At 37.9% G+C, this 57,671-nt stretch carries 51 protein-coding genes, 1 other RNA gene and 1 pseudogene (2 of these 53 running past the window's edge); 33 read left to right on the forward strand and 20 right to left on the reverse strand.

Annotation, left to right across the window (positions count from 1 at the left end; translation table 11 throughout):
- The 11 genes in view from CRT24_RS19355 to CRT24_RS19405 are tightly spaced (at most 49 nt apart) and all read left to right on the forward strand, a layout consistent with a single transcriptional unit that may run on beyond the window.
- Positions 1-1,141: the 3' portion of a quinol:cytochrome C oxidoreductase gene (locus CRT24_RS19355; protein ID WP_099372741.1), read on the forward strand. The gene continues 95 nt to the left of window position 1, outside the view; only the last 1,141 of its 1,236 coding nucleotides appear in the window; its start codon lies beyond the left edge, outside the window; it ends in the stop codon at positions 1,139-1,141.
- Positions 1,142-1,182: 41 nt separating this feature from the next.
- Positions 1,183-2,529: a cytochrome c oxidase subunit II gene (locus tag CRT24_RS19360; RefSeq protein ID WP_099372742.1), complete on the forward strand. Its 1,347-nt coding sequence runs from the start codon at positions 1,183-1,185 to the stop codon at positions 2,527-2,529.
- A gap of 26 nt (positions 2,530-2,555) precedes the next feature.
- A complete protein-coding gene (locus CRT24_RS19365) occupies positions 2,556-4,430 on the forward strand; it encodes a cbb3-type cytochrome c oxidase subunit I (protein ID WP_373604708.1) in 1,875 nt (624 codons plus the stop codon).
- 49 nt (positions 4,431-4,479) lie between these two features.
- On the forward strand, positions 4,480-5,541 hold the full coding sequence (locus CRT24_RS19370; RefSeq protein WP_099372743.1) for a heme A synthase: 1,062 nt from the start codon (positions 4,480-4,482) through the stop codon (positions 5,539-5,541).
- A gap of 15 nt (positions 5,542-5,556) precedes the next feature.
- Complete coding sequence (cyoE, locus tag CRT24_RS19375) at positions 5,557-6,465, forward strand: heme o synthase (RefSeq protein ID WP_099372744.1); 909 nt, start codon at positions 5,557-5,559, stop codon at positions 6,463-6,465.
- A gap of 3 nt (positions 6,466-6,468) precedes the next feature.
- On the forward strand, positions 6,469-7,071 hold the full coding sequence (locus CRT24_RS19380) for a cytochrome c oxidase subunit 3 (protein ID WP_257214101.1): 603 nt from the start codon (positions 6,469-6,471) through the stop codon (positions 7,069-7,071).
- A gap of 9 nt (positions 7,072-7,080) precedes the next feature.
- On the forward strand, positions 7,081-7,818 hold the full coding sequence (locus tag CRT24_RS19385; protein ID WP_099372745.1) for a cytochrome c oxidase subunit 3: 738 nt from the start codon (positions 7,081-7,083) through the stop codon (positions 7,816-7,818).
- Between the two features lie 28 nt (positions 7,819-7,846).
- Positions 7,847-8,224 carry a cytochrome C oxidase subunit IV family protein gene (locus CRT24_RS19390; RefSeq protein ID WP_099372746.1) on the forward strand — a complete coding sequence of 126 codons (378 nt, stop codon included), beginning with the start codon at positions 7,847-7,849 and terminating at the stop codon, positions 8,222-8,224.
- Positions 8,225-8,235: 11 nt separating this feature from the next.
- Entirely contained in the window at positions 8,236-8,958 is a 723-nt protein-coding gene (locus tag CRT24_RS19395; protein WP_099372747.1) for an SCO family protein, read from the forward strand.
- Positions 8,959-8,965: 7 nt separating this feature from the next.
- Positions 8,966-9,502 (forward strand): DUF420 domain-containing protein, encoded by a 537-nt coding sequence (locus CRT24_RS19400; RefSeq protein WP_257214102.1) that lies wholly within the window; start codon positions 8,966-8,968, stop codon positions 9,500-9,502.
- 11 nt (positions 9,503-9,513) lie between these two features.
- Entirely contained in the window at positions 9,514-9,972 is a 459-nt protein-coding gene (locus tag CRT24_RS19405; RefSeq protein WP_099372749.1) for an ABC transporter ATPase, read from the forward strand.
- Positions 9,973-10,039: 67 nt separating this feature from the next.
- On the opposite strand, the gene CRT24_RS19410 is transcribed toward CRT24_RS19405, so the two are convergent.
- On the reverse strand, positions 10,040-10,435 hold the full coding sequence (locus CRT24_RS19410; protein WP_099372750.1) for a DoxX family protein: 396 nt from the start codon (positions 10,433-10,435) through the stop codon (positions 10,040-10,042).
- Between the two features lie 203 nt (positions 10,436-10,638).
- Between CRT24_RS19410 and metG the strand changes: the two genes are divergently transcribed.
- Positions 10,639-12,717 (forward strand): methionine--tRNA ligase, encoded by a 2,079-nt coding sequence (gene metG / locus CRT24_RS19415; RefSeq protein ID WP_144034619.1) that lies wholly within the window; start codon positions 10,639-10,641, stop codon positions 12,715-12,717.
- 308 nt (positions 12,718-13,025) lie between these two features.
- On the opposite strand, the gene brnQ is transcribed toward metG, so the two are convergent.
- The 5 genes from brnQ to CRT24_RS19440 all read right to left on the reverse strand — a co-directional run bounded on the left by brnQ (position 13,026) and on the right by CRT24_RS19440 (position 17,130).
- Positions 13,026-14,315, reverse strand: coding sequence for a branched-chain amino acid transport system II carrier protein (gene brnQ / locus CRT24_RS19420; protein ID WP_099372752.1), 1,290 nt, complete (start codon positions 14,313-14,315; stop codon positions 13,026-13,028).
- 7 nt (positions 14,316-14,322) lie between these two features.
- On the reverse strand, positions 14,323-15,162 hold the full coding sequence (gene folP, locus CRT24_RS19425; RefSeq protein WP_099372753.1) for a dihydropteroate synthase: 840 nt from the start codon (positions 15,160-15,162) through the stop codon (positions 14,323-14,325).
- 70 nt (positions 15,163-15,232) lie between these two features.
- Positions 15,233-15,712: a DUF4920 domain-containing protein gene (locus tag CRT24_RS19430; RefSeq protein WP_099372754.1), complete on the reverse strand. Its 480-nt coding sequence runs from the start codon at positions 15,710-15,712 to the stop codon at positions 15,233-15,235.
- A gap of 2 nt (positions 15,713-15,714) precedes the next feature.
- On the reverse strand, positions 15,715-16,296 hold the full coding sequence (locus tag CRT24_RS19435) for an L-threonylcarbamoyladenylate synthase (RefSeq protein ID WP_099372755.1): 582 nt from the start codon (positions 16,294-16,296) through the stop codon (positions 15,715-15,717).
- A gap of 9 nt (positions 16,297-16,305) precedes the next feature.
- Positions 16,306-17,130: a 2,3,4,5-tetrahydropyridine-2,6-dicarboxylate N-succinyltransferase gene (locus tag CRT24_RS19440; RefSeq protein WP_171017523.1), complete on the reverse strand. Its 825-nt coding sequence runs from the start codon at positions 17,128-17,130 to the stop codon at positions 16,306-16,308.
- 107 nt (positions 17,131-17,237) lie between these two features.
- Here CRT24_RS19440 and CRT24_RS19445 point away from each other — a divergent pair, with 107 nt between their 5' ends.
- The 7 genes from CRT24_RS19445 (at position 17,238) to CRT24_RS19475 (ending at position 27,985) form a co-directional block, all read left to right on the forward strand.
- Complete coding sequence (locus tag CRT24_RS19445; RefSeq protein ID WP_099372756.1) at positions 17,238-17,651, forward strand: RNA-binding S4 domain-containing protein; 414 nt, start codon at positions 17,238-17,240, stop codon at positions 17,649-17,651.
- Positions 17,641-19,296 (forward strand): DUF6377 domain-containing protein, encoded by a 1,656-nt coding sequence (locus CRT24_RS19450; RefSeq protein WP_144034620.1) that lies wholly within the window; start codon positions 17,641-17,643, stop codon positions 19,294-19,296. Before CRT24_RS19445 ends, CRT24_RS19450 begins: the two co-directional genes overlap by 11 nt.
- A gap of 196 nt (positions 19,297-19,492) precedes the next feature.
- The gene (locus tag CRT24_RS19455) at positions 19,493-22,462 is read left to right on the forward strand and encodes a TonB-dependent receptor (protein ID WP_099372758.1); all 2,970 of its coding nucleotides are present in this window, start codon (positions 19,493-19,495) and stop codon (positions 22,460-22,462) included.
- Positions 22,463-22,482: 20 nt separating this feature from the next.
- Positions 22,483-24,006 carry a RagB/SusD family nutrient uptake outer membrane protein gene (locus tag CRT24_RS19460; RefSeq protein WP_099372810.1) on the forward strand — a complete coding sequence of 508 codons (1,524 nt, stop codon included), beginning with the start codon at positions 22,483-22,485 and terminating at the stop codon, positions 24,004-24,006.
- Between the two features lie 11 nt (positions 24,007-24,017).
- Positions 24,018-25,511: a glycoside hydrolase family 30 beta sandwich domain-containing protein gene (locus CRT24_RS19465; protein WP_099372759.1), complete on the forward strand. Its 1,494-nt coding sequence runs from the start codon at positions 24,018-24,020 to the stop codon at positions 25,509-25,511.
- The gene (locus CRT24_RS19470) at positions 25,508-26,842 is read left to right on the forward strand and encodes a DUF5125 domain-containing protein (protein WP_099372760.1); all 1,335 of its coding nucleotides are present in this window, start codon (positions 25,508-25,510) and stop codon (positions 26,840-26,842) included. Before CRT24_RS19465 ends, CRT24_RS19470 begins: the two co-directional genes overlap by 4 nt.
- Positions 26,843-26,950: 108 nt before the next feature.
- A complete protein-coding gene (locus CRT24_RS19475; protein WP_218962668.1) occupies positions 26,951-27,985 on the forward strand; it encodes an isoaspartyl peptidase/L-asparaginase family protein in 1,035 nt (344 codons plus the stop codon).
- A gap of 4 nt (positions 27,986-27,989) precedes the next feature.
- On the opposite strand, the gene mtgA is transcribed toward CRT24_RS19475, so the two are convergent.
- A complete protein-coding gene (mtgA, locus tag CRT24_RS19480) occupies positions 27,990-28,733 on the reverse strand; it encodes a monofunctional biosynthetic peptidoglycan transglycosylase (protein ID WP_099372761.1) in 744 nt (247 codons plus the stop codon).
- Between the two features lie 139 nt (positions 28,734-28,872).
- Between mtgA and mutS the strand changes: the two genes are divergently transcribed.
- On the forward strand, positions 28,873-31,479 hold the full coding sequence (mutS, locus tag CRT24_RS19485) for a DNA mismatch repair protein MutS (protein WP_099372762.1): 2,607 nt from the start codon (positions 28,873-28,875) through the stop codon (positions 31,477-31,479).
- A 15-nt stretch (positions 31,480-31,494) separates the two neighbouring features.
- On the opposite strand, the gene CRT24_RS19490 is transcribed toward mutS, so the two are convergent.
- On the reverse strand, positions 31,495-31,890 hold the full coding sequence (locus CRT24_RS19490; RefSeq protein ID WP_099372763.1) for a hypothetical protein: 396 nt from the start codon (positions 31,888-31,890) through the stop codon (positions 31,495-31,497).
- Positions 31,891-32,017: 127 nt separating this feature from the next.
- Here CRT24_RS19490 and CRT24_RS19495 point away from each other — a divergent pair, with 127 nt between their 5' ends.
- Positions 32,018-32,722: a tRNA1(Val) (adenine(37)-N6)-methyltransferase gene (locus tag CRT24_RS19495; RefSeq protein WP_180269174.1), complete on the forward strand. Its 705-nt coding sequence runs from the start codon at positions 32,018-32,020 to the stop codon at positions 32,720-32,722.
- Position 32,723: 1 nt separating this feature from the next.
- Positions 32,724-33,221: a metallophosphoesterase gene (locus tag CRT24_RS19500; protein ID WP_099372765.1), complete on the forward strand. Its 498-nt coding sequence runs from the start codon at positions 32,724-32,726 to the stop codon at positions 33,219-33,221.
- Here the strand turns inward: CRT24_RS19500 and CRT24_RS19505 are convergent.
- Entirely contained in the window at positions 33,216-33,551 is a 336-nt protein-coding gene (locus tag CRT24_RS19505; RefSeq protein ID WP_093100690.1) for a MerR family transcriptional regulator, read from the reverse strand. The two genes, CRT24_RS19500 and CRT24_RS19505, sit on opposite strands and share 6 nt — an antisense overlap.
- A 105-nt stretch (positions 33,552-33,656) precedes the next feature.
- Between CRT24_RS19505 and CRT24_RS19510 the strand changes: the two genes are divergently transcribed.
- A complete protein-coding gene (locus CRT24_RS19510; RefSeq protein ID WP_099372766.1) occupies positions 33,657-34,013 on the forward strand; it encodes a hypothetical protein in 357 nt (118 codons plus the stop codon).
- Between the two features lie 458 nt (positions 34,014-34,471).
- Here CRT24_RS19510 and CRT24_RS19515 read toward each other — a convergent pair whose 3' ends face one another.
- From CRT24_RS19515 to dprA, 7 genes and pseudogenes are all read right to left on the reverse strand, one after another.
- Positions 34,472-35,872 (reverse strand): sialate O-acetylesterase, encoded by a 1,401-nt coding sequence (locus CRT24_RS19515; protein WP_257214103.1) that lies wholly within the window; start codon positions 35,870-35,872, stop codon positions 34,472-34,474.
- A gap of 128 nt (positions 35,873-36,000) precedes the next feature.
- Positions 36,001-36,843, reverse strand: a complete 843-nt coding sequence (accD, locus tag CRT24_RS19520; RefSeq protein ID WP_099372767.1) for an acetyl-CoA carboxylase, carboxyltransferase subunit beta — start codon at positions 36,841-36,843, stop codon at positions 36,001-36,003.
- Positions 36,844-36,946: 103 nt separating this feature from the next.
- Positions 36,947-37,044, reverse strand: an RNA gene (ffs, locus tag CRT24_RS19525) — signal recognition particle sRNA small type.
- A gap of 81 nt (positions 37,045-37,125) precedes the next feature.
- The gene (locus tag CRT24_RS19530; RefSeq protein ID WP_099372768.1) at positions 37,126-37,353 is read right to left on the reverse strand and encodes a DUF6814 family protein; all 228 of its coding nucleotides are present in this window, start codon (positions 37,351-37,353) and stop codon (positions 37,126-37,128) included.
- A gap of 1 nt (position 37,354) precedes the next feature.
- Positions 37,355-38,887, reverse strand: a complete 1,533-nt coding sequence (locus CRT24_RS19535) for an MFS transporter (protein ID WP_099372769.1) — start codon at positions 38,885-38,887, stop codon at positions 37,355-37,357.
- Between the two features lie 15 nt (positions 38,888-38,902).
- A complete protein-coding gene (locus CRT24_RS21460; RefSeq protein WP_373604709.1) occupies positions 38,903-39,151 on the reverse strand; it encodes a hypothetical protein in 249 nt (82 codons plus the stop codon).
- Positions 39,152-39,235: 84 nt separating this feature from the next.
- A pseudogene (gene dprA, locus CRT24_RS21345) lies at positions 39,236-40,002 on the reverse strand (DNA-processing protein DprA); the annotation flags it as partial.
- Positions 40,003-40,095: 93 nt separating this feature from the next.
- Here dprA and CRT24_RS19545 point away from each other — a divergent pair.
- Entirely contained in the window at positions 40,096-40,329 is a 234-nt protein-coding gene (locus tag CRT24_RS19545; RefSeq protein ID WP_099372770.1) for a hypothetical protein, read from the forward strand.
- A gap of 109 nt (positions 40,330-40,438) precedes the next feature.
- Here CRT24_RS19545 and rsmG read toward each other — a convergent pair whose 3' ends face one another.
- Positions 40,439-41,074 (reverse strand): 16S rRNA (guanine(527)-N(7))-methyltransferase RsmG, encoded by a 636-nt coding sequence (gene rsmG / locus CRT24_RS19550; protein WP_099372771.1) that lies wholly within the window; start codon positions 41,072-41,074, stop codon positions 40,439-40,441.
- Positions 41,075-41,097: 23 nt separating this feature from the next.
- On the reverse strand, positions 41,098-42,240 hold the full coding sequence (locus CRT24_RS19555) for a glycosyltransferase (RefSeq protein WP_257214104.1): 1,143 nt from the start codon (positions 42,238-42,240) through the stop codon (positions 41,098-41,100).
- Between the two features lie 128 nt (positions 42,241-42,368).
- Here CRT24_RS19555 and tgt point away from each other — a divergent pair, with 128 nt between their 5' ends.
- The 8 genes from tgt to CRT24_RS19595 all read left to right on the forward strand — a co-directional run bounded on the left by tgt (position 42,369) and on the right by CRT24_RS19595 (position 54,628).
- Positions 42,369-43,499 carry a tRNA guanosine(34) transglycosylase Tgt gene (tgt, locus tag CRT24_RS19560; RefSeq protein WP_099372772.1) on the forward strand — a complete coding sequence of 377 codons (1,131 nt, stop codon included), beginning with the start codon at positions 42,369-42,371 and terminating at the stop codon, positions 43,497-43,499.
- 18 nt (positions 43,500-43,517) lie between these two features.
- Positions 43,518-44,600, forward strand: coding sequence for an LptF/LptG family permease (locus CRT24_RS19565; protein WP_099372814.1), 1,083 nt, complete (start codon positions 43,518-43,520; stop codon positions 44,598-44,600).
- Between the two features lie 12 nt (positions 44,601-44,612).
- Positions 44,613-45,491: a DMT family transporter gene (locus CRT24_RS19570; RefSeq protein WP_099372773.1), complete on the forward strand. Its 879-nt coding sequence runs from the start codon at positions 44,613-44,615 to the stop codon at positions 45,489-45,491.
- 186 nt (positions 45,492-45,677) lie between these two features.
- Positions 45,678-48,713 (forward strand): SusC/RagA family TonB-linked outer membrane protein, encoded by a 3,036-nt coding sequence (locus CRT24_RS19575; RefSeq protein WP_099372774.1) that lies wholly within the window; start codon positions 45,678-45,680, stop codon positions 48,711-48,713.
- A 12-nt stretch (positions 48,714-48,725) separates the two neighbouring features.
- Entirely contained in the window at positions 48,726-50,357 is a 1,632-nt protein-coding gene (locus CRT24_RS19580; RefSeq protein ID WP_099372775.1) for a RagB/SusD family nutrient uptake outer membrane protein, read from the forward strand.
- Positions 50,358-50,958: 601 nt separating this feature from the next.
- Complete coding sequence (gene der / locus CRT24_RS19585) at positions 50,959-52,260, forward strand: ribosome biogenesis GTPase Der (RefSeq protein ID WP_099372776.1); 1,302 nt, start codon at positions 50,959-50,961, stop codon at positions 52,258-52,260.
- Between the two features lie 17 nt (positions 52,261-52,277).
- Positions 52,278-53,744, forward strand: a complete 1,467-nt coding sequence (gene cysS, locus CRT24_RS19590; protein WP_099372777.1) for a cysteine--tRNA ligase — start codon at positions 52,278-52,280, stop codon at positions 53,742-53,744.
- Between the two features lie 23 nt (positions 53,745-53,767).
- Positions 53,768-54,628, forward strand: a complete 861-nt coding sequence (locus CRT24_RS19595) for a DUF4440 domain-containing protein (protein ID WP_099372778.1) — start codon at positions 53,768-53,770, stop codon at positions 54,626-54,628.
- Between the two features lie 75 nt (positions 54,629-54,703).
- On the opposite strand, the gene CRT24_RS19600 is transcribed toward CRT24_RS19595, so the two are convergent.
- The gene (locus CRT24_RS19600) at positions 54,704-56,092 is read right to left on the reverse strand and encodes a peptidylprolyl isomerase (protein WP_099372779.1); all 1,389 of its coding nucleotides are present in this window, start codon (positions 56,090-56,092) and stop codon (positions 54,704-54,706) included.
- A 172-nt stretch (positions 56,093-56,264) separates the two neighbouring features.
- Here CRT24_RS19600 and CRT24_RS19605 point away from each other — a divergent pair, with 172 nt between their 5' ends.
- Entirely contained in the window at positions 56,265-57,365 is a 1,101-nt protein-coding gene (locus CRT24_RS19605) for a lactonase family protein (RefSeq protein ID WP_099372780.1), read from the forward strand.
- A 1-nt stretch (position 57,366) separates the two neighbouring features.
- On the opposite strand, the gene mnhG is transcribed toward CRT24_RS19605, so the two are convergent.
- Positions 57,367-57,671, reverse strand: partial view of a monovalent cation/H(+) antiporter subunit G gene (gene mnhG, locus CRT24_RS19610; protein WP_099372781.1) — the 3' portion only. Its footprint extends 112 nt past the window's final position; only the last 305 of its 417 coding nucleotides appear in the window; its start codon lies off the right edge, out of view; its stop codon occupies positions 57,367-57,369.

The raw sequence follows: 57,671 nt of genomic DNA on the forward strand, positions 1-57,671 counted from the left end.
AGGAATAGCCGCAATAGCTTTTGGCTTATTATCAGGTGACCATATAATGGTTGAGCGTACATATGCCAATTTATTATTGATGGGATATTATTTTACTTGTGTATGTGCAGCTGGAGCATTCTTCGTTGCCCTACAATTAGTAACTCAATCAGCTTGGTCTGCAGGATTAATCCGTATCCCGCAAGCAATGGCTAGCATACTTCCAATTGCATCAATCATCTTATTAGTAATTGTTGCTCTAGGTTTAACAACTCACAATTTATACCACCACTGGCATGCTGAAGGATTGACAGATCCTAACAGCCCTAACTATGATAAATTAGTTGCTGGTAAAGCTGCTTTCTTAAATGTTCCGGGATTCTTGATCCGTCAAATCCTATTCATGGGAAGCTATAGCATCTTTGCTTACATCTTAGCTAAATTGTCATACAATGAAGACCTAGCAGGTGGCTTAAATTCTTACAAGAAAAGCTTTAAATTATCAGCAATATTCCTAGTAATCTTCGGATTCACTACTCCAATTTGGTCATTTGATACCATCATGTCTCTAGAGGCACACTGGTTCTCAACTATGTTTGGATGGTACAACTTCGCAGCAATGTGGGTTAGTGGTCTTGCAGTTATTACTGTAATCCTGATCTTACTTAAGAAAGCTGGTTATATGTCATGGGTGAATGAAAACCACCTACATGACTTAGGAAAATTAATGTTCGGTTTCTCAATTTTCTGGACTTATGTATGGTTTGCTCAATTTATGTTGATCTATTATTCAAACATTCCTGAGGAAACAGTTTACTTCTACAAACGTTGGGAACCAGAATATAAACCTTGGTTTTGGTTAAGCATTATTATTAATTTTGTAGCGCCATTATTATTATTGGTTGACCGCGATATGAAACGTAGAGAAAACCACATGTTAATCGTTGCGATCATATTATTGTTAGGTCACTGGTTAGACTATTATATCATGATTATGCCAGGTACTGTTGATACTCACAGAGGATTTGGCATTATCGAAATTGGTACTGCAATAGGATTTGCTGGATTATTCACTTTCTTGGTACTTTCGAAATTGAGCAAGCACGCTCTGGTTCCGAAAAACCACCCATTCTTGGATGAAAGTTTACACCACCAGATTTAATAGAGATTAAGTTGAAAAAACGTTCAAACGTGTTATAAGAGATGAAGTTTAAATTACATAACAGATTTAAGTCCTTATTTGGAGGCTTATTAGCTATTAACCTATTGTTTGCTACTCCTGCGATGGCGAGCATCCAGGAACAAGCGGCTGATACGGCTCAGGTTGAGCAAGCAGCACCAGCTGCAACTGCAGATTCAACTGCAGCTGCTCCTGCTGATTCTGCAGCAACAACTACAGCTGCTACAGATTCTGCGACTGTATCCGCATCAGGAAATACAGGAAGTACTGTAACTCCTGCTGCTACAACAACTAAAGAAGAAAAGAAAATTGATCCTCAAGTCTATAAAAACTTGACTTATTATATCCTTCTTTTCCTAGTATTGTGTACTGTTGTTGCAGTAATCGGAAAAGTACAATCAATCTATGTATTAACTAAGAAAGTAAATGGTAAATACAATCCATTGGCAAACAATACGCTTCAAGCGATTCTATTGTTCGTATTCTTAGTTGGTTTCTTAGGATTTGTATGGTACGGGTATGCTGTATGGGGAAGTTGGTCTTGGAGACCGGCTGCAACTGAGCATGGTAAAGATATTGATAGAATGTTTATCATCACTACGGTGATTATTACAGTAGTATTGGTATTGGTGCATATCGCATTGCTTACCTTTACATACATCTATAGAATGCGTGCTAAACGTAAAGCATATTTCTACCCGCACAATGATGCAATCGAAAGATTATGGACTATCGTTCCAGCGGTTGTATTAACGATTTTAGTATTATTCGGTTTCTTTACTTGGCGTTCTATTACGAACATCCCTGAAGAATTGAAAAAATCAGCTCTACAAGTTGAAGTTTTGGGTGAGCAGTTTATGTGGACTGTTCGTTACCCTGGAACTGACGGTGAGTTCGGAAAACGTAATTACAAATTAACAACTCCTTTAAACTCATACGGTATTGATTACAATGATAAAAATGCTTGGGATGATGTGAAAGGTGATGAAATTGTAATTCCAGTTAATAAACCAGTTCGTTTCCACATCTTGTCAAAAGATATTATTCACTCTTTTTATATTCCTGATTTCCGCGTTCAAATCAATGCTGTACCAGGTATGACAAACTACTTTCAGTTTACTCCTACTATCACTACAGATGAGATGCGTGATAAAATGAATGACCCACAATACAACTTCGTAATGTTATGTGCGAAGATCTGTGGCGAATCTCACTATAACATGCAGAAAAATGTAAGAGTAGTTACTGAAGCTGAATACAAAGAGTGGTTAAGTAAACAAGCTAAATTCTTCACTGAAGACCTTCAAAAAGAGTTCGCTCAAAACGAAGGTACGGAGAAGAATGATCGTATTGCGGCTTCAATCAATTAAATATAACAGAGAATTTTAAATAGAATATGTCAACTACAGTTATATCGCACGACGCAGCTCATCACGGTTCTCATGATCACCATCATGAAACCTTCTTGACGAAGTATATCTTCAGCCAAGATCACAAGATGATTGCTAAGCAATTCTTGATCACTGGTATCATTATGGCAGTTTTCGCCATGATCCTTTCGATCTTATTCCGTATTCAATTAGCATGGCCTGACCACGAGTTTCCAATTCTTGAGGTTTTCCTAGGAAAATGGGCTGAAGGTGGTCGTATCAGACCAGACTTCTTCCTATCATTGGTTACTATTCACGGTACGATGATGGTTTTCTTCGTACTAACAGCAGGTCTTTCTGGTACATTTAGTAACTTATTGATCCCTTATCAATTAGGTGCACGTGATATGGCATCGCCATTGATGAACATGTTATCTTACTGGTTCTTCTTTGTTGCCTGTGTTATCATGATCGCATCTTTCTTCATTGAAAGTGGCCCTGCATCTGCTGGTTGGACCATCTATCCTCCACTATCCGCAGTGCCTAAAGCTATAGCAGGATCTGGATTGGGGATGACGCTATGGTTAATTTCCATGACTTTATTTATCGCTTCACAGGTATTGGGTGGTGTAAACTACATCTCTACCGTATTGAACATGCGTACTAAAGGTATGGACTTATGGAAAATGCCTTTGACTATCTGGGCGTTCTTCTTAACTGCAATCGTAGGTTTATTATCCTTCCCAGTATTAGTTTCTGCAGTAGTATTATTATTCTTTGACCGTTCAGTAGGAACTTCATTCTATTTGTCAGACCTAGTTGTTCAAGGTACGATCCTTCCTAACGAAGGTGGTTCTCCAATCTTGTTCCAACACTTGTTCTGGTTCTTAGGACACCCTGAGGTATATATCGTAGTTATGCCTGCATTAGGTTTAACTTCAGAAGTAATCTCTACAAACTCACGAAAACCAATCTTTGGTTACCACGCGATGGTTTACTCATTGGTAGGTATTACTGTATTATCTTTCATCGTTTGGGGTCACCACATGTTCGTAACAGGTATGAGTCCATTCTTGGGAGGTGTGTTTATGATCACCACGTTGATTATTGCGGTTCCATCTGCAGTAAAAGCCTTCAACTATATTGCAACATTATGGAGAGGTAACATCCGTTTCACTCCAGCGATGATGTTTGCAATCGGTATGGTTTCGTTCTTCGTATCAGGTGGTTTGACAGGATTATATTTAGGTAATGCTGCGTTAGACATCAACTTACACGATACTTATTTCGTTGTTGCCCACTTCCACTTGGTAATGGGTTCTGCATCGATCTTCGGTATGTTGTGTGGTGTTTACCATTGGTATCCTAAAATGTTCGGACGTATGATGGATGAGCGTTTAGGTTACTTCCACTTCTGGTTGACATTTATCGGTGCTTACTTGGTATTCTTCCCAATGCACTTCATGGGTATTGACGGTGTTCCTCGTCGTTACTATGCATTCACTGAGTTCCCTTTCATGGAGAAATGGGTGTCAGTTAACTTATTGATTACTTGGGCTGCAATTGTTTCGGCAATCGGTCAGGTAGCATTCTTGTGGAACTTCTTCTCATCAATTTGGTGCGGAAAGCGTGCTCCACAAAACCCTTGGAATTCAAATACTTTGGAGTGGACTACTCCAGTAGAACATATTCACGGAAACTGGCCAGGAGAAATCCCTACAGTATACCGTTGGCCTTATGATTACAGTAAGCCAGGAAATGATGCTGACTTTATTCCTCAAAGTACACCACTTTCACAAACAATGAGCTCAAACTTATTGCATGATTGGGATGGAAATGAAGCGGGTATTGAAGCTCAAAAGGCTTACAATCGTGAGCATAACAGAGAAGAAGAAGGGTAGGTTCATACCTACCTCTCTTTATACTTTATAAATGTAAAAGGAGAGATCTATGTATCCAGCAGCTGAAAAGCGTTTTTTACGGATAAACAAGATCACGATTATCGTTCTTTTCTTAGTAATAACGGCAGGAGGTATTGTCCGGAGTACAGGTTCAGGAATGGGCTGCCCGGATTGGCCGAAATGTTTCAACAGAATTATACCACCAACAGATGTTTCGCAATTGCCGCAAGGCTATGAGCAACATTATGTGGAAGGTAGAATCAAGAAGAATGAGCGTTTTGCAAAATTGATTGAAGCCTTTGGCTATTCACATCTAGCAGACCAAATTCGTCACGATGAAACCATCGTTGAACATGAGGAATTCAATGCCGCAAAGACTTGGACTGAATATATCAATCGTCTAACTGGAGTTTTAGCCGGTTTCTGTATGCTGTTTACAGCAATATATTCTTTTACTTATTGGAAAAAGAAAAAAGCCATAGCAATATGGAGCGTTCTTAATCTTATTGTCGTTGTGATACAAGCCTGGTTAGGGTCAATCGTAGTCTCTACGAATCTTACCCCTTGGGTTATCACCATTCACATGCTATTAGCACTGGTAATTGTTTGTATAGCTATTCAAACATATTATTGGGCAATTAAACTGAGAAACAATCAGTTCCTGAAAAATTCAGATAGAAGTTTCACGTGGATAACGTTGATTTCTCTCGTTATATTAGTTGTTCAGGTTGTGTTTGGTACAGATGTTCGCGAAATTATCGACCATCTAAATCAACAAGGTGCTCAACGTAGTGAATGGATTGATTCCATTGGATTACCATATCATACTCACCGAATCCTTGCATACGTTACTTTAGCTCTAGTCGTATTCTTATACTTCAAGCTGAGGTCTTCTGTTCTGGTTAATACTGTTCAGTTTAAGTATGCTAAGATTTCATTGATATTGGTTTGTATTCAAATGTTATCAGGGATTATTTTGGCAAGGTTTCATGTTCCCGCTGTAGCACAAACGGTTCACTTGGTTGTAGCAAGCTTATTGGTAGGAGCGCAATATTATTTATTGTTGATCCTAAATAAACCAGAAAGCGGATTAACTCCAAAAGCTGTTTAGGGAAATATTTTGATTATGAAGGAATTTATTTCAGATTTTAACAAACTTGTCAAGCTGAGGCTTACGCTTACAGTTGTGTTCTCCGCATCGATATCATTTTTGATAGGTGCAACACAGCAAGGTGATATCATCTGGTTTAATTGGGCGTTATTGACCATCGGAGGGTTTTTGGTAACCGGAGCAGCAAATGGATTTAATGAGATCATCGAACGTGATCTTGATAAATTGATGAAGCGTACCGAAGACAGACCACTTCCAGCAGGAAGAATGACCACAGGACAAGCTTTAATATTAAGCGTGTTCATGGGTATTGCAGGAACGTTGATTCTCGTAGAATTGAATTTTATAGCAGGATTACTTTCTGTATTTTCAATCTTCCTATATGCGTTTGTCTATACTCCATTAAAACAGAAATCTCCAATTGCAGTTTGGGTTGGAGCAATCCCAGGAGCATTGCCGCCACTGATCGGATATTATGCCGCTTTCCAATCCGCAGGATTTGGATTAGCATATGCCGAAGTCAGTGAAGCAGCAGTTGTTATAACTCCGCTAGTATTATTCACCATCCAATTCTTTTGGCAGTTCCCACATTTTTGGGCAATTGCTTGGGTAACGGATGAAGATTACAAAAGAGCAGGATTTAGGTTGTTGCCAACGACGAAAACGGATAAATTATCAGCATGGTTTATTTTTATCTCATGCGTATTGATGATCCCGGTTGGTTTTCTACCGATGTACTTTGGTATAGGAGGATGGGTCTTCACGCTATTATCGTTAGCTGGAGGATTGTTGTTCACCTGGTACGGATTTCAACACTTACAGAAAATGGAAGTAAGTACAGCAAAGAAGATAATGTTTACTTCATTTGCATATTTGCCCCTTACACAATTGGTGTTGTTGTTTGATTTTATACCTTTTAAATAAAAAATGGATTTACAGATTGCAATGGATAAGCAAGAGTTGTATAATGAAGAACTACTAAAATCAAGAAAAGCAAAGAAATTTAATCTTTGGCTTGGGATGATTGGTATGTTCATGATGTTTGCAGCTTTGACGAGTGGATTTATAGTGTATACTGCAAGTGGTGTAGATAAAGGGATAAAAACTATTTTACCTCAAGTATTCATCTACAGTACAGCAGTGATAGTTTTGAGCAGCATTACCATGCATTTAGCTTATAAAGCGGTAAAATCTGCCCAATTATCAAAACAGAAAACATTTTTACTGATTACTATTGTATTAGGTATTGTGTTTTTCTTTTTACAAGTAGAAGCGTGGTCAGTATTGTTCAACAGAGGGATTACTTTTGTCAACAGCAATGCATCACAATCGTTCATTTACGTATTTACAGGCTTACACTTGGCCCACATCATAGCCGGAGTATTGGTGTTGGTTAGATGTTATATCGGAGCGTTGAAAAACATTCCCTTGGATAACAACATTTTCCGGATGGAACTTGCCTCTATATTCTGGCATTTTCTAGATCTATTATGGATATATATTTATGTTTTCTTACTTTTGAATCAATAACAGTAAACAATGAGTACAACAGTATCGCAATTGGATAAGGTAAAAGAAGGACCTTGGAGCGGAGGTAAATCACCTTGGAACCTAGAGTATGGTAAAATCATGATGTGGTTTTTCCTAGTATCAGATGCATTTACATTCTCTGCATTCTTGATTTATTATGGTGCTCAGAAATATGCACAGCCTACTTGGATTGATGCGGATAAAATCTTCCAATCTATCCCTGGTATCGCTGAATCTGGTCAACCACTAGTTTTCGTAGGTATCATGACCTTTATTTTGATTATGTCTTCCGTTACGATGGTACTTGCCGTTGAAGCAGGACATCGAAATTCTAAACATGAAGTCGTAAAATGGATGTTATGGACAATCTTAGGTGGTTTGATGTTCGTTGGATGTCAAGCAATCGAGTGGAGCCACTTACATCATCAAGGATTTTGGTTTGGTCGTAACCCTGCAACTGGTCTGACAGATCCAAACGCAATCGTAGAGGCACTTCAACCTTACTTTACTAAAGATATTTCTTATACAGCAGCGCTTCAATTCTCCAATTTGTTCTTTACCATTACGGGTTTCCACGGATTCCACGTATCAATTGGTATCCTATTGAACATTATTGTATTGTGCATGACTTTAAATAATACCTTCGAACACAGAGGATCTTATTTAATGATTGAAAAAGTTGGTTTGTATTGGCACTTTGTGGATTTAGTGTGGGTATTCGTATTTACATTCTTCTACTTAATCTAATTATTAAGAAATTTTAAAACTATCGAACATGAGTAATCACGATCATATAGAAGGCCACGATGCGCAAGCGCATGGCGAAGGAATGGATAAAAAACGTATCTGGACCGTATTTTTTATTCTATTAGCTTTAACAGCATTAGAGTTCTTAATCGCTTTAGGTTTTGTTCATCACTGGGGAATCATCCAAAAAGGAACAGTATTGAACATCATTTATATTATCCTAACGTTAATTAAAGCATATTATATTGTGGCATTCTTTATGCACTTAAAATTTGAAAAATCAGGTTTTATTTTGACCGTAGGGATTGTCTTTATCTTCATTATCTATTTCATCGTATTGATGATGATAGAAGGTGGACACCTAAACGATTCTTTTACACATCAACCGATTTTTCCTCATAAATAAACATATATGAAATGAGTAAAAATACTCGTTCAAAGAATATATCAAAATTAATAATCCTGGCACTCGTTCTATTTGTGCCAGGTTTTTTATATATACTGGTCAATAAAATGGGCTCCAATGAGTACCTTAAACTGCCAGTATTCGGCGAAAAAAAGCTGTCTGGTGAAATGAGGCGCGTGATGGGGAGAGAAATCCCCGATACGATATTTCATCAATTAAAGCCAGTAGAATTCATCAACTACGACAATAAGCCAGTAACACTGTTGGGAAATGATAGCTCGGTATCGGTAGTACATCTTTTCTATACCAGAGATCAAGGATTGTCAAAGCAATTGGTTCATGATATGAGCGCAATCGCGACGCGATTTAAAGAAAACCCCAAAGTACAGCTGTTCTCAGTGTCTGTAGACCCTCATGATACAGCTGAAGATCTCAAAAAATTCATTGAACCTTACAAAAAAGGAATGAGCTCACATTGGTATGTCGTAAACAAACCCAGTGTCGACATCTTTGAATTTGCCCGATCTTCCATGTTGATCGAAGCCATGCCTGTTGAAGGGGATAGCACCAAATTTATCATCAGCAATCAATTTGTATTGTTAGACTCTGAAAAGAGGATTAGAGGCTTTTATGATATCAGCCTGCGTTCAGAGTTGGATAGATTGGAAGATGAAATTAAAGTACAATTAGTTGAAGAGGTTAGAAATAACCCATTAAAAGTAGAGAGGAAGTAACATGGCAATGACCGAAGAAGAAAAAAAATATAAAGGGATTATCTGGACATTATCGATAATTATCCCACTAGCCGTAGCAGCATTATTTGGAATTAATTTGCCAAAAATGGGATATGATGTAGAACCATTAAGTTTTTTACCTCCCATTTATGCCACTATCAATGGTTTGACAGCAGTTTGTTTAGTGATTGCAGTCTCAGCTATTAAAAGAGGAAATGTGAAACTGCACGAAAACCTGATTAAATTGTGCATGGTCTTCTCTTCTCTATTTCTGATTATGTATGTGGGATATCACATGACTTCAGAATCAACAAAGTTTGGAGGAGAAGGAGCCATTCGATATGTGTATTATTTCATTCTTGTGACGCATATCATTTTATCCATCATTATTATTCCATTCGTATTATTTACTTTTGTTAGAGGGATAGCAGGAGCGTATGAACGCCACAAAAAGTTAGCAAGAATAACTTATCCGATGTGGTTATATGTTGCTGTAACTGGAGTGATCGTTTATTTAATGATTTCTCCGTATTACGCTCATTAATAAATGGAGATATGAAAAAAGTATGGATTTATCAGGCTGATCGTTTTTTCACACAACCTGAAGTACAAGAAGCACAAGCAAAATTAGATGCCTTTGTCGAGGAATGGACTGCCCATGGAAGTCAATTGGCAGGAAAAGCTGAGATTAAATACAATCTGTTTGTGGTATTGACAGTTGATGAAGAGGTTGCTCAAGTCACAGGATGTTCAATAGATAAATCCGTTCGCATTCTTAAAGAATTGGAAGAACAGCTGAACATAGGTTTGTTCAATCGCACATTAATCTCTTATCGAGATAATGAAAATAACATCCAATTGGTTTCAAGAGATGTTTTCGAAGCGCTTTGTGAAGAAGGTGAAGTGAATTCGGATACCATTGTATTCAACAACCTAGCCCAAACGGAAGCCGATTATCAAAGCAAATGGGAAATTCCTTTGAAAGATAGTTGGCATGCAACTGTCTTCAAATAGAGACTGACAAAAATATAAAAGCTAATGCCATTCTGTAACAGGATGGCATTAGCTTTTATATATACGATTATTTTTTATCGATACTTAATTTACCAGGACCCATAACAGCGAAAGCAATATAAACCACCATAAATTCGATTGCATGGGATGCTCCGGAAAGACCATCTCCTTTCGCTAAGTGGTTTGCAGTTGCAACAAACATCGTAATGGCCAGTATTATAGCTGCCGGCCGAGTCCATAATCCTAACATCAATAACAATGATCCTACGGTTTCTGCTAATCCAGCTGAAAAACCAAACACTGTAGGCATAAAGTCTATACCAAGATTCTGCATAGATTTTCCAATTGCAGTCCATTTTTCCTGACCTCCCATTAATTTTGGCAAACCGTGAAATGCAATCATCGTCAAGCCGAATCCAATCCGGATGATCAAAAGTCCTAAGTCAATTTTTGAATTTTTCATATCGTTTTATTAATAAGTTTAGATCAGCGAAAATAGATAATTCTTAAAAAGTAAAAATTACCATACATCAAGATGTGAAAAAAAATGTATTTTTTTTAATTTTTTAAAAGGTTAATTCATGAAAATGTTCTAAGAAATAGCAGAATACTTCAATTTGCGTTATCTTTGTTCTCTAAGCTGAAAAAGCTCAATATTTTACATTAATTCTAGATCAATTGGATATATTCAGTAAACAACGTTATACGATTACATCGGCACTTCCGTATGCCAATGGTCCATTACATATAGGTCACCTTGCTGGTGCTTATATCCCAGGCGATATCTTCGTGCGATTTTTAAGACTAAACAATAAAGATGTTGTTTATGTATGTGGCTCAGATGAGCATGGAGCAGCTATCACTATAAAAGCAAAAAAAGAAGGAGTTACTCCCAAAGAAATTATTGATAAATACAATCAACAAATTAAAGATAGTTTTGAGCAATTCGGTATATCATTCAATATATATCACCGTACGTCAGAACCTATACATCACCACCTTTCGCAAGAATTCTTCTTAAATCTTTATGAAAAAGGAGAATTTATCGAACGTTACTCCGAGCAATACTATGATGAAGAGTACCATCAATTCCTTGCTGATCGCTATATCGTAGGAACATGCCCTCATTGCGGAAATGAAGGCGCATATGGGGATCAATGTGAAAAATGTGGTACCTCATTAAACCCTACAGACCTAATCAATCCAAAATCAACACTGAGTGGCAAAGCTCCTATTTTGAAAGAAACCAAACACTGGTACTTGCCTTTGGACAAATATCAACCTTGGTTGGAAAAATGGTTGATCGAAGGAAAAAAAGATGAATTGAAATCCAATGTATTTGGTCAATGCCAATCTTGGTTGAAGTCAGGATTGCAACCACGCTCTATGACTAGAGATTTAGATTGGGGAGTAGATGTGCCGTTGGAAGAAGCTGAAGGTAAAAAACTGTATGTATGGCTTGATGCCCCAATTGGTTATATCTCCGCAACAAAACAATGGGCAATTGATGAAGGCAAGGATTGGGAACATTATTGGAAACAACAAGCTAATCCTGAAGATAACTCAACATTGATCCATTTTATTGGCAAGGATAACATCGTATTCCACTGTATTATTTTCCCAGCAATCCTACATGCACACGGAGACTATATTTTGCCAGAAAATGTCCCAGCGAATGAATTCCTGAACTTAGAAGGTGATAAATTATCAACCTCCAGAAATCACGCTGTTTGGTTGCACGAATATTTGGAAGAATTCCCTGGCAAACAAGATGAATTAAGATACATGTTGACTTCAATTCTCCCTGAAACCTCGGACAGTGAGTTCACATGGAAGGATTTCCAAGCTAGAGTAAACAATGAATTGGTTGCTATCTTAGGGAACTTTATCAATAGAGTAATGGTACTTTCTCATAAATACTTCGATGGCAAAGTATTATTGGGTTCTCCATTGACTGAGTCAGACCAGGAAGTACTGAAAGAATTAGCAACATTTCCGGGTTTGATCCAACAATCATTATCACAGTATAGATTCCGTGAAGCATTAGCACAATTTATGAATGCTGCACGTTTAGGAAATAAATACCTAGCTGATGAAGAGCCATGGAAGGTGATCAAGAACGATGAAGAACGAGTAAAAACAGTATTGTTCGTTGCTAGTCAAATCGTAGCCAACTTAGCCCTAATAGGTCAACCATTTTTGCCGTTCAGTAGCACTAAGATTTTCGAAATGTTGAATCTATCAGCAAAAAACTGGGATGAAGCAGGAAAATCAGATTTATTAGAATCTGGTCATCAGTTGGGCGAAACACAATTGCTATTCGAAAAAGTAACTGATGAACAAGTAGAATTTCAGTTGGCAAAACTGGCAAATGCTAAAGCAAGCAACGCTTTGGCAGCACCAAAAGCAGCTCAAAAAGCAAATGTCAATTTCGATGAGTTCATGAAAATGGATATCCGTGTTGGCCGTATCTTAACAGCGGAGAAAGTTGCCAAAACTAAGAAGTTATTAAAGGTGACCATCGACACCGGAATCGATAAAAGAACCGTAGTCTCAGGTATCGCAGAATATTTTACCCCAGAAGAAATCGTAGGTAAGCAAGTTTTAATCCTTGTTAATCTTGAACCACGAGAAATTAAAGGCATACAGTCTCAAGGAATGATTCTAATGGCCGAAGATGCAGATGGAAGACTCGATTTTGTAAGACCATCAACAGATATTTCAGCAGGTAGCATCGTAAGATAGATTACCTAATCAACAAAAAAAGATTCCCTCCGCAAAAACGGAGGGAGTCTTTTTTATAATAGATCTATAATAGTTACATCCCTACAGGGTAATGTCATTAAGTTAAGGGAATTTAACAAACATGCCACACCTACGGCGTTGGTGTTTGTCGCGATTTTCATTTCTATAGATATGGCATGCCTACGGCATTTTACCCCGATGGGGTTAGTTCGCCATGGTTGGTGTCCCCACCTTCCACTGAAAACATTGCAGGTCTCACCACTTGCCTTGGACGATTGGGCAACTGTCTACTATCTTATGTCTTATGTCTACTGTCTACTGTCTTTTCCCCAAATCAGCAAACCTACCAAAAACAAAATTGCCGAAGGCACTACCCATCCCAGCTCATATTGAAAAAATGGAATATGATTCAGCGTAGCAATTGTATCTGCGCTCAGAAGGTTCAATTGTTTGAATAGAGATAGCGTTGCAATAATGGTCGATCCGATCAATGCCAAAACATAAGGTTCTTTGCTTTTTACAAAAGGTCCAAAGAATACCGTGTACAACACCAACGTAATAACAATAGGATATACAAAAGTTAAAATGGGATAAGCAAAGGCTATAATGTTATCTACACCGGTGATCGATAATACACATGAAATAATACAACATACAGTTACCAATAATTTATAGCCAAGTTTTCCATGGGTTAGTTCAGAGAAGAATGATCCAACGGCAGATGTCAGGGCTATTGCTGTCGTTAAGCAAGCCAAAGCAATGCTAATAGCAATGGCAATGGTGCCAAAGGGACCCATAATAGCTCTGGAGATATGGATCAATAATTCAGATCGCTTTATTGACAAATCTTCAACCCCAGATGTTGCTCCTAAATAAATTAATCCACCGTATATAATAAACAAACAAGACGCAGCTAGGATACCCGCTGAAATAACAACTTGATTTTTGGATTTTACAGTAGTATATCCTTTGGAAATAGATGCAGTAATTATAATTCCCGCAAATATAACTGACGCTAAAACATCTAAAGTTTGATAACCATCAACGAACCCTAGCGTAAAGGATTCAGCAGTATTGAGGGAGCTGTCACTATAATCTGCCATGGGTGAAAAAATACCCAAGGCTATAAGAGAAATCAATAAAACCAACAATAAAGGGGTCAGAAAATTCCCAATGATATCCACCACTTTGGAAGGTGAAATGGTTAACAGCCAGGTTACGGCAAAGAAAACAATCGAAGTCCAGATGGGAGCCGAATTTGGGAATGAAGGCAATATGCCAACCTCAAAAGTTGTAGCAGCTGTTCTTGGAATGGCGATCAATGGACCGATACACAACATAATAACAGACCCCAAAACCGGGGACAGAAATTTGTTGATCCTAGAACCCAAGTCTTGAAATGATTCCCCTGAATTAACAACAGAAAGAATTCCAAAGAATGGAAGTAATATTCCAGTAAGTCCGAATGCAAGGATGGTTATCCAGACGTGGTCTCCAATTTGAATTCCAATATATGGGGGTAGTAATAGGTTTCCAGCTCCAAAGAACATGGCAAATAAGGCGAATCCGATCGTAACGATATCTCTAGTTTTCTTCAAAATAATATTAGTAAAATATGTCAATTAATTGTTTGGCTTCCTTTACGTCGTGCACCCTGAGGATTTGAACCCCTCTTTCTAGTAGTAGCGTATTGAGTGCTATTGTTCCTGGCAGGACTTCAACAGGTTTTAAACCTATTTTTTTATAAAGCATAGATTTCCTTGAAATTCCTCCAAGGATTGGTAATCCAAAATAATGCAGTTCGTTGACCCGCATTAGCAACTCGTAATTCTGGTCGATGGTTTTGGCAAAGCCATAACCAGGATCCAAGATGATGTCCCTTACACCTAGATCTCTAAGCTTTGAAACTTGATGGCCTAAACTCTCAGCAACATCATTTACAACGTCTTCATAGTCTGTCAGTTGCTGCATGGTGGCAGGTGTACCTCGCATATGCATCAGGATATATGGAACTTGTAATCTTGCTACAGTGTCAAACATGTTCTCATCTAAAGTTCCACCAGAAATATCATTGATGATATGTACTCCCGCTTGAACGCATGATTCAGCAACATCAGCCCGAAAGGTATCAATGGATAAAACAACATTAGGGTTAGATTGATGGATGGCTTCGATAAAAGGTATAGCACGGTCCATTTCTTCTTGTGCTGAGATTTCCTGAGCACCCGGACGGCTAGAATATGCACCTATATCAATCATGTCTGCACCTTCAGCTATTAGTTTTTCAGCATGTAACATGGCTGATTCTAGAGAACTGTGCTTTCCGCCGTCAAAAAATGAATCGGGCGTAAGATTCAGAATGCCCATGACTTTTGGCGTCTCAAAGGTCATAAGTTTGGAGCCTATTTTGATGCTTTGGCAAGAAACAGGTTGAAAAACCGACATGTATATTAGATTAATAAAAAAAATAAGGCTGCAAATTTTATTTGCAGCCTCCAAAATAAGTTTTTTGTGTCTACTTTACAACTAGAACACCATCAGCGACCAAAGAAATATCTTTTCGGGGTTTGTTGATTTTAGCAATTTCCTCTTTGCTCTTGCCCATATCTTCAGCATAATGCTTTTGCCATTCAACTGTTGTTTCCTTTACTTTTGCTTTTCCTTCCAAAACAACAGTTTTACCGATCAGGTCTTGAGGAACAAAGTATCCATAGTCCGTAAATCTTACCATGATAGGCTCTTTGTCAGCTTCTCTCTTTAAGGTCAAGAAACAACCTTTTTTGGTACAAACCTGAACAACCTCACCTTCAACTTTTCCGTTGAAAGTATCTTTTCCTTCAAGAGCTTTTTCTAATTGTTTTACAGAGATAGCTCCTTTTTTGTCAACTTTTTTACCGTAAGTCACACCAGCTTTTGCCGGTTGGATAGATGACTGCGCATTGCTAATGGCTACAAAAGCAAAAACACAGATTAACATGGAGATAAACTTTTTCATATTTATTTTCTTATAAATTCGAATTTACCACTTGGGTCTAATTTCATGATGGTAGATGCAGTGCCATTGGCAAGCTCTTGCTGCTCGAATTTCACAACATAATCAACACCATTTATTATTTCTTCTGAAATTTCAGAGAAATTCCTTGCCGAAGGATCTCCGCTGATGTTTGCCGATGTAGAAACAATTGGCTTGCGAAATCTTTGTAATAGCTGCTCACAAAATGGATGATTTACAATCCGAATACCAATAGATCCATCGTCAGCAACCACGTTCTCAGCTAAGTTCTTTGCATTTGAATAAATAATAGTGAGCGGTTTATCAGTGGCCTCGATCAATTCATAGGCTACTTCAGGAACCTCTCGCACATAACTGCTCAATTGGTTGTCATTGCCCAATAAAATAATCATGCTCTTCCCTTTATCACGACCTTTTAAAGCAAAGATTTTCTCTACAGCATCGGGATTGGTTGCATCGCAGCCTATACCCCAAATCGTATCCGTAGGATATAAAATCAATCCCCCTGACCGCAGTGTCTCCAAAGAACTGTTGATGTCTTCCTTATCAATAAATGGCCTGTGCATGATCTATTACTAAACAGCAACATTGTGGTCACGAAGCGCATCATTCAATGATGTCTTCTTATCTGTCGATTCCTTGCGTTGGCCAATAATCAATGCACATGGTACTTGATATTCTCCTGCAGGGAATTTTTTGGTGTATGACCCTGGGATAACAACTGATCTAGAAGGAACAAAACCCTTGTATTCAATAGGCTCAAAACCTGATACATCAATAATTTTTGTAGATGCTGTCAATACAACATTAGCACCCAAAACCGCTTCTTCCTCAACACGAACTCCTTCAACAACAATAGCTCGGGAACCAACAAATACGTTGTCTTCGATAATAACTGGAGCAGCTTGAACTGGTTCCAAAACTCCGCCAAGACCAACGCCACCACTTAAATGTACGTTTTTACCTACCTGAGCACATGAACCAACAGTAGCCCAAGTATCTACCATAGTGCCTTCACCAACATATGCACCAATATTTACGTAAGATGGCATCATAATAACGCCTTTTGCCAAATATGATCCATAACGAGCTGATGCACCTGGAACAACACGAACGCCTAATTCTTTGTAATTAGTCTTAAGCTTCATCTTGTCATGGTAAACAAAAGGGTCGTTCTTGATCACTTCCATGTTCCGAATTGGGAAGTATAGGATTACAGCTTTCTTGATCCAATCATTAACATACCAAGATTCACCTACTGGCTCTGCCACACGAAGCTCTCCTTTGTCCAAATGTTGGATTACAAACTCAATAGCTTCGTAATACTCTTTATATTCTAATAATTGTCTGTTCTCCCAAGCTTCTTCAACTAATTTCTTAAGGATTGTGGAATCTATCATGATATTCTTTAAACTAAATTTTAATTCATGACAAATATGAAGAATTTTAATGATAAGTAAGTTACCACAAGGGTAATATATTAAGAAGATATGACTATTTTTGTAGGATGGCAGAGGCAGCAGAGAAATTACGCATCGATAAATACCTATGGTCAATCCGCATCTTTAAGACTCGAAGTCTGGCAACTGAAGCTTGTAAAGCAGGACGTGTGAAATTGAATGGTCAAAATGTAAAACCTTCCGCAATAGTTAAGGTAGGGGATACTTATGCGATTCAGAAAGGAATAGAAAGAAAAGTTGTCAAGGTCATTGGCTTGCTGGAGCGAAGGGTTGATGCCAAAACTGCCGCCCAATTTTATGAGGACCAAACACCGGTTGAAGATACCTATGCATATAAATCTTCGTTCCATGCTCCAGTATTAAAAAGAGACCGTGGAACAGGTAGACCAACTAAAAAAGATCGTAGAGAAATAGATGAATTGAAAAGCGATTGGTGGGACGATGAAGAACATGATAACTAGATTTGAATTTAAGAAATTAGTATTTACATCCTTATTTTTAATAGCATTGATTCTTCACGGATCAACGGCTTGGGCTACCAATGCAGTTAGTCCAAAGGATTCTATAGAACGTGAACTAAATAAAGTTTTAGGGCGAAAGATCGAATTCGAAAAAGAAAAACTGATGAAGATCTTTGATATCAAGGAAAGGTTGAGACTGATGCAAGCTCCAACCGACAAATATCAACTGTTGGAAAAACTGTATTTAGAATTTCGTACTTATCAAATCGACTCCGCCATATTTTATGTCAATGAAAATAAAAAAATAGCCAAACAATTAAATGATCCGATCTTACAGAATGAAGTGGACATTCAATTGGCTGGTTTATATTCTTCTGCAGGAAGATTTATTGAATCTAACCAAATATTAAAGGGAATTCCAAGGCAAAGCCTTTCCAGCGAGCAAGAAGCAGATTACTACCGTGCATTTTCAGATTTCTATTCTCACTATGGACAAAGCACCAACCATTATCAATATTTCACCCAAAGTGAAGTGTATAGGGATTCATTGCTGAATGTCCTGCCAAAATCTTCAGAAGAATACAGGATCAATTCCGCAACCAGAGCATTGTTCGGAAATAACTTCGATAAAGCAGAATCTGAATTGCTTCAACTGTTAAATGAATATAAAGACCCTCAACACGAACGTGCGGTTATCGCTTATCTTTTGGGGTTACTATACAAGAATAAAGGAGATCAAGATAAAGAAATCTATTATTTGGGCTTGTCCGCAATAACGGATATTAAGAATACCGTAAAAGATAATGCTTCCTTACAAAGCTTGGCACTGGTCTATTTTGAGCGAAATGAAATCGATAAAGCCTATTTATTTATACAGCAGGCTATGGAAGATGCCTTATTCTGTAATGTGAGGTTCAGAACGATTGAAAACTCTTCTTTTTATCCTATCATTAACTCTGCATTTCAGGAGAAAGAACAGGCCAATAAAAATCAGTTAAAGAATTTCTTGTATACCATTTCTTTGATGTCAATATTGTTGCTCGTTGCATTTATTATTCTTTATATGCAGATGAAGCGACTGAAAAAAACAAGACAGGATTTAAAAACTCTGAACACCGAACTGCAAGGATTGAACGGACAATTGTTGAAAGTAAACCAAGACCTTCAAGAATCCAATCATATCAAAGAAGAATATATGGCTCAGTTCTTTGAACTATGTTCTGCCTATATAGATAAATTAGACAATACACGAAAAGGAATTCTAAAGAAAGTTTCCAATAATCAAATTGATGATCTGACCAAAGAGTTGAAATCTCAGGATTTCATCAAAACTGAGCTCGATGATCTATATCACAACTTTGACGTAATCTTCTTGAACCTTTATCCAACCTTTATCCAAGAATTCAATTCGCTCCTCAAACCCGAAGAACGGTTGACCTTGAAACAAGATGAACTCTTGAATTCTGAACTTAGGATTTTTGCGCTCATAAGATTGGGAATTTCAGATTCTACCAAAATCGCAAGGTTCTTACGCTACTCCTTACGCACAGTTTATAACTACCGTGTTAAGGTTCGAAACAAAGTTTTAGGTACCAAAGAAGACTTTGATGAGCAAATAAAAGAGATAGGTAACCTAAAGTACTAGAAAAAGCCTTTACTTTTTTTCAATTTAAAAGCGCTTAAACACTTGTTATTCAGTGTTTATTGGTTTACTATGGTTACTTTTTTGATTTTGCACTTTACAAATGCTTAATAAACCTATAACACCTCCTTAACTTTGAATTGGGAAGTTCAGAATAACCTGAATTATTTTATTAATCTAATAACTGATTATAAGTCGTATGAAACTTTTTACTAAAGTTAGTATCGGTCTTTGCCTCTATTTGGTTTCCATTTTTTACAGTCTGGCATTTGCGCAGGGTGGGATTAGAGTTACCGGAAAGGTTATGGACGAAGCCAGCAATGAACCTATTATTGGCGCTACAATTACTGTTATCGGAGGGACACTTTCAACATCAACGGATAACAATGGTGCATTTGTGTTAGACAATGTGCCTTCAAATTCAAAACTTCGTGTTTCTTATCTGGGCTATAACAGCCAAGAAGTAATCGCTCAGCCTACGGAGATGACGATTTCGTTAATTACATCCACCAATACATTGGAAGATGTGGTTGTCATTGGTTATGGTTCCGTGAAAAGGAAAGATGTGACAACGGCAATTTCATCTGTATCATTGGATGACATTAACGAGCGTCCGATTGTCAACGCCAATCAAGCTATCCAAGGTAAAGCAGCAGGGGTAACCGTGTCGCAACCATCTGGTGCTCCAGGTGGCGGAACATCAATCCGAATCCGAGGTACAACATCATTTAATGGTAGTAATGACCCATTGTATGTAGTAGATGGAGTGACTGTCGATAACATCAACTTTTTGTCTCCAGGTGATATCGCAGATATGCAAGTATTGAAAGATGCTTCTTCTGCAGCTATCTATGGGTCAAGAGCTGCAAATGGGGTGATTTTAATTACGACCAAACAAGGTCGTGTTGGTAACCCAAAAATTACTTTAAATGTATTGGCAACTCAAAACAGAGTGACTAATTCCATTGAACCTTTAAATACTGCACAGTATAAGGAATTGATGGATGAAATTGGTGCTGTCAATCTACCAGGTAATTTAACTGACCAAACAAATTGGTTTGATGAAACTTTCGCAACCGGTAACACTCAAGATTATCAATTCTCTGTTTCTGATGGATCCGAAAGAATTAAATATTTCCTTTCTGGTGGTTATATCAATGATAAAGGTATTATCAAATCTACTTTTTACAAACGCTATAATTTCAGAGGAAATATCGAGAATAAAGTTAGAGATTGGTTAACGATCAATGCTAATATCTCTTACGCAGATTATAATGGAAATGGAATGGTTGAAGGCCTTGGATCGAATAGAGGTGGTGTTGTTCTTTCAGCAATCAATACACCTACTTATGCTCCAATATGGGATCCTTTCAATCCAAAGCAGTACTACAATAATTTTTACGGTTTAAATATTAACAGTCCTTTAGAGAATTTAGCGACTACAGGAAACAATAGAAACCGTGAAAATAGATTGATAGGGTCAGGATCAGCAACCATCCATATTCTTCCAGAATTGAATTTCAAAACGTTGTTCGCTATTGACAGAAGAAATGCCTTTTCTTCCACTTTTTTAGATCCATTGTCGACCTCTTGGGGTAGAAACCAATACGGTGAAGCTACAGACAATAGAAATATGAATACCGTATTGACATTTGATAATGTATTGAATTACAGTAAATCATTAGATAAACATACGTTTGAAGCTATGGCTGGTTCTTCATGGTTAAGCTCCAACTATACCAACAGCTATATCATGGGATCCCACTTTAGAAATGACCTTATTGAAACATTAAATGTAGCCAATCAGATTTCTTGGACAGGTACAGGGTCATCAGCTTCAGATTGGGCCATGATGTCCTATTTCGGTCGTCTTTCATACAATTATGATGGCAAATACCTGATTACTGCTAACATAAGAACAGATGGTTCTTCAAAATTGCATCCAGATTCTAGATGGTCAACTTTCCCATCTGTATCAGCTGCATGGAGAATTTCTTCCGAAGAATTTATGAAAGATGTGACATGGATCAATGACCTTAAAATTCGCGGTGGTTGGGGACAAACTGGTAATCAGTCAGGTATTGGAGATTATGCTTATTTGCAGAGGTACAATATTATTCGTTCTCCATGGTTCGAAGAAGGAAAAGAACATGATGTTCCAGCTATATTCCCTGTCAATCTTAGAACAAAAGATTTAGGATGGGAAAGGACTAAACAAACTGGTGTAGGCTTGGACTTCACAGGTCTTAACAATCGCTTGACAGTTAATCTTGATTATTATTATAAAAACACTACCGACATGCTCATGTATGTTTCATTACCTGGTTCTGGGAATATTTCAGAAATACAAAGAAATGAAGGCGAAATGACGAACCGAGGTTTTGAAACAAATATTAATGCAGATATATTAAAAGGTGAAGTAGAATGGACATCGACGTTCAATATTTCCTTCAATAGGAATAAATTCACCAAACTTGCTTTGAAACCTGTTTATTACGACGCAAAAACTACTGACTATGTAAATGATTATGTAGTAAAAAATATGCCTGGACGACCAGTAGGAGGGTTTTATGGTTATGTTAGCCAAGGAGTAGATCCTGAAACAGGAAACATGATTTATGCTGATTTAAATAATGATGGTAAATTATCTCCAACAGATAGGACTTACATCGGTGATCCAAATCCAAACTTTACATTCGGCTTTACCAACAACATATATTACAAAGGGTTTAATCTGAATGTATTTATCCAAGGAACCCAGGGTAACGATATCTATAATGTATCGAGAATGGAAATGGAAGGAATGTACGATGGTAAAAACCAATCTACTAGAGTCCTTCAACGTTGGAGAGTGCCAGGACAAGTTACCGAAGTACCTAGAGCAGGATATGATATGAAAAATTCATCTTACTTCGTTGAGGATGGAAGTTATATCCGCTTGAAAAATATTTCATTATCCTACAATATCAAAGCTCCAGTATTGAATAGGCTTGGAATCAATAAATTAGCACCATTTATATCTGCAAGCAATCTAATTACGCTAACAAAATACACAGGTATGGATCCTGAGGTAAACCAATGGGGTAATTCAGGTAGAGTTCAAGGTTTGGATTGGGGTACATATCCTCAAACTAGAGCTTTTGTCTTTGGATTAAATATGGAGTTCTAAGTTTTAAAATAATGAAAACAATGAAAACTAAATATATAATGAATATGATAGCCCTACTAACGGTTGCTGTCATATCAAGTTGCTCTCTTAATAAAGATCCATTAGCTGATTATTCAGATGTTACGGAAGGGGTTATAAATGAAGAGGGACAAAGGGTGGTGTTTAAAGATAAGGCTGCTGTAGATACTTACATGCAGGGTTTATATAATATTTTGCGCGACAGACAAGAGCACTGGTATCTAGATCAACTCCTTATTTCAGAGTCGCATTCTGACAATGCTTATGCAGGAACAACAGGTGCGGAGGTATTGCCTTATGAAAATAACAGTATTGAAGGATCAAACTCAGTAGTAGAACGCGACTGGATTCGTTACCTGGAAGATGTGGCCCGTGCCAATATTTTGATTGTCAATGTAGATTCTGTAAATGACAATTCCTTAACGACTGCACTTCGTAAACAGTATAAAGCAGAAGCGAAAATCTTAAGATCGCTGATCTTTTTTGATATGGTGAGATTATGGGGTGATATTCCTGTCGTAACAAATGTCGGTAGAGATATTACTTCAGAGAACATCGAAGAAGTATATGATGATTATTTCCCTGACCAAAAAACAGAGAAAGAAGCTTATGAGCAAATTGAAAAAGATTTGTTGGAAGCTATAGTAGATGCACCATCAAATAATTCAGCTAATAAAACAAGATTTTCAAAATCTGTGGCTAAAGCTCTTCTAGCAAAAGTATATGCTGAGAAACCTTTGAGAAACTATGCTAAAGTTGTTCAATATGTAGATGAATTGGCGGCGGATGGTTTCGATCTAGAAGAAGATTATAAAACACTTTTTGGAGTCAATGAAGGAAACGCAGATGCACTTAAAAGAAACAGCAAGGAATCCATTCTGGAGACTCAATTTTTCTCAGGATCTGGTAACTGGGTAACTTGGATGTTCGGTCGCGACCTTTCCAACTACAACAGCAACTTTACTTGGGCAAAATGGATAACACCTTCAAGAGATTTGATCAATGCCTTTACTAGAGAAAATGATCAAATCCGCTATACTGAGTCTATTGTATATTATCAGGCAACTTGGAGCAATTATTACCCTGCTAGCAACTATCCATTTATGTACAAAACTCGTTCAGCTTACAGCAATATCATAAAACTGCGTTATGCCGATCTTCTGTTATTGAAAGCTGAAGCGTTGATCAATGGAGATTCTCAAAATCTGACTGCCGCAGCAGAAATTATCGACAGAATCCGTCAACGTGTGAAACTTCCTAGATTAAGCAATGCAACGAAAGCGAACAAAGAATCCATGTTGACTGCATTATTAAATGAAAGAAGATTAGAGTTGGCATTTGAGGGACAAAGATGGTATGACTTGGTAAGATTGAATAAAGTTGAATCGGTAATGAATGCCGTTTTTGCGAAAGATTCTGGGAGAAAGGCGCTAGTTTATCCTTTCAATGAAAATTCCTATCGTCTTCCGGTACCTCAAAGTATTATTGATGAGAATCCTAAAATTGTACAAAACCCTGGTTATTAATCTTATAAACTATGAATAATTTAAAAAAATACATATTTGTTGCAAGCTTGTTCTCTTCGATCTTGACGGCATGTGGCAATGATAATATCAGTGGTGGTGATCCTATTGACCCAGTTGAACCAACTTCAGGTGATGTGATGATCTATACCACTACTGGTTCTTTAAGTCATGATTTCAAAAAATCTTTCCTAGATTTTTCGAAAACAACCAATATGGGAACCAAAACCATTAAAATTGACGAGAGTAAAACTTATCAAACAATGGATGGATTTGGGGCAGCAATTACCGGATCAACAGCATATAACTTGCTTAAAATGGAAGCTGCTGACCGTACAAAATTCTTGAAAGAAACCTTCTCAACGACTGAAGGGATGGGACAAAGCTATATCCGTATCGCCATCGGATGTTCAGACTTCTCATTATCAGAATATACACTGGCAGATAAACCAGGTATCGAGAATTTTGCCCTGCAATCTGAAGAATTAGATTATGTAATTCCTGTTATAAAGGAAATCTTGGCTATCAACCCCGACGTAAAAATCATGGGTTCACCTTGGACTCCTCCAAGATGGATGAAGGTTAATAACTTAACCGATTTAAAGGCTTATGATTCTTGGACAGGTGGTCATTTAAACCCGAAATACTACCAAGATTATGCAACTTATTTCGTGAAGTGGATTCAAGCAATGAAAGGTCATGGAATCGATATCTATTCCATCACTACTCAAAATGAACCATTGAATGATAAGAATTCAGCTTCTTTGGTGATGTTCTGGAATGAGCAACAAGCATTTGTAAAAAATGCATTGGGTCCAAAAATGAAAGCTGCCGGATTAAAAACAAAAATCTATGCGTTCGATCATAACTACAACTATGACGATATGCAGGAACAACAGGATTATCCAATCAAGATTTTTGAAGATCCTGCTGCGGCGGCATATTTCGCTGGTTCAGCTTACCATAATTACGGTGGCGACAAAGCTGAGTTGCTAGATATTCATGCCAAAGCTCCAAACAAAGAAATTGTGTTCACTGAAACTTCTATTGGAACTTGGAATGATGGCCATGCACTAGGAAAAAGATTGTTGGAAGATATGCGTGAGGTAGCGCTAGGAACTGTCAACAATTGGAGTAAAGCGGTAATTGTTTGGAATCTGATGTTGGATTCTGAAAGAGGGCCTAACCGTGAAGGTGGTTGCCAAACTTGTTATGGTGCAGTAGATATCAGCAAGTCTGATTATAAAACAATCCGTAAAAATTCGCACTATTATATCATTGGCCATATGTCAGCAGTTGTAAAACCTGGTGCTGTACGTATTGGTTCTGAAGGATATACAGATGCTGGATTAGCATACGCTGCATTTAAAAATACCGATGGTACTTATGCATTTGTAATCGCAAATTCAAATGGAAGTAATTCTAGAATAGTTATTGAGGATGGGAAAAATCATTTCAGTTATGATGTCCCTGCAGGTTCTGTTGTTTCTTATTCTTGGAAAAAATGAAAAAATTAGTCAATTATTTAACCTTATCAGTTCTTTTTACACTTTTATTTTCTTGTAAAGAGGATGAATTAATAGTGCCTTATGGCGCTGGCGAACCTACAATTGAAATTGTAAAATTGCCGACCGCATCACTGTTTGGGGATAGCTTGCAATACACAGTGAATGTAGCAGACAAAAGTGTAGATCTATCTACTCTAAAAGTTCAGCTATTGTTTAGTGAAGAAGTCGTTTCTGAAAAAACTATTCGCACTAAAGATGCCGGTGAATACTCAGGAAAATTGTTTGTACCATTCATGAAAAATATTCCGAATGGAACAGCCGTTTTGAAATTTACCTTGCAGAATGTGCAAATGGTCAATAAAGTCGAAGAAAAAGTATTAACACTTTCTATACCTGACTTCCCGTATTTGAACTTTATATCGGAAGGGAAAACCTATAGAATGAATAAAGTTGCTCCAAATAAATATGAAGTAACTGATGAGTTTCTAATGAAGGCACCAGGTTATATAGAATCGCCAGTAGTTGGGGAATTTGGAAATAAAATTCAATTCGGTTGGGAAAATAAAGCAGTTACACAAGGTATAAATGCCGTAATTCCTTTCTCAAATTCTTTTGATGGACAATACACCATTTCTTTCAACACCTTGACCTATGCTGCCTCGCCATTTATTCGTTATGCAATCAACGATACAGATATGGAAATGGTTGCCGATGATCTTTACGCTGTTGATTTAACAGTTGCTAAAGATGAAGAACTCGTGTTTGAAGGTATTCCTAACTTAAATGAGTGGTTCATTGATGAAGATTATTTCCGCAAAGATGGTGACAAGTATTTATCGAATGTAATTTCTGGTAAGTACCGTTATATTGCCAATTTTGCTAAGAAATCGATCAAAGTTGAGGCTATGAATGGAGATGCTCTACCTCGATTAAATGCTGATGGAACCGGTGCAATCTGGATTATCGGTGAAGGAATTGGACAACCTACAGTTGCTGACAACCAAGTTGGTTGGAACCCTGACAATGCATTGTGTATGGCACCAATGGGAGGTAAGAAATACCAAGTTACCGTAGTAGCAGGACAGTCTATCAATACCGATAACATCAACTTTAAGTTCTTCCATGAAAAAGGATGGAACGGTGAGTTCAGAAATACAGACCTTACTACTACAAGCGATGTTGTCCTTGTTGGTAATGGTACAAATGGTAGAGATCCAGGAAACTTAGGTCTGGTAGCTGGCAAAAAACTAGATGCTGGCGCAACTTATGTATTTGTTGTAGACCTTTCTGAAGGAAACAATAAAGCAAAACTTACAGTTACGAAAAAGTAAAAACAAACTAATAGATTGGGTAATTAGGGGTGGATAAAGGCGTTTCCACCCCTTTTTTGTTTTTTATGATTTTATCGCGTTCTTTGTTTTACTAAACAGAATCTAAATATGGGTAAAAGTGCTTTCTTCTTGATTATTCTAATTTGTATGATGATGAAACCAATTATTTCAAATGGTCAGCCATCTCCAAAACCAAAATTTGTTTTAGCAATTCATGGTGGTGCTGGCACGATCCTTAAAAAGAACATGACCGATTCCTTAGAAAGGGCCTATATAGAAAAATTAACAGAATCATTACAGGCAGGTTACGATCAGATAAAACAGGGCAAGTCTAGTCTGGATGCTATTGAGGCTGCGATTCATGTCATGGAAGATTCTCCACTTTTCAACGCTGGTAAAGGAGCAGTATTCACAAATCAAGGTAAAAATGAACTAGATGCAGCTATTATGGATGGATCTAACCTGAAAGCAGGGGCAGTGGCTGGAGTGACAAGTATAAAAAACCCTATTTCTGCAGCCAGAGCTGTCATGGACAAATCAGAACATGTTATGATGGTGGGCAAAGGCGCCGAAGAGTTTGCGGCAAAGAATGGCATTGAGATCGTAGACACGCAATACTTCTGGACGGAACAACGTTGGGATGGACTTCAACGAGCTTTGAAAAGAGATTCGGAAAGGGCAGAATTAGACCATGACGATAAACAAGCTTTCTTGCCGCCTTATAAAGACGAAAAATTTGGAACTGTAGGTTGCGTTGCGCTCGATCAACATGGCAATCTAGCGGCAGGAACATCAACAGGAGGAATGACCAACAAGAAATTTGGAAGAGTAGGTGATGCCCCAATAATCGGAGCTGGTACATATGCTAATAATGAAACAGTTGCTATCTCATGTACAGGATGGGGCGAATTTTTTATCCGTTCTGTTGCCGCATACAACGTGTCTGCAAAGATGAAATATGCCAAACTGGACATAAAGGACGCTTCACAACAGGTAATTGATGAAATCGGAAAATTAGGCGGTGATGGCGGAATGATCGCTATTGATAAAAACGGTGAAGTCGCTATGCCATTCAATACCGAAGGAATGTACCGCGGAACGGTGACAGCAGATGGAAAAATAACCGTAGAGATTTATAAATAAACTGCTATTCAGGGATTTTATAATAGTTCAAATATCGAGCAATGCTGTTTGCTCTTCGATTAACGTAATTTGATGGTCTTCTGGCATCCCATTTCTGCGGACTTGGCAAAATGGCAATGATCAATGCGGCTTCCTTTTTAGTCAAGCTTTTAGCTGATTTATGGAAATAATACTGAGCAGCAGCTTCTGCACCATAAACTCCCTGACCAGTTTCAATGACATTCAAATAGACCTCAAGAATCCTTCTCTTACTCCAAAATACTTCTATCAATACCGTAAAATAAGTTTCCAATCCTTTCCTTAACCAAGATCTCCCTGGCCATAAGAATACATTTTTGGCAGTTTGTTGACTGATGGTGCTTCCCCCACGTAATCTCTTGCCTTCTTTATTTTTCTCAAATGCTTCTCGGATAGCCTTTGTGTCAAAACCATTATGCGTCATAAAGTGAGCATCCTCACCTGCTAAAGCCGCTTTCTTAAGGTTATTGGACATATCCTCATAATCCAACCATTGCCGTTCCAGTTTCCAATCTTTTCCATCGGCTTTTCTTTCAAAGCCTCGTTTTAGCATCAAATAAGTTATTGGAGGGTTGGTGAATCGCAAGGCTATTACCCAAAGGATGGTCAATACAAAAAAAGCAATCAATCCACGGATTACCCAAGGAAGTACTTTTGTTTTTAAAATACTGCCGAAGGATGATTTGGTTTGTTTCTTCTTGTTCTTTGTGGGAGAACGCTTGATTGCCATTACAATGAAATTTGATGCAAAAATAAGATGTATTTTTTAATTTTCATGTCATTTCGCACCTGGTTTTTGGATATAGCGATAGTTTTGCAAATCGACACAATTCTGCTATTTTTACATCTTATTCAAAAACACGAGAACCTTGGCAAAAGCAAAGAAACAAACTCCTTTAATGCAGCAATATAACACCATTAAGGCCAAATACCCTGGCGCCTTATTGTTGTTTAGAGTGGGTGATTTTTATGAGACGTTTGGTGAAGATGCGGTTAAAGCCGCCAAGATATTAGGAATTGTGTTGACTAAAAGGGGAAATGGTTCCGAATCTGAAACTGCATTGGCGGGATTCCCACACCATTCCCTCGAAACTTATTTGCCGAAATTAGTTCGTGCAGGGCAAAGAGTCGCCATCTGTGACCAGCTGGAAGACCCTAAACAAACCAAGACCATCGTAAAAAGGGGAGTCACTGAACTGGTAACACCCGGAGTATCATACAATGAAAACATTGTCCAACAAAAATCAAATAATTATTTAGCCTCCATATTTTTTGAAAAACAGACCTTAGGAATTTCTTTTCTGGATATTTCAACGGGCGAATTCTTGGTCGCTCAAGGATCGGTAGGCTATATTGATAAGTTGCTTCAGGGTTTCAAACCAACCGAAATCATCATGCCCAAAAAACAATACAAAGAGTTTTTGGAGCAATTCGGAAGTGGCTATTATACCTATACCCTGGATGAATGGCCATACACTGGCGATTATGCCACCGAAAATCTACTGAAACATTTCGAGGTTAATTCCATGAAAGGTTTTGGTATCGATAGACTACCTATAGGTATTATCTCTGCTGGTGTAGCTTTACATTACTTGAATGAAACCGAACACCGCAATTTGCAGCATATCTCCAATATCTCGCGAATTGAAGAGGATCGATATATGTGGCTGGATAGGTTTACGATCCGAAATCTAGAATTGATCGGTTCAACCAATGAGAATGCTACTACATTGTCTGATGTTCTGGATGAAACATCATCACCAATGGGCGCTAGATTGCTGAAACGCTGGATAGTAATGCCCCTGAAAGATGAAAAATCCATCAATGAAAGATTGCAGGTAGTAGCGGATTTTTACAGCAATAGAGAATTAAGGGATCAATTGGTTCAGGAAATCAAACAGGTAGGAGACCTTGAGAGATTGATCTCAAAAATAGGCTTGCAAAAAGCGAATCCTAGAGAAATCATTCAATTGAAAAGAGCTTTATATGCTGTTGAAAAACTGAAGGAACTATGTGAACAGCAAGAATCTGAATCCCTCAAAATAATTGCTGAACAGTTGAACCCATGTTTATTGATCAGGGAAAAGATTGAAAAAACGATGCAGGCGGAACCTCCTGGTGCAATCAACAAAGGAAATGTCATTGCTGATGGAGTAGATGCTGACCTCGACAAACTCAGGAAGGTCGCTTTCGGTGGAAAGGATTATCTATTGGAAATCCAAAGAAGAGAATCTGAAGCAACTGGAATTCCTTCGCTAAAAATAGCTTTCAATAATGTTTTTGGATACTATCTTGAGGTTACCAATACCCACAAGGATAAGGTCCCTACAGAATGGATCAGAAAGCAGACTTTGGTAAATGCTGAACGATATATTACGGAAGAGCTCAAAGAATACGAAGAACAGATCTTAGGTGCGGAGGAAAAAATCCAAGCCATTGAAAGCCGGATCTATAATGAATTGCTAATTGCGATTTCGGAATATATCAAGCCAATCCAGTTGAATGCCCAATTATTGGCAAAGCTTGATGTTCTTTTAAACTTTGCGATTATTGCTGAGAAGAATTTCTACGTCAAACCAGAAGTCAACTCCAGCAGAACCATTGATATCAAAGGTGGAAGACACCCTGTAATTGAAAAGAATCTGCCAATCGGTCAAGATTATATCACCAACGACACCTATTTGGATCCAGAGGGTCAACAGATCATCATTATTACGGGACCGAACATGGCCGGTAAGTCAGCATTGCTGAGACAGACAGGCTTGATCGTATTGATGGCGCAGATAGGCTCTTTCGTTCCAGCAAAGGAAGCGTCTATTGGTATAGTGGACAAGATTTTCACCCGTGTTGGAGCATCTGATAACTTAAGTTCTGGTGAATCAACCTTTATGGTGGAGATGAATGAAACTGCCAGCATCATGAACAATCTTTCTGACCGAAGCCTAATTTTATTGGATGAAATCGGAAGGGGGACAAGCACTTATGATGGTATCTCCATAGCTTGGGCAATTGCAGAATATTTGCACTCGCATCCCTCTTTTAGAGCAAAAACACTATTTGCTACCCATTACCACGAGTTGAATGAACTGTGTAACTCCATGCCGAGGGTGAAGAATTATAATGTGAGTGTTAAGGAAGTCAACAATAAAGTTATATTCTTGCGCAAACTCGTTCCCGGAGGATCTGAGCATAGCTTCGGTATCCATGTTGCAAAACTTGCGGGTATGCCTCCGAAATTAATCAACCGTGCCGGTGAAATATTGAAGAGATTAGAACAGGAAAGAACAGGTGGCGAAAAGATCAAAGACAGCATGCGCAAAATGCAAAAGCAAGCTTATCAGTTACAGATGTTTGCTATTGATGATCCTGTATTGGAGAAAATACGTGATATGCTGAATAATTTGGATGTAAATACGCTTACACCAGTTGAGGCCTTGATGAAATTGGATGAGATTCAGCGCTTATTGAAGAACTAAAAAAAATGCTGATGGTTAGTATCCATCAGCATCATACACATCATAAGTTATATTGTTGAGGTTGTATCCTGCCCTAGGATCGACTCTAATGATCGTACTGGCGCGCAGATATTCTCCTGAATACAAAGTCCCAATTCTTGTTTCTCCATAAAACTCATCACCATAACTGCTCCTGATCCCAAATTCTACAAAATAATTGCCATCAGGACCTTGGATATAGTCCAGGCTTGATATATTAGTTACTTCAAAGTCTACCTTGATGGCATCTGGACTGATGCTGTAAACATTAACCACATCAACAGCGAAATCATCCGGATAGAAAAAAGAATCATTATAATATTCTTTTGAACAGGCAGAAAATAGTCCGATGACCATTACCAAAGCGAAGATTTTAAGTATTCTATTTTTCATATTCGTTTCTGTTTTTATACTTGAATAGACTTGTTATAATTCAATAAGATTAATCTTGATGTCTAATTTTTTTTACGAAATCCGAATTTTCGGGATAAAAAATTAGTTAATGGGTTACCTTTGTATTATGGGAAACATCTTCGAGTTCAAGCAATTTTCTGTAAATCAGGAGGGTTGTGCTATGCGAATCAATACAGACGGCGTCTTGTTGGGAGCAATGACAGACCATTCAAATGTTAGTTCCGTTTTAGATATAGGTACAGGAACAGGGGTAATAGCTTTGATGATGGCACAAAAGTTTCCAAATGCCCATGTTTATGCAGTTGAAATCGACAAACAAGCATCCGAAAGAGCAAAGGAGAACTTCGAGAACTCAAGCTTTAGCGAAAGACTAACGATTATCAACTCCGATATATTCCAATGGAAGAATGATATGAGATTTGACCTCATCGTGTCCAACCCACCATTTTATATCAATTCGCTCCATAATCCAGATCAGAGAAGAAAAGTTGCCAAACATACTGATGTAGAATTCTTCCAAGGTATGTTTAAATTTGCTGCTGACCATCTTGAACAACATGGCAGTTTACAAATCATTGTTCCTGTGGAATTGTTAGATAAGTTAATTGAAGAGGGAAAATCAAACGGTCTACACCTGCAAAAGCAAATCGACATTCAATCATTTGCAGATTCCCAACCGTTTAGAAGCATACTGTTTTTTGGAAGGGAAAATCTTAAGCTGGTACAGGATAATTTTATCATCTATAAAGAGCGCTCTCAACACTCTGACTCTTATAAGACTATTTTAAAACCTTATTTTTTGGCCTTTTAACATGAAAATTGGATTAATATCAGATACTCACGGCTATTTTGACGAATCAGTTTTCACGCATTTCGAGAATTGTGATGAAATATGGCATGTTGGAGACTTTGGCTCGATGGAAGTTATCGAAAGATTGGAAGCTTTTAAACCTTTAAGGGGTGTGTATGGAAATATTGATGATAAGGATATTCGATTGAAATTTCCCGAACACTTAAGATTTCAATGTGAACAGGTTGATGTTTGGATGACCCACATTGGAGGTTATCCGGGAAGATATGCTGCCGCTGTAAAACCAGAGATTGTTAACAATCCACCAAAGTTGTTTATATCGGGGCATTCCCATATCTTGAAAGTACAGTATGACCCCAAGCTACGGTTGCTGCACCTGAATCCCGGCGCTGCGGGAAAACAAGGTTGGCACAAGGTGAAAACAATTATGCGCTTTGAAATAAATGCTGATAAGATAGAAAATCTTGAAGTAATCGAGCTAGGAAGCCGAGCCTTATAGACTATCTCTAACTTCGATCAGGAAGCTTTTTAATCCTTCCAGGGATTCAATGATTCTTTGATTCTCACGAGCCTCATTTTTGTTGCTCCTCAAGAATTCGCGCGCTCCTTGGAGTGTGTATCCTTTATCCTTAACTAAATTGAAAATGATTTTTAAGTTGGCGATGTCATTTTGAGTGAATAAACGATTGCCCTTTTTGTTTTTCTTAGGTTGAAGAATATCGAATTCACGCTCATAGAAACGGATTTGAGATGCATTTACACCGAACATTTCAGTGACCTCCCCCATGGTATAATACAGCTTGTTGATTTCTCGTTCTTTATACGGCATGAACATTTTAATTTAGTGTATTAACAAATATACAATCTAAGTTTGAAAATCAAAAAAGCATGATTGATATAAAGTTAAACCTGATTTTGTAATTTTATCCTTTAGATGAGAGGTAAAGTTATTGTAAGTAAGTTCTGGACCAAGTTCTTTTCTTTAGGGAAAGCACAAGCTATCACTATTTTCCCATTTATCTTTCTGAAATACCACAATGACAAGATCAATAAGATTCTGATCAATCATGAGCGAATTCATATACTGCAAGCAATTGAATTGCTGATATTACCTTTTTATATTTTATACCTGACTGAATTTATGGTCCGGTTAATCCAATATAGAAACTTCACAAGGGCTTACCTCAATATCTCTTTTGAAAGAGAGGCCTATGAAAATGAAAACAACCTCGATTACCTAAAAACCAGAAAACTCTACAGCTTCTTAAAATATGTAACAAGGAAGGGGTAAAAAGAACAGTTTGTCTCTTTAATTCGTATGTTCTTGGTATACTCTTGTAGGTACCTTGTTCCACTCTTGTTCCACTCTCGTTCCACTCTCAGTCCTCTTTCGTTCGGACCTCGTTCGGACCTTGTTCGGATGTATTCCGAAGCAGCTCCGAACGAGGTCCGAACAAGGTCCGAACAAGAGACGAAGGAGAGTGGAAGGAAAGTAGACAGTATCCAGTAGACATAAGACCTAAGACATAAGACATAAGAAATGGAAAGGCGCAAATTAAATTCGTAAATCAAGCTGGGGAAAGGATGAGCGCAAGCATTAACCGAAGGGCAGGCTGAGTCATAAAACGAAAGGGCGAAATATTGCGATAGCAGAACACAAGTCTGGCCACTCACAATCCATCGCGCTAAGACTTGCGCTAGCAGTGCTGAAGATGGTTGGTGGGGACACCAACCATGTCGGTTTTCTTTCTACCACTTATCTGTTCTGAATGGAGAAACAGGCAATCCATTGCTATTAAATAGATTTGGCATCGCTATTTCAGTGAAACCAAAGCGAACCGCAACTGGATTTTTCACTTCCTTAGATTCGACGATCAGTTTGTCACCTTTGATTTTTCCTGTGGCCGGTTTAAATTCTTTGTCCTCACCAGCGATATATAAATCCGTGATATCACCTTTTGATGTTAATTTTCCATCGAGATTATTGAAACTCACCTCAATTGTATTTCCCTTGACTTCTTGGGATTTGTAAATTGGTGATTTGTAATCTTTCATGGGGTGATTATAAATTTCGGCGGAGGCCAGATTTGCCAGTCTTTTTGCTACTGCAATTTTTTGGATAGGATGAATGTCTTTTATATTGTCGACTAGATCAGTTATGACTACCATTCCTGTTTTTGGGAGTTCCATTGAGGTAAGAGTTTGCTGTTCTCTTAGGAATGCTGCAAGTGGCTCTTTGTTGTTGTATTGGAAAGGAGCAATCTGAACGAAGTAGAATGGGAAATCTTGGTTCCAAGCTGATCTCCAAGAGTTGATCATGGTGCGCATTAATTTATCATATCCATCCCAAGTTCCAACATTACTTTCTCCTTGGTACCAGAACGCTGCGGTGAGGTTATAGCCTGCAAAAGGGTGTACCATTGCATTCCATAACGAACCCGGACTGTGGGGTCTCCAATCGTTGGCGCCTTGTGCTTTTGCACGCTGCAAAAGGAAAGGGTCATTGTCAATTAAGTAACTTGGAGTCCAAACCTCTGCTGGTGTTCCACCCCAACTGCTGTTAATTACTCCGATAGGAATGTTTTCTTTACTGTTTATTTCCTTTGCTATGAAATATCCTATTGCTGAGAAGGGTTGTAGGGATTCTGCACTCAATTTCTTCCAAGAATTAGGGATATCATCTTGTGGGTTTGCAGATCCTACATGGCTGACATGTAATAGTCTGATGTTGGGGTTGTTGGCATTTGGCATTTCATCCTTTATTTCCTTCAGATTTTGGTTTGCTCCCCATTCCATATTGGATTGGCCTGAGCAGAGAAAAACATCGCCCAAGAGGATATCTGTCAAGGTTATGGACTCGTTGTTTGCTATGACCTTTAGTTCGTGAGGGCCACCTGCCTTCCCTTCAGGAAGCTTGGCCAACCATTCCCCGTTTCCATCAGTTTTTGCTGAAACGGTATCCTTAAACCATGACCCGACGATTTTGATATTGCTGCTGGCAGGTGCCCAGCCCCAAAAATTTATGTCAGATCCCCTTTGAAGGACCATATGATCAGAAAAGAAATTAGGTAATCTTAATTGGGCATAAAGGCTTTGGTGCAAACCAAAAACCGCTAGCAAAGCCAGAATTATCAGTTTTTTTAAATTCATGAGAATTAGTTTAGGTTTATTGTTACCTAAATTTAATAAAAAAACGGATAGGAAAATAGCGATGGCTAATTTTGAGACAAAAAAAGGGCTTGAACAAAATTCAAGCCCTACCTATATTTTAAGATTGGTTACTTAATCATTCTTAGGAATGTTGCAACTTTTTCTTTCAATTGTCTTCTGTCTACAATAAAATCCAAGAAGCCATGTTCAAGGACGAATTCTGAAGTTTGGAAACCTTTAGGAAGATCTTTTTTGATAGTTTCTTTGATCACGCGTGGTCCTGCGAAACCGATCAATGCGCCAGGCTCAGCGATATTGATATCACCCAACATCGCATAAGAAGCAGTTACGCCTCCGGTTGTAGGATCTGTTAACAAACAGATATAAGGAAGTTTAGCTTCTGCAAGAAGCGCTAGTTTTGCGGAAGTTTTGGCCATCTGCATCAATGAGAAAGCGGCCTCCATCATACGCGCACCACCAGATTTAGAGATCAACATAAATGGCAATTTATGCTCGATACAATAATCAATTGATCTGGCTATTTTTTCACCTACTACCGAACCCATTGAGCCCCCAATGAACGAGAAGTCCATACAAGCTACCACAAGGTCTTGACCGTCTACTTTTCCTACAGCAGATCTCAATGCATCATTGAGGCCAGTTTTCGCTTGGCTGTCCAATAACCTATCCTTATATGGTTTAGTGTCAACAAAGTTTAAAGGGTCTCCGGCTTTAAGGTTGGCGAAAAGTTCGGTGTATTCGTTGTTGTCAAATAAAATGGAGAAATAAGCATTTGAGCCAATGCGAATATGGTAATCACAGTAGTGGCAAACGTATTTGTTTTCAACCTGTTCAACATTCAAAAGAGGTTTTTTACAGTTAGGACATTTATTCCACATCCCATCAGGGGCCTCTTTTTTATTTTCAGTAGCAGTTTGTATTCCTGCCTTATTTCTTTTAAACCAACTCATAGACTCATGTTAATTCGGTTTACAAATAAACGAAAAATATCTAATATGTTTAATTAGAAAACGAAATGAAGGAAATTTAAGGATTGGATAGAGGCAAATAAAAAATGGGTAAGCTACCTCTATCGCACCGCTCAACCAAATACCCTTGCTTTGTTCCCAACCTGGGGGAGTCATTGGGAGCTGGTCGTAGAGGACTTACCCACGGCAAAATTAACAAAAATTTAATCTTTTGGAAAAGAAAATTGCATTCTTGGCGTATTCGGCTGAGGTTCAACCCGAAAATTACATTTTATCCTTATTGTATTCACCCGTTAGAGCGAAATAACCGAAAACTCCAAGACCAATTGATATGATCGGAGTGAGGATAAAAAGAATAATGATTCCAAAAACGACGTCTTCTTGTTTTCCAGAAACAATTTTTGGCAAGCCAAAAATAGCAATGCAGAAATATGCCGTAAGTAATGCCAAAGCAATCCAAACAAATCCTAATATCTTTTTGATGTTTTCCATGTTAATCTAAATCTTTTGCGACCATATTTTTGTTAATATAAAGTGCCCCGATGACAAAACAGACTGCCGAAATAATAATCGGGTACCATAAGCCCTCCAAATAAAAGGTAGGATCACCAGAAGTTTTGGCATTTGTGGCCAAGTAGGTTGAAACCGCTGGTAGTAAACCTCCGAAAATTCCATTCCCTATATGATAAGGGAGGGACATGGAGGTGTATCTGATCTTGACAGGGAATATTTCTACCAAGAAGGCTGCAATAGGTCCATAAACCAACGTTATATAGATGATTTGGATGAAAATCAAAGCGATCAGTTTCACGTAATTGGCCCCATGAAGGAACACTGAGAACTTACTTGATAGATGAGCATCTTCAGTTTGTACCTCATTGTTAGGAACGATCTTCTTTTGTTGTTCGGTCTTGGTATAAGTTCCGTCGAAATAATATTTGGTGGTAGTGATTGTTTCATGTTGATCGTCTCCTTCAGAAGGAGTTGTGATCGTAGTATTCTTTTCGACCAACTCTTGTTTTTTAGAAGTATCGGCGATATCATACATGGCCTGATAGATAGGTCTATAGGTCAGCACAGCCAACAGCATTCCCGTTAACATTACCCATTTGCGGCCGACTTTGTCTGAAAGCTTGCCGAATATTACAAAGAATGGCGTCCCGAAAAGCAAGGCAATACCCAAAATCATATCTGCCTGGTCAGAATCCAAGAACATAACCGTCTTCATATAGCTCATGGAATAGAATTGACCCGTATACCAAACCACACCTTGTCCCATAGCAGCTCCGAAAAGAGCCAATAAGACGAATTTTAAATTGTATTTATTGCCAAAACTTTCTTTTAAAGGGTTGGTAGAGGTTTTGCCTTCTGCTTTTGCCTTTTTGAACTCTGGAGATTCATCCATGTTCTTGCGGATCAAGTAGGATACATAAACCATCAGGATCGAAAGTAAGAATGGAACCCTCCATCCCCAGTTATCAAATTGAGCATCCGTCAAGAAGAATTTGGTGAGCAATATTACCACTAATGAGATGAACAGTCCAAATGTTGCTGTAGTTTGTATCCACGAAGTCCAATAACCTCTTTCACCTTTTGGAGCGTGTTCGGCCACATAGGTTGCTGCGCCACCATATTCACCCCCAAGTGCTAATCCTTGCAATAATCGGAGGATTAAGACCAAGAAAGGAGCTAAGAAGCCAATACTATCGTAGCTGGGAATACAGCCGATGAGAAAGGTTGCCCCTCCCATTAACATCAATGTGACCATAAAGGTATATTTCCGTCCGATGAGGTCTCCCAATCGTCCAAAGAATAGGGCTCCGAAAGGTCTTACCACGAATCCTGCAGCGAAAGTTGCCAAAGTAGATAAGAAAGCAGCAGTAGGATTGTCTGAAGGAAAGAATTTGGTAGATATAACGATAGACAGACTTCCGAAGATAAAGAAGTCATACCATTCGATTAAAGTACCCAATGAGGAAGCCCCGATGACCTTCCAAATTCCTTTTTTACTTACTTGTTCTTGCATAAATTATGTTTAGGTTTAAGGTTGTTTATACATTTTTCCAGGCAGGGATTGAATGATGCCATTCATTTCCATTTCCAGTAGGATGATTGCAAGTTTACTCTGAGGCCAATCACAATAAGCTGAAATATCATCTATGCTGGCCTCTTTTGATTCTTTAATATAGTCAAAAACCTTTTGTTCATCACTGTTTAAATCAAAAATTAATGGTAATTGAACATGATTTTGGTTTTTCTTTGTCAGGTCGTCTTCCCATTGCATCAACATAATCAGGTCTTTTGCGTGTCGTATGAGATGGGCTTTGTTGGTTCGTATCAGTTCATTGCAACCTGCTGAATAGTAGAGGTCTGTTGAGCCAGGGAATGCGCAGACATCTCTGTTGTAGCTGTTTGCAATTTCGGCCGTTATCAATGCTCCTCCTTTTTTGCTGCCTCCACAACAATGGTTGCGTCTGCCAAGCCCGCCACGATTCTATTGCGCATCGGGAAATTGGTTTTGTCTGGATTGGTGCCCGAAGGATATTCTGTCAGCAAACAACCCCGGTTTGTAATTTCATTTGCAATTTCATGATGGTTAAACGGATATATTCTGTCCAAGCCATGGGCAAGGACGGCTGCAGTTTCCAATTGATTGTTTAGGGCAGCTTTGTGAGCTATAATATCTATTCCATAAGCTAAACCGCTTACCACCAGTACATTTAATTCTTTCAATTGCTGGATGAGTTCTTCCGTCAACCTTCTGCCATAGGATGTTGCATTTCGTGTGCCTACGATACTGACTGTTTTTTGGTTGTTCAGGTTACAATTTCCTTTTTTATACAAGACCAAGGGAGCGTCTTCACAATGCTTTAACCTCGAAGGATAACTGCTGTCTTCATACCATAAGATGTCAATTTGATTGTCTTCAATATATTGCACTTCGGATTCAGCTTCCCTTAAGTATGATTTGGAAATCAATTGATCGATGGAGTTTTTATGAATGCCAGGGATCTGGGACAATTCTTTCTTTGAAGACTGGAAGATTTCTTGTAAACTGCCGCAATAGGCCAACAACAAACGACTTGTTTTTGGACCTATCCCTTTAATTTTGGTCAGAGCAATTTTTTCTATTGCATTCATTTTGGTTAGCTTAGCATTAAAGATAAGGAATCGACTTTCCTTATGCAATATCAAATAAGTTTAATTGATTACCTTTGTTTAAAACACAAGACTATGGAAATGCAAGAGCCTTTTGATATAGAAGTAGGGGATATTACGTATTCAGTTTTCCCGGATGAGAAAGATACTTACACTGTTTTTAAGGATGGAAAGGAATACGTTCAGATCATTAAAGATACAGATACAAGTTGGTTGAAATTAAATCCTGAAACTGGTTTGCCGTTGTTTGGGATGGATGAGGAAATTAATTTGATTGGAGCTGAAATATTGAAGAATACGGAAGGGTAAGGGTTTAATGTAATCACCGCTAGTGGTGGTTGTATCAAAAATCCGGGATTTCGGCTCCGCTCAATCACCGGATTTTAGTCTTTTTTATATTAAGTCTGGCATGGCAATATTACATTGTGATATACATTACATATTTGGTATCGAAGAAATCTTCTTTAAAATAATGGGAAATCGGATGTAGCTCTGCTTTTACTCTAGCTTCCTTGATTTCTTCTTTTAGATCTCCTCCTTTTAGATAAAGGATTCCATTTGGAATTCCGTTTTTATCTTTTCTTTCGATTTTATTCTGTACCCATGGAATAAAGTCTCCTAAGCGGGTTACAGCTCTCGATACAACGAAATCATATTTATAATCCAATTGCTCTGCACGGATATGGTCGGCTTCTACATTGGTCAAACCCAATGCTTCGGCTATTTCCCTAACTACTTTGATTTTTTTGCCTATTGAATCTACCAAATGGAACTGTACTTCTGGAAATAGAATAGCCAATGGTATGCCTGGAAACCCGCCGCCCGTACCGACATCCAAAATTCTTGTTTTTGGGGTAAACTCACCTACAAACTTGCCTATTGCCAAAGAATGCAAAACATGTTTCAAGTAAAGGCTTTCAATATCTTTTCTTGAGATCACATTGATTTGGTCATTCCATAAAGGGTATAGTTCCTCCAACTTTGCAAATTGTTCTTTTTGCTTTTCAGTTAGTTTAGGGAAGTATTTATAGATAATATCGACTGTAGGATTCACGATTTGATAAATTTAATTTGTTGTTATTTCCAGGAGACCTGTTTTTTCGAGCGGTTGAATAATCCGTTGAAACAGATGTAAAAATAGTAATATAGATCCAATATTGGCAACCAAAGCAATAAATCGCTGACTTCAAGTTTCTTGTATATGGGTCTAAAGATGAGGACTTGGCAAATTAAGCGGATAAGATAAGCAGCAATTCCGATATACCAATATTGAGGGACAATTGCAATGGCCACGACAATGGCCAAGTAGAAGAGTGCTGCAGTGATCAATTGGGTTCCCAGCATCCTCTGGTGTCTCCCTTTATATAGCGTAGATGCCCCTGAGTGTCGAGCTTTTTGCTTGTAATAACTTTTCCATGTTGTCTTTGGTTCTGAATAGACAAAAGCATCTGGTGCAATGTTAATTTCAACATTATGCCTATTTGCTGTTGCATTCACAAAAAGATCATCATCACCAGATTTGATATGCATGTGGTCGGTAAAACCTTTGTTTGTGAAAAATAGGTCTTTGGTATACGCTAGATTCCTGCCGACGCCCATATAGGCATCTCCTTTTATCGCATAAGAAAGATAGCTCATAGCAGTGTGGGTAGTCTCAAACCTAATCAATCGGTTTAAGAATCCAGGAAACTTAAAATAAGGAGAATAACCTAAAACTATTTTTTTATTTTCTTTGAATGATCCGGTCATTTCCTTTAACCAATTGCTGGAATTGGGTTGACAGTCTGCATCGGTCATCAAGAGGTATGGGTTTTTAGCTGCTTTGATTCCCATTGTTAAAGCAAACTTTTTGCTATGCTTTAATTGGATATGTTCCTTGATTTCTACGATTTTAAGGTTTGCATACTTGGATGCAAAGTCTTGGAGGACCCATTTAGTATCATCTTCGGAGCAATCATTTACCACGATAACTTCGAAGGTTGGATAATCTTGTTCCAGAATTCCGGGGAGGAATGATTTAAGGTTTTCCTGTTCGTTATGAGCGCAGATTACAATGGATACTTCTTTTGAGTTTTCCATTTCCTGATTTGATTTTACTTTATATAAAGCTAATTTACCATATACGAATAGTATATAGTACAATTGAAAGAACAGCAAAAGGACAAGAATTCCATAGGGAATTAGAGTTATATCCAAGCTCATATCGACGAATGATCCCATAAAATTAGCCTCAAAGATAAAGGTTATCGTTCAAATAGTTTGTTAATTGTTAAGAAATGCGAATTAAGTGTTTGATATGTCATTCCCAAAGAATTTTATAGTATTTTTGCGGTCGATTAAGGAATACTATGAATTTTACGCTTCAAGCACAAGATAAATTTTCAAAAGCAAGAGCCGGGGAGATTGAAACCGCTCATGGGAAGATCCAAACTCCAATTTTCATGCCTGTAGGAACTGCAGGTACTGTGAAAGCGGTTCATCAACATGAACTTGTAAACGATATCCAAGCACAGATTATTTTAGGAAATACCTATCACTTATATTTAAGACCAGGTTTAGATGTCTTAAATAAGGCGGGTGGTTTGCATAAATTTATCAACTGGGAGAGACCGATCTTAACTGATTCTGGTGGTTATCAAGTTTATTCACTGACTGAAGTTCGTAAAATTAAGGAAGAGGGAGTAACTTTCAGGTCCCATATTGATGGTTCGAAGCATCTCTTTACGCCAGAAAATGTAATGGATACCCAAAGGATTATCGGTGCGGATATAATCATGGCATTTGATGAATGTACACCATATCCATGTGATTACCGGTATGCTAGGAAATCGATGGAGATGACACACCGTTGGTTGAAGCGCTGTTGCGATAGGTTTGACAGTACGGAGCCTTTATATGGCTATGATCAGACTTTGTTTCCAATTGTTCAGGGTTCTGTTTACAAAGATCTACGTGAGAAATCTGCGGAGACTATTGCTTCTTTTAATAGAGAAGGAAATGCGATCGGTGGTCTATCAGTTGGAGAGCCAGCAGAGGAGATGTATGCTATGACCGAAGTAGTAACCAATATCCTGCCTCATGACAAACCAAGGTATTTAATGGGTGTTGGTACTCCAGTTAATCTTTTAGAAAATATTGCTTTGGGTATTGACATGTTTGATTGTGTTATGCCAACTAGAAATGCTAGAAATGGGATGCTCTTCACTCAAAATGGTATTATCAATATCAAAAATGAGAAGTGGAAAGATGATTTCAGTCCTATTGAGGCTGAATCAGACCTTTTGGTCGATCAAATCCATTCAAAAGCTTATTTAAGGCACCTTATCAAGTCGCAAGAAATTTTGGGAGCACAAATCGCTTCATTACATAATTTACATTTTTATCTTTGGTTGATGGAACAAGCCCGGGCGAAAATCTTGGATGGTACGTTTTATGATTGGAAGAATAAAATGGTTAAAGTATTAGATCAACGTCTATAATTCTTTTAAAAGTATATGATAAAGATTATCGATAAATATATCATGAAAAAGTACTTGTCTACTTTTGTTTTCACGGTTGCTATCTTCTGTGTAGTGATTGTGATATTTGATATATCTGAGAAAATCGATGATTTCAACAAGTATGGAGCGACCATGACGCAAGTATTCTTTGAGTATTATGCACTTGGAAGTTTACCATTCTTTATCAATATGCTTACGCCGCTTTTCAATTTCATTGCGGTGATTTTTTTCACGTCCAAGATGGCGGATCAGACCGAGATTGTTCCGATTTTAAGTGGTGGTATGAGTTTCAACAGAATGCTCCGCCCTTATATGATCTGTGCAGGGTTGATATTCGCCATGACTTTGATTTCGAATGTTTATGTCATTCCATATACCAACAAGGTAAAAGTAGACTTCGAAAACGTCTATGTAAAACCGAATAAGGTAAGTACGACCTCATCATCCATCCATATGCAGGTAGATTCGAATACCTATGTCTATATGGGTTCATTTGATACTAAATCTAAAGTGGGGTATAATTTTAGTTTAGAGAAATTCGATGGTGACAAGATGGTTGAGAAGCTAATGGCTGAGCGTGTTACTTGGGATTCAGTAGCCAATAAATGGAGTTTGCATACCTATACAACAAGGGAGATAAATGGCCTGAAGGAAAATATGCTTTCTGGCGAAAAACGTGATACGACTTTGGATATGCGTCCTATGGATTTTGAGTCTTATGAGAATGTTTTCACGACTATGGATCAGGATGAGCTCAATGAAAGGATCAGCAAGGAAGAAGTTCGGGGTACAGGGATGATGAATGAGTTGTTGCTGGAGAAGTATAAAAGGATTATTAATCCATTTTCAGCTTTTATCTTAACCTTGATTGGGGTTTCCCTTTCCTCCAAAAAGGTTCGGGGAGGTATCGGTTTGAGTCTTGGTATTGGTATCGGACTGAGCTGTATATATATCGTACTTGAGAGATTTTCAAGCATGTTCTCCATAAAGGGAGGATTGGATCCATTGATATCGGTTTTGATTCCCAACGTCATCTTTTTGCTGTTGAGTTTCTACTTGTTGAAAAAGGCTCCTAAATAAGTAACACAAACCATGTCAAAACTAACCGTTAACCGCAATATTTTGATATTGCACCTAACTGTATTAATCTGGGGATTTACAGGAGTCTTGGGCGAATTAATTTCTATTCCTGCACTTCATTTGGTGTGGTATCGAGTATTGATCGCTGCGGTATCTTTAATTCTATTCTATCTTTTCAAAAGGAAAACTTTACTAGTTCCTAAAGGTCAGCTTTTTCAATATTTAGGAGTGGGAATGATCGTTGGGCTTCACTGGGTATTGTTTTTTCACGCAATTAAGGTGTCTACGGTTTCTGTAACGCTGGTTACCTTGTCATCCGTCACTTTATTCACAGCGATATTAGAACCTATCATTAACCGAAAACGAATTTCTATTGCTGATGTTATTGTAGGTCTTGTTATAATATTTGGTATTTACCTAATTTTCAAATTCGAGTTTAAATATTTCTGGGGAATAGTATTTGGACTTTCTTGTGCATTCTGTGCGAGCATATTTTCGATTCTAAATGCAAGAATGGTCAAAAAAGACAGTCCTACGACCATCACATTGTATGAAATGATTGGTGCATGGATTGGGGTTTCAGCTGTTATGCTGGTTAATGGAGATTTTAATAGCCATATGGTATTGAATCAATCCGACTTATTATACCTTTTATTATTAGGAGTAGTTTGTACTGCCATTGCATATGTTTTAGGTGTTGCGGTCATGCGGGAGCTATCAGCATTTACTGTTGCACTAACTACTAATATGGAGCCTGTATATGGGATTATACTAGCTTTATTGATCTTTGGGCACAAGGAAACTATGAGTACAGGATTCTATTTTGGTGCTGTCATTGTCTTGACCGCAGTGTTTATTTATCCCTATCTGAAGACGAAAATCAAGATTTAATTTCACATTAATTATTAGTTTATTTTCAAGTTACAAATGGTTGCTTATGCAAACGTTTGTGTAATTTACGCAAACGGTTTCGTTCGTTAAATTATTGTTAATCATTTGGATAAAGATTTATCTTCCAAAATCTAGATTGTGATATGTGATACTAACATATTGCTTTTTTTTATTTAATGATTAATTATGATTAAGAGATTTTCAAGTCCATTTTTCATCCTCAAGAAGCGTCATTTTTTGGCTGGTAGCTTGGTTATTAGCTTATGCTTGAACAGTGGTTTTACGGTTGCTTCCGATTTTGCATCTGAAACCATTGGAGTGACGGCGCAACAGGAAGAAGTTAAGGGAAAAGTGAGTTCAGGAGGAGCCGCGTTAGCAGGAGCTACCGTTACGGTAAAGGAAGATCCATCACGTGCAACATCTACAAATGAGTCTGGTGATTTTGCCATTAATGCAAAAGTTGGGGAGACCTTAGTTTTTACGGCAATTGGTCATGATCCAAAGGAGATTGAAGTAGCAGGTCCTACCATGAATGTGGAATTATTTTCCAATTTGGAGAACATTGATGAGGTTGTTGTGACGGGATATTCTACCCAGAAAAAGGGAGAAATCAGTGCTTCGATTGTTTCTTTGGATCAAAAGCAATTAAAGGACGTTAAGTCACCAAATGTTTCAAATTTACTTCAAGGTAAGGTTTCGGGAGTTGATGTTGTTGGTACGGGTAGACCGGGACAACAGGCCAACGTGCGGATTAGAGGTAGAAGTTCACTTTCATCCGGCACAAATCCCCTTTGGGTTGTTGACGGAGTCATCATGCACGGAGTTCCAAACATTAACCCGAATGATATCGAGAATATTTCTGTATTGAAAGATGCAGCAGCAACGACTCAATATGGATCCAGAGGTACTAATGGTGTCATTGTAGTTACAACCAAACGTGCCTTAAGGGAAGGAGAGGGTGTTTTCTCCGTCAATCTATCTTCAGGAGTGAGCAAATTCAATCAAGGGAATTTCAAATTGATGGATTCACAACAACTGTGGGATTTCTATCAGACTTTCCCTAATCAAAAAGACATCGACCCGAATGTAACTGACGAGGTTCTAGGGACGAACTATGATTGGATGGAAAATGGTATAAAAGCAGGTGCGGTAAACGATTTTGCGGCAAGTTATATGGGCAAAACCGAAAAGACTTCTGTTTATGCAAGTGCTAATTATTATGGGGAGAAAGGATCTATAAAGGGTTATGATTATGAAAGACTAACTGGTCGTTTCAATGTAGATCATAAATTAACGGATAGGATTACTTTCAAGCCCAAATTGAATGCTTCCTATACCACTTATTTGAACAAAGAGCATTCACTTTACGATATGATGTTGAATTTGCCTTGGGATAATCCATTCAATGCAGATGGGTCAGTGAAGAATCCTCAAGATGAAAGTGCAGATTTTGTTTGGTTTGGTCGTGATCATAGAAACTATTTGTATGATCGACAGTATAACTATGGCAAAGGCCAAACATTTGACATGCAAGGTAACTTTGATTTCTCTTATCGGATTTCAGATCGTTTCACGTTTGAATCGATGAATAACCTAACTTATTACAACCAAACTACGATGAATTATGCGGATCCAAAATCAAATGCTGGACGAAATGAAAAGGGAACAATAAATCAATTTTCTGACAAAAGAATCACAAGATTCTTTAACCAGATGTTGAAGTATGATGAGACTTTTGGGAATCACAAGGTTTCCGGTTTTGCGGCATATGAATATTCCGATTATACGTATTCAAGTTTAAACGCAACCGGAAAGGGTATTGCTCCAGGGTCAGAGATTTTGGGTAATGCAGCCAGTGTTTTAAATTTTGGAGGTACAAAAAATGATTATTCCTTTCAATCAGGAATCTTGCAGGGTACCTATGCTTATGACAACCGATATAATTTAATGGCTTCATTCCGTGTGGATGGTTCTTCTCGGTTTGGTAAGAACAATCAATATGGTGCTTTTTATTCTGTGAGTGGTGCGTGGAATATTCATAATGAGGAATTTTTCAATGTTCCGGCAATTAATCTATTCAGATTAAAAGCTTCTTATGGTGGTGTTGGGAATGTTCCGACCTATTATTATGCTTCTTATGGAACTTATGGCTTAAACGCACAGTATAATGGAGATCCAGCTGCGATTCAGCAAAATTTCCAAAATGCAAATGTAAGTTGGGAGAAATCCTACGATGCCAATGTTGGGCTTGAATTAGGATTCTTAAATAGAATTAACCTATCAGTAGATTTATATCATAAAAACACCAGTGGGTTATTGTACTATGTTGAATTTCCTTCTACAGCAGGTTGGGACGGATATTGGTTGAATATTGGAGGTTTAAGAAACAAAGGGGTCGAAGTTGCACTGAATGGTTCCGTATTTGGCCCTGAAAGTCCATTTCAATGGGATCTAGGTTTTAATGTTGCTCATAATAACAATCGTATAACTTCTTTAAACGAAGATCAAGATATTCCAAAGGGGAATCAACGTTTTTCTGTAGGTCATGATGTTGAATCATGGTACATGCGTAAATGGGCTGGAGTAAATCCAGAGAATGGGGATCCACAATGGGAAGCAATAGACCCTGAGACCGGAGAGGTAACTTTGACCTCCAATTACAATGATGCTGCTTTACAGTTTGTTGGAGCAGCTACGCCAAAATTCCAAGGGGGGTTCAATTCCGCGATGTCCTATAAAGGATTTAATTTAAATGCAAGTTTTGCCTATCAAAATGGAGGTATGACTTATAATACTGCTAGGGAATGGTTTGATTCAGACGGGGCTTATGCTTCGTATAATCAATTGATTTTCATGGATGGATGGTCAAGATGGTCTCCAGAAAATCCGAATGCAACACATCCTAGAGCAGAGTATAACAATACCAGTCTTTCAAATAAAGTATCATCTAGGTATTTGGAAAGTACTAATTTCTTGCGTTTGAGAAATGTGACTTTAGGATATACGTTTTCTGAGAATTTAGTGAACCGATTGAAGCTGAAAGGATTGAATGTTTATGTTTCAGGGGACAATCTATGGACTTCGACGAAGTTTTCAGGTCTAGATCCTGAGGCAGCGATTTTGGGGAATGATAACTCTGCAGACAAAGCAGGTGGTGGAGATGCTACCTCACAATACCCTGCGCCAAAGCGTTTGATATTTGGACTAAACCTAACATTTTAAGGAGATTAAGCGATGAAGAAAATATTATTATCATTTGGAATTGTTGGGGTATTGATGTCCTCATGTTCATTGGATAAGGAACCATACGACTCATTGACGAATGAGTCAGTGGATAAAACTGAAGGAGCAATAGAAGCCCTTCACTTAGGAAATTACCACACCTTAAAAGGATGGGTAGAGAATTGGCACAGGGTAACAGAATATCCTGGAGACAACGTGTCTTTAAGCGGAACAACTTCGGACAACCTTTTCTACAATTATAATTATAAAAGGGTTGTAAATAATAGCCGTGTTAATAGTTATTGGGAAAATTCATATAGAGTTATTGCCGGCACAAACTTATTGCTTCAAAAATTAAAAGAAGGAGAAAGTGATGCAAGTGACCAAATGATCGCTGAGAACTTATACTTGCGAAGTATGATGTACTTTTATTTGGCAAATGTATTTGGAAAGCCTTATACTCAAGATCCAGCTTCATTGGCCGTGCCGATTAAATTAAGCGATGATCCATTTGAGATTCTTCCACGTAATACGGTTAAAGAAGTTTATGATCAGGTAGAGGCTGATTTATTAAAAGCAGAAAGCTTGTTCAAAGAATATAAAAGCAATGTCTATGGGAATGTTTATGCAGCACAAGCATTGTTGGCAAGACTTTATCTGTACAAAGGCGACAATCAAAAGGCTCTTCAGTATGCCAACAAAGTTATAGAATCTGGAAAGTTTTCGCTTTTGGCTGGTTCAGAATACAACAAATTATCAGTTGCCATTCCAGAGGATAACAAAGAGAGCATTTTCGCAATCAAATTTGTTAAAGACATTGACTATAAAGACGATGGTTGGTATACCATCGGGTCTATGTATGCGAATTTCCAAGGTTCTGGTTGGGGTGAAATGTATGCTTCAAGGCCATATTTGGAAGAGGTGCGTAAGTATCCTTCTGATGTTCGCTATAAGATGATTCTTCCTGTAGTTGAAAATGCTAATGAATTGCATGCGTACTATGTTACTGATGATTATAAGTACGCAAGTGTTATTGTGACGCAGTCGGGCAGTGATTACAGCTATACAGAAGGAGGTACAAGCAAAACTCTGATCAAAGAATCAAACGGTGCTGGCGCGTTCCAATATTACATCAATATTGCCGGGAAGAAAAGATCTGTCCTGATCGACAGGAAATTGGCTAATAGAAATGGTTATCTTAAATATTATGTGATTAAATGTTCTGGACAAGAAGGTCAAGCACATTTATGGTCTCCAGTTATTTCTCGACTAGCAGAAATTTACTTGATACGCGCAGAAGCACATGCCAAAACTGGGAATGTAACTGAGGCGTTGAAGGATGTGAATGTTATCCGGCAAAGAGCAGGTATTCCATCAGCAGGGCTTTGGACTGCTGCAAATTTAGGTGGAAAGACGGCTTTAGATGTAGTCATGCAAGAGCGACAATTGGAGTTAGCCTGGGAAGGTCACAGAAAATTTGATGTTTTCAGGAATGCTAAAGTAATGGATAGAAAGTATCCTGGTACTCATACTGCTGGCAGCAGCCCAATTTTGAGTATTGATCCAAAAAGCAATCAAGCGATTGAGTTTATTCCAGAGCAACAAATCGTACTGTCAAATGGAATTTTGAAGCAAAATCCATAATCTAAAATAAGTTTTACATAAAGGCGGGGATTTTACTCCGCCTTTTTTTGAATTTATTAATTGGACTAATTTTGTCTTTATAATAAAAGATGTGCATAAAATGGATATTTTGGTGTTTAATCCTTTAGATAGCAAATTTATCCCTTAAATCTATATTTATTATCTGGAGCGAACAGTTGGGAGATGCAATTATAATCTCTGGTTATTGAGCTTTCTTTATTTTACAAAAAATATCCTTTTTTTGGTTCTTTTGGTGATTGTTTGCGAAAATCAGTTAAAAATTCCTCATCGAATTATTTAAGTTTTAGGAATAATTTTTCTATCTTTCAGAATTATTAGAAGAAAGTCAAAAGTCTTTGTGGAGATTATAATTTAAGTCTGACTTCTTTAAGGATTCTAGACTTATATATTAAATAAAATTTCTAACTGTTAATTTTCAAAACTATTTTTAGGTCATCCTTATTAAGGATGGCCTATTTTTATTTTTCAGAACTCCTTGTCAATTTGCGATTTCTCACGCAAGATGTGCTATAATTCCGTAACTTTGTACCTTTACATGATACCTGAAAACGTTGCCGTGAGGTAACGATTAAATAGAAATATGGCAAATATCGTAGCAATTGTTGGAAGACCCAATGTTGGTAAATCCACTTTATATAACCGTTTGACTGAAAGTAGGAAAGCTATTGTTGATGACTTTAGCGGTGTTACTCGTGATAGACATTATGGTCAAGCAGAATGGATTGGCAAGAAGTTCACCGTTATTGATACGGGTGGATTTGTTCACGGTTCAGATGATGTGTTTGAAGCAGCAATCCGTGATCAAGTATTGATTGCTATTGAAGAGGCTTCTGCCATCTTATTTGTTGTCGATGTGACAACCGGCATAACTGATTTGGATGATGAAATTGCGGATCTCTTGAGACGCAGTAAAAAACCTGTTTATGTTGTCTCAAATAAAGTAGACAGTGCAAAGCAGACTCATGATTCAGCAGAATTCTATGCTTTAGGTCTAGGCGAGGTTTTTAATATTTCCTCGATGACAGGCTCAGGCACTGGAGAATTATTGGATGCAGTGGTTGAGAATTTTGAAAATGAAGAGGAAGAAGAATCTGAATTGCCAAAATTCACGATCGTTGGTCGGCCTAATGTTGGCAAGTCATCCTTGACCAATGCATTGTTGGGTAAGGAAAGAAATATTGTTACTCCAATAGCAGGAACTACACGTGATTCAATTCGGATTCACTATAATCAGTTTGGTCATGAGTTTCTGTTGGTAGATACTGCTGGATTACGTAGAAAGTCTAAAGTCAATGAGGACATTGAGTTTTATTCTGTAATGCGTACGATAAAAGCATTGGAGGATTCCGATGTTGTGATCTTGATGATTGATGCAAAAGATGGCATCGAAGCTCAGGACATTAATATTTTCCATTTAGCTGAAAAGAATAAAAAAGGCATTTTAATCTTGGTTAACAAGTGGGATACGGTAGAGAAAGACCATAAAACGGCTAAAGAGTTTGAACAAAATATTAAGAACAAGATAGCACCATTTACGGATGTTCCTATTATTTTCACTTCTGTTACTGAAAAGCAACGTATTTTCAAGGCTATTGAAACGGCGATGGAGGTTTATGAGAATAAAACCAAAAAAATACCGACTTCAAAATTGAATGATGTGATGTTGGACATCATTGAAAAATATCCGCCTCCAGCAACTAAAGGAAAATTCATTAAGATCAAATATGTGACTCAATTACCAGGAAGGTCACCTATGTTTGCATTTTTCTGTAATCTACCACAATATATCAAGGATCCTTATAAACGATTCATTGAAAACAAACTTCGTGAGCACTTTGATTTCTCAGGAGTTCCAATTCAAATATTCTTTAGACAAAAATAATTAGTTTCAATTTTCGCATGGAGCATAATTTAGTATTATATAATACCCTTACGCGTAAGAAAGAGAAGTTTGTGCCTATACATCCGAATATGGTTGGGATGTATGTATGTGGGCCTACTGTTTACAGTGATGTTCACTTGGGGAACTGTAGAACTTTTGTTTCCTTCGATTTGATTTTCAGATATCTGGTTCATTTAGGATATAAGGTTCGTTATGTTCGCAATATTACTGATGCCGGCCATTTGGAGGGTGATAATGATGAGGGTGATGATAAATTTGCGAAAAAGGCGAAGTTGGAGCAATTGGAACCCATGGAAATCGTTCAGAAGTATACGATTGGTTTCCATGACGTTTTGCGGATGTTTAATACAATTCCTCCAAGTATTGAACCAACGGCTACAGGCCATATTTCTGAGCAGATTGAAATGGTTCAACAGATTATCGACAACGGATTTGCCTATGAGGTGAATGGTACAGTTTATTTTGACGTAGAGAAATATGTTAAGGAATATAACTATACTATTTTGACGAATAGGAACCTTGAGGATATGTTGAACAACACGCGTGAGCTTGGTGGTCAGGATGAGAAAAGGGGTCGATTGGACTTTGCTTTATGGATCAAGGCAAAGCCAGAGCATATCATGAGATGGCCATCGCCTTGGGGTGTTGGTTTTCCGGGTTGGCATATTGAGTGTTCAGCGATGAGCAGGAAGTACTTAGGAGATCAGTTTGATATCCATGGTGGCGGTATGGACCTTGCAGCTACACACCACACCAATGAAATTGCTCAATCTGAAGCTTGTAATCATACAAGCCCTGCAAAGTATTGGATGCATACGAATATGTTGACTGTCAATGGCGCTAGGATGTCGAAGTCTGCCGGCAATGGTTTTCTACCAGGTGAATTGTTCACTGGGAACCATAAGCTGTTAAATCGCGGTTATTCACCAATGGCTGTTCGATTCTTTATGTTGCAGGCGCATTATAGAAGCACCTTGGATTTTTCAAATGAAGCATTAGAGGCAGCGGACAAAGGTTATAAACGATTAATGGCTGCTATTGGCCTTTTAGATAAAATTGTTACAACTCCAAAATCCAATTTTGGAAATTTAGAAGAAATCAAAAAACGCAGTTACGCAGCAATGGACGATGATTTCAATAGTCCGGTATTAATTGCTGAGTTATTTGAGGTTGTGAGGATCATCAATTCTATTTATGATGGTAAGCAAACTATTACTGAAGGTGATTTAAATGAGCTTAAAGATTATTTGAGTGCCTTTGTATATGATATCTTAGGTCTTAAAGATGATCAAGTTGGAGATACCGACAATATGGATGATTTAATGCAAATCATCATTAATTTGCGTAATGAAGCGAAGAAAAACAAAGATTTCGTGACGTCGGATCGTATCCGTGAACATCTTACTGCTGTTGGTATTCAACTGAAAGACAGCAAGGATGGAACACTTTGGAATAAGATTTGATTAGTAAGGTAAAATTTACAAAAATGATTTATAAAAAAGGCTTAACTCTATTGGCCGCCACGCTGATTTCGTTATCGAGTTTTGCCCAACTTCCTGAGAAGGTAGGGGGGCTTCTTTCGGTTGATAGGACAGCTGCAAACCTTTCTAAAAATGAAAGTCCACTTGCTGGGCTCAAGTATATTATTGACAAGGAGACTACTTTCCTTGTTCCATCACCCGTAAATGCATCAAATTATTTAGCAAATAGACCTAACCTTCCTGATAGGCTTTCATGGAATCCTAATTTTGCATTGGTTTCCAGGAGTTTGAATTGGGGAGTGACATCTGGTCCGATCGAGTTCCAGAAGATGGGTTCTATCAAGCGTTATGGTCAGTACCTTACCATTTGGAAGAGAGATCGTAAAGGAAATTGGAGAGCCCACCTTCGTGCCGAGGTAGAGAATTATGGCAAGAAGAAAGCTAGTCCATTAGAATATTACGAACCTGATGACAAAAACTATCTGAAACATCGTTCTGTAAAGCGTTTAGAGCAACGTGAAGAAGTGGTGTTGCAGACAGATGAGCTTTTCTCTACCATTCTAAAGGCAGATACCAAGACTGGGTATACTGAGTTTATGGCAGATGATGCGAGGTTCTATTTTCCTTGGCAGAATGAAATTGAAGGGCGTGACAATATTTTGGCTTTCTTAAAGAAAGAAAGAATTGAAATCGATACGGATCCCAATGATGTGGGGCGTTCGTACAGTGGAGAATTTGCCTATACTTCAGGAACTGCGACTGTAGGTACAAAAGACAAAGTTGTTAAGTTTAATTATATCAGAATTTGGCAATTGACAGATGAGTTCCAATGGAAAGTAATTCTGGAAATGATGTTTGAGAGATAAGATAGAATCTAACATATAAAAAGAGAGCCGATCAATTTGATCGGCTCTCTTTTTATGTTGATATAATTTCTTTATTTATTCTTCATCTTTAGTAGAAGCAATATTATTTGTTTCTGGGGTCATCCACATTTGCAGTTCATCACAAGTAGCAAACTCACTGTTTATATGAACGAATGTATTCTTAGTCTTTTTCTCAAACCATTCGCTTAAGCTTCTTCTAGTTTTATCTTCTTGAGCGGCTTCCTGAATTTTAGCAAAATCTTGTTCTAGACTAGCTTTATGCGGAGGGATACGCGTTTTAAGATAGGTGAATTTGTATCCAGATTTACCACTTCTAGGGTCTTGGAATTGATAAGGTTTTGAAACTCCACCTTCTTTCAAGGTGTCAATTGCCATAAATACTTCTTTCTCCAAAAGGTCTACAGGAATTAAAGTTGATCTTGAAGCAGATTGTGGGTTTATTACCATTCCACCATTGAACTTAGTTTCTTTGTTGTCTGAGTACATGGTCGCTGCGCTACTGAAGGACATTTTTTTGTCATTCACTTTATCATAAATGGAATCTATTTTTCCTTTGATGCGGTCTAAGCTTGCCTGTGTAGGCTTTGTTGTTACAAGTATATGTCTTGCATTCACTTCTTCGCCTCTACGTTCTAAAACTTGAAGGAAGTGGAATCCGTATTCTGTTTCGAATACTGGGGAGATTTCACCTGCTTTTAAACGGAAAGCCATTGCCGAGAATTCTTTTACATAATTCTCACGAGGTGCGAATCCTAATTCTCCACCTTGATTTGCTGACCCTGGATCTTCAGAATAAAAACGAGCTACAGTACCAAAGTCAGTACCGTTCAGTACTTGTTGGCGGTATCCTTCAGCTTTTGTTCTGAAGACGCTTTTTTCTTCTTTTGTCAATTCAGGGAAAATAACGATTTCACCAATTTCAACCTCTGTATTGAATGCAGGAAGACTGTCTTGGTCTAGTCCTTCAAAATATTTTTTAACCTCTTGAGGAGTAACTGTTATTTTACTAATAATAGTATTTTGGAATTTCTCCGCTCTCATTTGTTCAGATAATACAGGTCTCATTTCTTCCTTGTATTGTAACAATGACCGTTTTAGGAATCCTTCCAATCTTTCTTTACCACCCGCGCGGCGGGTCATTTCGCGCATACGAGCATTCAATTGATCATCAACCTCAGCTTCTGAAACCTCAATAGAGTCTATTGCTGCTTGTTGAGATAGCAATTTGGTCATGATAAGTTGTTGCAAGGCCGTACATTTAAAGTCGTCGCTTGGTGTACCACCATTTGCTAGATACTGCGAATACTGCATATCAACGTCGGATTGCAGGATAATTCCTGATCCTACTGTCGCAACTACGCGGTCAATTAATTTTTCTTGAGATTTAGCTTGGAATGTACAAGCTAATAATATTAATAGAAGTAAACTTGAAAAGTTTTTCATGCTGTCTGTCGTCACTCTTAATCTTAAGTCCGAAGGCAAAATTATTAAATATTATGCCTTTTTTCTACTTTTATAATGTAATAATTGAATTAATACTTAGCCTAAACTAAGATATTCGGGCTAAAATACTTAAACAGCAGTAAACTTAAGGCTATTTAACCATATTTAACAGATGATCACACGCTTATTATTTATTTCCATCTTGACCATGACTGTCACATTATTATCCGCTCAAGGGACAAAAATCCCTCTTTATGTTGGGACCTATACTTCAGATAAGGGTAGTAAGGGGATTTATGAATTTGAGTTTGATACTCAAACTGGGGATGCGAAACTCATCAGAGAAACAGAAACTCCGAGTCCTTCATTCATTGACCGGAGCAGTAGATTTTTGATAGCTGCAAACGAGCTTACTGATGGCAATCAATCTATTTCTTCCTTTGCGATCACTGATAATGGATTGAAATTCATCAATAAAGTGGGAACTGGAGGATCTGCACCTTGTCATATTGTGATGGATAAGGAAAGAAAATTTGCTGTGGCATCCAATTATCTAGGTGGCGCATTGGATTTGTTTTCCCTAGCAGATAATGGCGAAATATTATCAAAAGAAGATACGAAGACATATAATGGTTCTAGCGTTGACAAGAAACGCCAAGAGGCATCACATATTCATTCAACTTTCATCGGGCCTGATAAACTTTTATATGTATCAGATCTAGGTGCTGATAAAATCTATGTCTTGGATGTTGTGAAGGATAAGGATGGGAAACTTCAGTTTAAAGAGGTAAATACATTAACCAGCAAATTAGGTGGAGGGCCAAGGCATATAGCTTTTCATACGAATGGGAAGTATTTATACTCCTTACTTGAAATGACAGGGGATATTGAGGTGTTCAAGAAGGTTGGGAAGGGTTGGAAATCACAACAAGTAATATCCATGCGAACAGCAGGCTTTGATGGCAAGAGTGGAGCGGCTGACCTGAAGCTCTCATCTGATGGAAAATTCCTTTATTCTACAGACCGGGTTGATGCTAATACAATAACGGTATTTTCTGTAGCTAAGAATGGTACGCTGAAGCAAATTCAGGTAAGTTCTGTTTTTGGGAAAGGTCCTAGAAATTTCAATTTCAGTCCTGATGAGCGTTTTGTATTGGTTGCCAATCAATTGACAGATGAAATTGTTTTATTCCATAGAGATAAAAAATCGGGTTTGCTAAGTGATTCAGGAAAACGGATTAAAGCCTTTACACCAGTTTGTATCTTGTTTTGATTTAATCAGTTGCATCATCTGTGTCTGCAATATTATCCTCAGCGAGTTTGTCTGCTTTCACAGGATCACTTTCCAAGCAGTGTGTTTCTTTGTTGTACATTCCTTTCAGGTCGTCAACTACCGTTCCTTTCCAGAGTGGAGTTCCGATAAAGTAGGCTGCTTTTGCGATCATGTGTGCAGCAATAGGTGCTGTCAATAGTAGAAAGAATATAATAGCTATTGATTTGGTTGTTACAGACACATCATCTGGGAACATAATGGCTGCACAAATCAATAATAATCCGACACCTAGGGTGGATGCCTTAA

The sequence above is a fragment of the Sphingobacterium sp. 1.A.5 genome (assembly GCF_002734235.1).
GTDB classification, from domain to species: Bacteria; Bacteroidota; Bacteroidia; order Sphingobacteriales; family Sphingobacteriaceae; genus Sphingobacterium; species Sphingobacterium daejeonense.

What these genes read in the sequence shown, in the direction of transcription:
- CRT24_RS19360 (WP_099372742.1), top strand. Translation starts at nt 1,183, where the DNA reads ATGAAGTTTAAATTACATAACAGATTTAAGTCCTTATTTGGAGGCTTA.
- CRT24_RS19365 (WP_373604708.1), top strand. Translation starts at nt 2,556, where the DNA reads ATGTCAACTACAGTTATATCGCACGACGCAGCTCATCACGGTTCTCAT.
- CRT24_RS19370 (WP_099372743.1), top strand. Translation starts at nt 4,480, where the DNA reads ATGTATCCAGCAGCTGAAAAGCGTTTTTTACGGATAAACAAGATCACG.
- cyoE (WP_099372744.1), top strand. Translation starts at nt 5,557, where the DNA reads ATGAAGGAATTTATTTCAGATTTTAACAAACTTGTCAAGCTGAGGCTT.
- CRT24_RS19380 (WP_257214101.1), top strand. Translation starts at nt 6,469, where the DNA reads ATGGATTTACAGATTGCAATGGATAAGCAAGAGTTGTATAATGAAGAA.
- CRT24_RS19385 (WP_099372745.1), top strand. Translation starts at nt 7,081, where the DNA reads ATGAGTACAACAGTATCGCAATTGGATAAGGTAAAAGAAGGACCTTGG.
- CRT24_RS19390 (WP_099372746.1), top strand. Translation starts at nt 7,847, where the DNA reads ATGAGTAATCACGATCATATAGAAGGCCACGATGCGCAAGCGCATGGC.
- CRT24_RS19395 (WP_099372747.1), top strand. Translation starts at nt 8,236, where the DNA reads ATGAGTAAAAATACTCGTTCAAAGAATATATCAAAATTAATAATCCTG.
- CRT24_RS19400 (WP_257214102.1), top strand. Translation starts at nt 8,966, where the DNA reads ATGACCGAAGAAGAAAAAAAATATAAAGGGATTATCTGGACATTATCG.
- CRT24_RS19405 (WP_099372749.1), top strand. Translation starts at nt 9,514, where the DNA reads ATGAAAAAAGTATGGATTTATCAGGCTGATCGTTTTTTCACACAACCT.
- CRT24_RS19410 (WP_099372750.1), bottom strand. Translation starts at nt 10,435, where the DNA reads ATGAAAAATTCAAAAATTGACTTAGGACTTTTGATCATCCGGATTGGA.
- folP (WP_099372753.1), bottom strand. Translation starts at nt 15,162, where the DNA reads ATGTCGGTTTTTCAACCTGTTTCTTGCCAAAGCATCAAAATAGGCTCC.
- CRT24_RS19430 (WP_099372754.1), bottom strand. Translation starts at nt 15,712, where the DNA reads ATGAAAAAGTTTATCTCCATGTTAATCTGTGTTTTTGCTTTTGTAGCC.
- CRT24_RS19435 (WP_099372755.1), bottom strand. Translation starts at nt 16,296, where the DNA reads ATGCACAGGCCATTTATTGATAAGGAAGACATCAACAGTTCTTTGGAG.
- CRT24_RS19440 (WP_171017523.1), bottom strand. Translation starts at nt 17,130, where the DNA reads ATGATAGATTCCACAATCCTTAAGAAATTAGTTGAAGAAGCTTGGGAG.
- CRT24_RS19445 (WP_099372756.1), top strand. Translation starts at nt 17,238, where the DNA reads ATGGCAGAGGCAGCAGAGAAATTACGCATCGATAAATACCTATGGTCA.
- CRT24_RS19450 (WP_144034620.1), top strand. Translation starts at nt 17,641, where the DNA reads ATGATAACTAGATTTGAATTTAAGAAATTAGTATTTACATCCTTATTT.
- CRT24_RS19455 (WP_099372758.1), top strand. Translation starts at nt 19,493, where the DNA reads ATGAAACTTTTTACTAAAGTTAGTATCGGTCTTTGCCTCTATTTGGTT.
- CRT24_RS19460 (WP_099372810.1), top strand. Translation starts at nt 22,483, where the DNA reads ATGAAAACTAAATATATAATGAATATGATAGCCCTACTAACGGTTGCT.
- CRT24_RS19465 (WP_099372759.1), top strand. Translation starts at nt 24,018, where the DNA reads ATGAATAATTTAAAAAAATACATATTTGTTGCAAGCTTGTTCTCTTCG.
- CRT24_RS19470 (WP_099372760.1), top strand. Translation starts at nt 25,508, where the DNA reads ATGAAAAAATTAGTCAATTATTTAACCTTATCAGTTCTTTTTACACTT.
- CRT24_RS19475 (WP_218962668.1), top strand. Translation starts at nt 26,951, where the DNA reads ATGGGTAAAAGTGCTTTCTTCTTGATTATTCTAATTTGTATGATGATG.
- mtgA (WP_099372761.1), bottom strand. Translation starts at nt 28,733, where the DNA reads ATGGCAATCAAGCGTTCTCCCACAAAGAACAAGAAGAAACAAACCAAA.
- CRT24_RS19490 (WP_099372763.1), bottom strand. Translation starts at nt 31,890, where the DNA reads ATGAAAAATAGAATACTTAAAATCTTCGCTTTGGTAATGGTCATCGGA.
- CRT24_RS19495 (WP_180269174.1), top strand. Translation starts at nt 32,018, where the DNA reads ATGGGAAACATCTTCGAGTTCAAGCAATTTTCTGTAAATCAGGAGGGT.
- CRT24_RS19500 (WP_099372765.1), top strand. Translation starts at nt 32,724, where the DNA reads ATGAAAATTGGATTAATATCAGATACTCACGGCTATTTTGACGAATCA.
- CRT24_RS19505 (WP_093100690.1), bottom strand. Translation starts at nt 33,551, where the DNA reads ATGCCGTATAAAGAACGAGAAATCAACAAGCTGTATTATACCATGGGG.
- CRT24_RS19510 (WP_099372766.1), top strand. Translation starts at nt 33,657, where the DNA reads ATGAGAGGTAAAGTTATTGTAAGTAAGTTCTGGACCAAGTTCTTTTCT.
- CRT24_RS19515 (WP_257214103.1), bottom strand. Translation starts at nt 35,872, where the DNA reads ATGAATTTAAAAAAACTGATAATTCTGGCTTTGCTAGCGGTTTTTGGT.
- accD (WP_099372767.1), bottom strand. Translation starts at nt 36,843, where the DNA reads ATGAGTTGGTTTAAAAGAAATAAGGCAGGAATACAAACTGCTACTGAA.
- CRT24_RS19530 (WP_099372768.1), bottom strand. Translation starts at nt 37,353, where the DNA reads ATGGAAAACATCAAAAAGATATTAGGATTTGTTTGGATTGCTTTGGCA.
- CRT24_RS19535 (WP_099372769.1), bottom strand. Translation starts at nt 38,887, where the DNA reads ATGCAAGAACAAGTAAGTAAAAAAGGAATTTGGAAGGTCATCGGGGCT.
- CRT24_RS21460 (WP_373604709.1), bottom strand. Translation starts at nt 39,151, where the DNA reads ATGTTGATGCAATGGGAAGACGACCTGACAAAGAAAAACCAAAATCAT.
- CRT24_RS19545 (WP_099372770.1), top strand. Translation starts at nt 40,096, where the DNA reads ATGGAAATGCAAGAGCCTTTTGATATAGAAGTAGGGGATATTACGTAT.
- CRT24_RS19555 (WP_257214104.1), bottom strand. Translation starts at nt 42,240, where the DNA reads ATGGGATCATTCGTCGATATGAGCTTGGATATAACTCTAATTCCCTAT.
- tgt (WP_099372772.1), top strand. Translation starts at nt 42,369, where the DNA reads ATGAATTTTACGCTTCAAGCACAAGATAAATTTTCAAAAGCAAGAGCC.
- CRT24_RS19570 (WP_099372773.1), top strand. Translation starts at nt 44,613, where the DNA reads ATGTCAAAACTAACCGTTAACCGCAATATTTTGATATTGCACCTAACT.
- CRT24_RS19575 (WP_099372774.1), top strand. Translation starts at nt 45,678, where the DNA reads ATGATTAAGAGATTTTCAAGTCCATTTTTCATCCTCAAGAAGCGTCAT.
- CRT24_RS19580 (WP_099372775.1), top strand. Translation starts at nt 48,726, where the DNA reads ATGAAGAAAATATTATTATCATTTGGAATTGTTGGGGTATTGATGTCC.
- der (WP_099372776.1), top strand. Translation starts at nt 50,959, where the DNA reads ATGGCAAATATCGTAGCAATTGTTGGAAGACCCAATGTTGGTAAATCC.
- cysS (WP_099372777.1), top strand. Translation starts at nt 52,278, where the DNA reads ATGGAGCATAATTTAGTATTATATAATACCCTTACGCGTAAGAAAGAG.
- CRT24_RS19595 (WP_099372778.1), top strand. Translation starts at nt 53,768, where the DNA reads ATGATTTATAAAAAAGGCTTAACTCTATTGGCCGCCACGCTGATTTCG.
- CRT24_RS19600 (WP_099372779.1), bottom strand. Translation starts at nt 56,092, where the DNA reads ATGAAAAACTTTTCAAGTTTACTTCTATTAATATTATTAGCTTGTACA.
- CRT24_RS19605 (WP_099372780.1), top strand. Translation starts at nt 56,265, where the DNA reads ATGATCACACGCTTATTATTTATTTCCATCTTGACCATGACTGTCACA.